We start from the raw sequence: 56035 nt of genomic DNA, 5'->3' as shown, positions 1-56035 counted from the left end.
GCGCCCTGGCCGTGGCCGGCCTCGGCCTGCCGTTGCTGCTGATCCTGCTGGACGAGTCGGAAAACGCTTTCGCCGCCTATCACTCGGCGGCGGTGGCCACGGGTTTCCTGGCCCAGGTGAAGATCTGGCAGCTGACCCTGGCCATTGGCATCCTCTGCACCCTGCTGGCGCTGCTGGTACCCCTGGCCCAATACGAACACTTCCTGCTGCTGATCGGCTCGGTGTTCGCCCCGCTGTTCGGCGTGGTGCTGGTGGATCACTTTCTGCTGCGCCGCCGCAAGGCCCCGCAGCGGGTACGGGCGCTGCGCCTGGAATCCCTGCTCGCCTGGGCCCTGGGCGTGGCCGTCTACCACCTGCTGCCGACGCTGCTGCCGGCCTGGGGCGCGACCCTGCCAGCCATCGTGGTGGCGGGGACCGCGCAGGCGCTGCTGGGCTTGAAACGAGTCTAGCGTCCGGCCGTTGGGCTTCGCTGCGCCCAACCCAACCTACGCCTAACTGCCCCCTCTCCCGCTAGCGGGGGAGGGTTGGGGTGGGGGTATCGCGGCCATGGCGGTCCGTCGATACGGCCGCTCCTACAGAAGATTGAGTCCGCTGTAGGAGCGGCCCATGGCCGCGATCAAACCCAATTACGGCAGATGATTTCTGTTGACCAGGTCCTACGGCTGCCGCGCCTTGCCCCGGCCCGGGAAGTACTCGCCCTTGAGGATGCCATTGAGCTTGGGATAGGGGATCTTCAGTTCCGGATGGCCCATGGCGTAGGGGGCAATGCTGCCGATGTCGTACTTGAGCGTCAGGGCGCCGAAGTCCAGGGCCACGTTGTTGGTCTTGAGGAAGGGCCACTGCTGGCGGAATTCGGCATCGCCGACGTTGTTGCTGAGCATCCAGGCCTCGCGCGACAGCTGGGCCAGGCGCCAGAATTCCGCTTCCTGCCCCGGCACCAGCATGTCGCCCAGGGTGATCTGCCGGTCGAGATGGCGATCCCAGGTGACGAAGTCGCGGCCGGCCAGGCCATGGGCACCGCCGTTGGCCAGGTAGCTGGAGAATTCGATGATCACCAGGCCGTCATGCTGTTCACGCACCTTGGCCTGCAGATAGCTGCTCCAGCGCGGCTGGGCCTTGGCGAGGAAATCCCGCTCGTAGCTCTCCAGCGAAGCGGGGATGGGCGCGCCCGGCTCGGCACGGGCCAGGCCCAGCAGGTGCCGTTGCACCAGGGCGTCCAGCGCCGGATCGCCGAATTCCACGTAGTCGATGTTGATCAGCGGGCAGTCTTCGCCCTGGCAACCGGCCGGGCGGTGCTCCCAGGCCTGGTGGCGAGGCGTGAGGGGTTTGTCGAGGTTGGGGCCGAAGACGCTTTGGCAACCACCGAGCAACAGGCCGGCGAGCAGGAGGAGCGAGCGGATACGCATGGGATTCCTTTGTCATGGAAACGGAGAACGACGGCTTTCGAACCCGTCTGGCCCCATAAGTTTGCCAGGGGCGGGCGGAGGTTTCCCGGCTTGTTGTCCTTTTCGCGACTTGGCGCGTCAGGGGCTGCACGCACGCAGGCGGCACGCTAGGATGATCTGATTACCTGCAATCAGCGCTGGAGCGCCCATGACCGAAGCCAACGAATCCCAGGCGCCCGCCGTTGAAATCCTGAGCCGCGAGATCTGCTTCCAGGGCTTCTACCGCATGGCCCGCTTCCGGCTGCGCCATCGCCAGTTCTCCGGTGCCCTGGGCCCGGAACTGGAACGCGAGGTCTTCGTGCGTCCCGATGCCGTCTGCGTGCTGCCCTACGACGCCGTGCGCGATGAGGTGGTGCTGATCGAGCAGTTTCGCGTCGGCGTCATGGAAAAGACCGCTCATCCCTGGCTGCTTGAGCCGGTGGCGGGCTTGGTGGACAAGCAGGGCGAGGCCGTCGAGGCGGTCGCTCATCGGGAAGCCGAGGAAGAAGCCGGGCTGACCTTGCAATCGCTCTGGCCCATCTCCACCTACTTCCCCTCGCCTGGCGGCAGTGACGAACAGGTCTATCTCTACCTGGGTCGCTGCAGCACCGTGGACGCCGGTGGCGTCCACGGTCTGGAAGAGGAGGGCGAGGACATTCGCGTCCATGTCTGGTCGCTGGACGAGGCACTGGCAGGGGTTCGCGACGGTCGAATCAATAACGCAGCGGCAATCATCGCCCTGCAATGGTTGGCGCTCAATCGCGCCGAGGTACGGGGGTTATGGGGCTGAAACTGCGAGATCGCTATCGGGTTGACCTGCCGGGCCTGCAGGCCACGTGCGAGGCCAACTACGTGCGGCTGATGCGGCTTCTGCCCAAGATGCGCGAAGCCGTGGTATCGCGCCGCGTCATGTTGTCGCAAGGTGAGCGCCCACTGGGGGTGCTCGCGCTGGAAGTCACCGAGGCCTGTCCCTATACGACGGCCCTGCGGGTGCGCCAGGAACTGGGACTGCCGTGGTTGCCGGTGCCCGAACTGGAAGTGCGCGTCTATCACGATGCGCGGATGGCGGAAGTGGTGTCGGCCGGAGCCTCTCGGCACCTGCTCGGGCGCTATCCCTATCCCAATCAGGCGATGCATCAGCCTGACGAAAAGAGCCAGCTCAATCTGTTCCTCGGTGAGTGGCTGAGTCACTGCCTGGCCTGTGGCCACGAAGCTGAACCTATCCTGCAGCGATGAGCACTAGGGCGCAACGCCGACAGTCGCATCTTCCATCGCGATAACCAAGCTGCGAAAATGTGACCTGTGCACGTAAGTTCTCGGGAACTTTTCTGCACCCTGCCTGCGCTCGTTGTTCTCTTTGCCTAGGAGGCTTTGGTGAGTTTGCCGGATAGTGTCAACGCTCCCCTCGTCGTCCAATTGACCGACAGTCATCTGTTTGCGCGCGCCAACGGTCGGTTGTTGGGTATCGATACGGCCGCCAGCCTGCAACAGGTGGTCGCCCAGGTGGTGCGGGAGCAGCCACGCATCGATCTGCTGCTGGCCAGCGGTGATCTCTCCCAAGACGGCTCCGTGGCCTCCTATCAGCGCTTTTGCGAGCTGACCGAGCCCCTGGCCGCGCCCATGCGCTGGCTGGCCGGCAACCATGACGAGAACGCGCCCATGGCCAAGGCCTGTGGCGATCGCGATTTCCTCGAGGCGGTCACCGACCTGGGCGCCTGGCGCCTCATCCTGCTCGACAGCACCGTGCGCGGTTGCGTGTTCGGCGAACTGGAGCAGGCGCAACTGCTGGCCCTGGACGAGGCCCTGAGCGCCGCGCCCGAGCGTCCGGCCCTGATCTGCCTACACCATCATCCGGTCCCGGTGGGCTGTGGCTGGATGGAGCCCCTGGGCCTGCACCGGGCGGACGAGCTGTTTGCCGTGCTGGATCGCCATCCCCAGGTCAGGGTGGTGCTCTGGGGCCACATCCACCAGGAGTTCGACCAGCTGCGCAATGGCGTGCGCCTGCTGGCCTCGCCTTCCACCGGTCTGCAATTCGAGCCGGGCAGCGAAGACTTCAAGGCCGGCGATCAGGCGCCAGGCTATCGCTGGTTGCGCCTGTTGCCCGACGGCACCCTGGAAACCGGTGTCTCGCGCCTGCAACAGCATGCCTTTACCGTGGATCACAGCGCCGCGGGCTACTAGGGCTGCTAGGGCTGACGCCGGTCGGCTGCCTTGGTCGCGAGGGTCGAAACGGGTTATTCTTTACCTGTTTATTTATCCAGTAGGAGCGGCCCGATGCCGTCGATCCTCTATATCCATGGTTTCAACAGCTCACCCGCGTCCCTGAAGGCGCGGCAGCTCACCGCCTGCATGACCCGCCTGGGCCTGGCGGACCGCCTGCGCGCGCCGGCGCTACCCAACGATGCCGACGCCGCCTTCGCCCTCCTGGAGCGCGAACTGGCCGAGCTGGACGCCCCCTTACTGGTCGGCAGCTCCCTAGGCGGCTACTATGCCACCGTCCTGGCCGAGCGCCACGGGCTCAAGGCCGTGCTGATCAACCCGGCGGTCCGGCCCTGGCGCTTCATGGAGCATTACCTGGGCCCCCAGCGCAATCACCATACCGGCGAGAGCTGGATCCTCACCGAGGCCCATGTCGAGGCCATGCGGGCGCAGGAAGTCGCGGCGCCGGCGGATCCCGAACGCTTCCACGTCTGGCTGCAGACCGGCGACGAGACCCTCGACTACCGGGACGCCGAGCGCTACTACGGCGGCTGTACCCTGCGCATCGAGCAGGGCGGCGACCACGGCTTCCAGGGCTTCCAGCGCCAGCTGCCCCTGTTGCTGGAGCTGGCCGGCTTCGACCCGGCGCTCTGGCGCGAGCTGGATTTCAACACCTTCGAATAGAGACCCCATGGCCACGCAGAACGCCTATAACGCCGACGCCATCGAAGTCCTCTCCGGACTCGATCCGGTGCGCAAGCGCCCTGGCATGTACACCGACACCTCCCGGCCCAATCACCTGGCCCAGGAAGTCATCGACAACAGCGTGGACGAGGCCCTGGCCGGTCATGCGCGCCAGGTGCAGGTGATCCTGCACGCCGACAACTCCCTCGAGGTGATCGACGACGGTCGCGGCATGCCGGTGGATATCCATCCGGAAGAGGGCGTCTCCGGCGTCGAGCTGATCCTGACCAAGCTGCACGCCGGCGGCAAGTTCTCCAACAAGAACTACCAGTTCTCCGGCGGCCTGCACGGGGTGGGCATCTCGGTGGTGAACGCCCTGTCGACCCGCGTCGAGGTACGCGTCAAGCGCGAGGGCAACGAATACGCCATGGCCTTCGCCGACGGCTTCAAGGCCAGCGAACTGGCCGTGGTCGGCAGCGTCGGCAAGCGCAATACCGGCACCAGCGTGCACTTCTGGCCGGACCCCAAGTACTTCGATTCGCCCAAGTTCTCCGTCAGCCGCTTGAAGCACGTGCTCAAGGCCAAGGCGGTGCTCTGCCCGGGCCTGGCGGTGAGCTTCCTAGACGAAGCCAGCGGCGAGCGCAGCGAATGGCATTACGAAGACGGGCTGAGATCCTATCTGATCGACACCGTGGGCGACGCCCTGCGGCTGCCCGAGGCGCCCTTCCACGGCAGCCTGGCTTCGGCCCGGGAAGCGGTGGACTGGGCGCTGTTCTGGCTGCCCGAGGGCGGCGAGTCGGTGCAGGAAAGCTACGTCAACCTGATTCCCACCGCCCAGGGCGGCACCCATGTGAACGGCCTGCGCCAGGGCCTGCTGGACGCCATCCGCGAATTCTGCGAATTCCGCAACCTCCTGCCACGCGGCCTCAAGCTGGCCCCGGAAGACATCTGGGAGCGCATCGCCTTCGTCCTCTCGATGAAGATGCAGGAGCCGCAATTCTCCGGCCAGACCAAGGAGCGCCTGTCCTCCCGCGAGGCCGCGGCCTTTGTCGCCGGGGTGGTCAAGGATGCCTTCAGCCTCTGGCTCAACGCCCATCCCGAACTGGGGCAGCAGATCGCCGAACTGGCCATCAACAACGCCGGCCGCCGCCTCAAGGCGGGCAAGAAGGTCGAGCGCAAGAAAATCACCCAGGGCCCGGCGCTGCCTGGCAAGCTGGCCGATTGCGCCGGCCAGGACCCGATGCGCTCCGAGCTGTTCCTGGTTGAGGGTGACTCCGCCGGCGGCAGCGCCAAGCAGGCGCGCAGCAAGGAATTCCAGGCCATCATGCCGCTGCGCGGCAAGATCCTGAACACCTGGGAGGTGGACGGCAGCGAGGTACTGGGCAGCCAGGAGGTGCACGACATCGCCGTGGCCATCGGCATCGATCCGGGCAGCGCCGACCTGAGCGGCCTGAGATACGGCAAGATCTGCATCCTCGCCGATGCCGACTCCGACGGCCTGCACATCGCCACCCTGCTGTGCGCCCTGTTCGTGCAGCACTTCCGGCCGCTGGTGGATGCCGGCCACGTCTATGTGGCCATGCCGCCGCTGTACCGCATCGATCTCGGCAAGGAGGTCCACTACGCCCTCGACGAAGCCGAGCGCGACGGCATCCTCGATCGCCTGGCCGCGGAGAAGAAGCGCGGCAAGCCCCAGGTCACCCGCTTCAAGGGCCTTGGCGAGATGAATCCGCTGCAGCTGCGCGAGACCACCATGGATCCCAACACCCGCCGCCTGGTACAGCTGACCCTCGAAGACGTGCCCGGCACCCTCGAGATGATGGACATGCTGCTGGCCAAGAAGCGATCCGGCGATCGCAAGAGCTGGCTGGAATCCAAGGGCGACCGCGCCGAAGTGCTGATCTAGCGCCAGACTTATTGGTCGTTTCAATCGCGGCTATGAGCCGCTCCTACAGTAGGAGCGGCCCATGGCCGCGATGGATAGGCCCCCCGATCAAAGACGTAACACCAAAGGATTCCCATGAGTGCACCCCTCGATCTGAGCCTGGATGGCGTCGAACGCCGTTCGCTGGCCGACTTCACCGAGCAGGCGTACCTGAACTACTCCATGTACGTCATCATGGACCGCGCCCTGCCGCACATCGGCGACGGCTTGAAGCCGGTCCAGCGCCGCATCGTCTATGCCATGAGCGAACTGGGCCTGGACGCCGACGCCAAGCACAAGAAGTCCGCCCGTACCGTGGGCGACGTCCTCGGTAAATACCACCCCCACGGCGACTCGGCCTGCTACGAAGCCATGGTGCTCATGGCCCAGCCGTTCTCCTATCGCTATCCGCTGGTGGATGGCCAGGGCAACTGGGGCGCGCCGGACGATCCCAAGTCCTTTGCCGCCATGCGCTATACCGAGGCGCGGCTGTCGCGCTATTCCGAGGTGCTGCTCAGCGAACTGGGGCAGGGCACCGTGGACTGGGTACCCAACTTCGACGGCACGATGAACGAGCCGGCGGTGCTGCCGGCACGCCTGCCCAATCTGCTGCTCAACGGCACCACCGGCATCGCCGTGGGCATGGCCACCGACATCCCGCCGCACAACCTGCGCGAGGTGGCCGCCGCTTGCGTGCGCCTGCTGGACGACCCCATCGCCGGGATCCCCGAGCTGCTCGAACACGTACCCGGTCCGGACTTCCCCACCGAGGCCGAGATCGTCACGCCGCAGGCCGACCTGCGCAAGATCTACGAGACCGGTCGCGGCTCGGTACGCATGCGCGCCGTCTACCGCCGCGAGGACGGCGACGTGGTCATCACCGCGCTGCCGCACCAGGTCTCCGGTTCCAAGGTGCTGGAGCAGATCGCCGCCCAGATGCAGGCCAAGAAGCTGCCCATGGTGGCCGACCTGCGCGACGAGTCGGACCACGAGAATCCGACCCGCATCGTCATCGTGCCGCGCTCCAATCGCATCGATGCCGACGAGCTGATGCAGCACCTGTTCGCCACCACCGATCTGGAGTCCAGCTACCGGGTCAACCTCAACGTCATCGGCCTGGACGGCAAGCCCCAGGTCAAGGACCTCCGGCAGATCCTCCAGGAGTGGCTGATCTATCGCATCGGCACCGTGCGCCGTCGCCTGCAGTTCCGCCTGGATAAGGTCAATCGCCGCCTGCACCTGCTGGATGGCCTGCTGGTCGCCTTCCTCAACCTGGATGAAGTCATTCACATCATCCGCACCGAGGAGCATCCCAAGCAGGCACTGATGGCCCGCTTCGAGCTCTCCGAGGAACAGGCCGACTACATCCTGGAAACCCGGCTGCGCCAGCTGGCGCGGCTGGAAGAGATGAAGATCCGTGGCGAACAGGCTGAGCTGCTCAAGGAGCAGAAGCGTCTACAGACCCTGCTGGGCAGCGACAAGAAGCTGCGCAACCTGGTCCGCGACGAACTGATCAAGGACGCCGAGACCTATGGCGACGCGCGCCGCTCGCCCATCGTCGAGCGTGCCGAAGCCAAGGCCCTGTCCGAAACCGAACTCATGCCCACCGAGCCGGTGACCGTGGTGCTGTCCGAGAAGGGCTGGGTGCGCCAGGCCAAGGGCCACGATGTCGATCCGACCGGGCTGTCCTACAAGGCCGGCGACGGCTTCAAAGCGGCGGCCCTGGGTCGCTCCAACCAGTTCGCCGTGTTCATCGACTCCACCGGGCGCAGCTATTCGGTGGCTGCCCATTCGCTGCCGTCGGCGCGTGGCCAGGGCGAGCCCCTGACCGGACGCCTGACGCCACCGCCGGGCGCCAGCTTCGAATGCCTGTTGCTGCCGGACGACAGCGGTCTCTATGTCATGGCCTCGGACGCCGGCTACGGCTTCGTGGTCAAGGGCGAGGACCTGCAGGCCAAGAACAAGGCCGGCAAGGCGCTGATCAGCCTTCCCAACGGTGCCAAGGTGCTGCCGCCCAAGCCGGTGGCTTCCCTGGAGGACACCTCTCTGGCGGTGGTCACCAACGAGGGGCGGCTGCTGGTGTTCGCCATCAGCGAACTGCCGCAGCTGGCCAAGGGCAAGGGCAACAAGCTGATTTCCATCCCTGGCGAGCGGGTCGCCAAGCGCGAGGAATACGTGGTCGATCTGGCCGTGGTGCCGGCCGGCGCCTCCCTCACGCTGCAGGCCGGCAAGCGGCCCTATACCCTCAAGGGCAGCGACCTGGAGCACTACCGGGCCGAGCGCGGTCGGCGCGGCAACAAGTTGCCGCGGGGCTTCCAGCGGGTGGACTCGCTGCAGGTGGAAACTTGAGCCGCCCGCGGTCAGCCGCTAGCATAGCCCGGATTTTTTCGACCAGGACTCGCCGGGCCATGGCGCCCGTCGAGAGAGAGCCTCGATGAAACGGATGTGTCTCGCCAGGCTGGCGCTCGTTGGCCTGCTGGCCGGCCTGGGTGGCTGTGCCAGCCTCGGCCCCAGCCACTACTATCAGCTCGATGGCGGCAATGCGCGCACGCCCGCGAGCAGCGAGCGTGGCCTTGCCGTGTGGATCGAAAACCTGCAGCTGGCCGACTACCTGCAGCGCGACGTGCTGCTGGAACGCCAGCCCGACGGCAGTCTCAGGACCACCCGCGATCACTGGGCCGGGCCGCTCGACGCCAACGTGCGCCAGTTGCTGCAGCGCCAGCTCGCCGGTCGCCTCAACAGCGGCCGGGTGGTGGTGGGTGAACAACCCGCCGGCTTCGATCCGCAGTACCGGGTGGAACTGGTGGTGACCCGCCTCGATGCCGGCGACCAGGCGCCTGCCGCCCTCGACGCCAGCTGGCAGCTGCGCGATGGCCAGGGGCGGCTGCTGGACACCGAGGTGGTCCACCTGCAGGCCCGTCACGCGGGTGATCGGGCGGCCCAAGTGCGCGCCCAGAGCGAATTGCTGCAACAGCTGTCGGCGCGGCTGGCCACCGATCTCACCAAGGTCGCCCAGCGCGGCCGGCGTGACAGCGAGGTGGCGCGCAAGGAGCCGAAGAAACTCGTGGAAGAGGCCCAGGCCCGGCCGACGCTGCCGGCCGTGGTGCCCATCCGCACCGGCGCCGAGGTCTATCGCTTCTGATCCGCAAGGCTCCCGCGCGTCGCCGCGCGGGAGCCTTCGGCGGCGCGCGATGCCTTATCCAGCAGGACCCTCAAGCCCCGGAGGTTTCATGACGCTGCCCCTGTTTCCGCTCAACACCACCCTGTTTCCCGGCTGCCGCCTCGACCTGCAGCTGTTCGAAGCCCGCTATCTGGACATGCTCGGTCGCTGCCTCAAGCAGGGCAGCAGCTTTGGCGTGGTGACCATCCTCGAAGGCCGCGAGACCGGTGCCGCGCCGAATCGCCTGGGCGCCTACGGCTGCGAGGCGCTGATCCGCGACTGGCAGCAGCAGAGCAACGGCCTGCTGGGCATCCGCATCGAAGGCGGACGGCGCTTTCGCCTGCTGAGCCAGGAAGAGCAGCCCGACCACCTGGTGGTGGGAGAGGTGGAATGGCTCCCGGAGACCGAGCCCCAGCCGCTGCGTGATGGCGACGCCGATCTCATGGCGCTGCTGGTGGCCCTGGCCCAGCACCCCATGGTCGCCAGCCTGGACATGGGGGGTGAAGTCGCCGACCGCCAGGCCCTGGGTTGCCAGCTGGCCTATCTGCTGCCCTTCGAGGCGCACCTCAAGCTGGAATGGCTGGGCCTGAACGACCAGGGCCAGCGCCTGGCCGACATCGAGCGCCACCTGGTGGATCTGCAGGGTGATTTCCAGGCCTGAGGCCAAACGCCAGGCAAAAGAAAGCCCGCCGGGCAGGGCGGGCTAAAAGTGCTTTGGGGGCACTGGATAGGACTCTGGCACTTTGCCATAAGTTCAGTCTTATGAGATCAAAGTGCCAGTCTTGATGGCTCAGCCTGCCAGCAGCTTGATGAACTCGCGATTGAAGGCCGGGATGTCGTCCGGTTTGCGGCTGCTCACCAGTTGGCCATCGACGATGACCTCCTGGTCCTGCCAGGTGGCGCCGGCATTCTTGAGGTCGTCGGTCAGCGACGGCCAACTGGTCAGGGTCTTGCCCTGCACCAGGCCGGCGGAGATCAGCAGCCAGGCACCGTGACAGATGACGGCGACCGGCTTGCCGGCGTCGGCGATCTGCCTGGTCAGCTGCTGGGCCTGTTCGTCGATGCGGATGGTGTCGGCGTTGACCACGCCGCCGGGCAGCAGCACGGCGTCATAGTCACCGGCATTGGCCGCGGCGAAGGTCAGGTCCACCGGAAAGCTGTCGGCCGGCTCGGTGCCGTCCCAGCCGCGCACCTCGCCGCTCTCGGCGGAGATGATGTGGGTCTGGGCGCCGGCCTGCTCCAGCGCCTGCTTGGGGCCGGTAAGCTCGGCCTGTTCGAAGCCGTCGGTGACCAGGATGGCGATTTTCTTGCCGTTCAGGGATGTAGCCATGGTTGCGCATACCTCGGTTGGAATCTGATCGGGCTAGCCTTTTGCCAGCGCTCCTGAATCCGGCCCGTTTTACCCTCGCGAAGTTCCTTCGTCGCGCCCGATGGCATCGCCGAGCGGCGCGGAGTAAATTTGCGACATCCATCGCAGAGTAGTCCCCATGTCCCAAGCGTCCCCTCAGCTGACCGAGGAGCAGATCCGTCAGGCCCTGCAAGGCATCAGCATCCCGCCGCAGCCGCAGATCATGGTGGATCTGCAACTCGAACAGCTCATGCCCAGCCCCGATCTCAAGGTCATTTCGCGCCTGATCGGCCAGGACCCAGGGCTCTCGGGCGCCCTGCTCAAGCTGGTGAACTCGCCGTATTTCGGCCTCAGCAATCGCATCACCTCGATCCAGCGGGCGGTCAACCTGCTGGGCAGCCAGTCGGTCATCAACCTGATCAACGCCCAGTCGATCAAGGGCGAGCTCACCGACGAGACCATCGTCATCCTCAATCGCTTCTGGGACACCGCCCAGGACGTGGCCGAGACCTGCCTGAGCCTGGCCAAGAAGACCGGCTATCCGACCCCGGACGAAGCCTACGCCCTGGGTCTGTTTCACAACTGCGGCATCCCGCTGATGCTCAAGCGCTTCCCCAACTACATGGCGGTGCTGGAAGAGGCCTATGCCAGCGTCAACGAGCAGGTGCGGGTGGTGGACGTGGAGAATCGCATCTTCAGCACCAACCACGCCGTGGTGGGCTATTTCATCTCCCGCTCCTGGCGCCTGCCGGAGCACGTCGGCCAGGCCATCGCCAACCACCACAACGCCCAGTCGGTTTTTGACGAGGAGTCGACCACCGACATCCAGATCAAGAATCTCTTGGCCCTGCTGAAGATGGCCGAACACATCTGCGGCTGCTATCGCGCCCTTGGCGGCCAGGACGAGGATCACGAGTGGCAGGCCATCGCCCCGCGGGTGCTGGATCACGTCGGCCTGTCCGAGTACGACTTCGAGTCGCTCAAGGAGACCATCCTTGAAATGGGCAGCGGTCGGATCAATTACTAAGGCACCCGCAAGCCTCCTGGATCCTCATGCCCGAATTACCTGAAGTCGAAACCACCCGCCGGGGCATCGCGCCCCATGTCGTCGGTCAGCGCGTGCTCCGGGTCATCGTCCGCGATGGCCGGCTGCGCTGGCCGGTGCCCGAGGACCTGGACGTGCGCCTTTCCGGGCAGCGCATCGAGGCCGTCGAGCGGCGGGCCAAGTACCTGCTGATCCGCGCCGAGAGCGGCACCCTGATCGGCCACCTGGGCATGTCCGGCAGCCTGCGCCTGGTGCCGGCCGACCAGCCGCCGGCCAAGCACGAGCACGTCGACATCGAGCTGGAATCCGGGCTGTCGCTGCGCTACACCGATCCCCGGCGGTTCGGTGCGCTACTCTGGACCCAGGATCCCCATGCCCATGTGCTGCTCAGCAAGCTGGGCCCCGAGCCCCTGACCGAGGCCTTCGACGGCGGTCGGCTGTACGAGCTGTCGCGCGGACGCAGCATGGCGGTCAAGCCCTTCATCATGGACAACGCCGTGGTGGTGGGGGTGGGCAACATCTACGCCGCCGAGGCGCTATTCGCCGCCGGTATCGATCCCCGGCGCGCCGCCGGCAGCGTTTCCCGGGCGCGCTACGACCGCCTCGCCGAAGAGATCAAGAAGGTGCTGGCGCGCTCCATCGAGAGTGGCGGCACCACCCTGCGCGACTTCATCGGCGGGGATGGGGCGCCGGGCTATTTCAAGCAGGAATTGTTCGTCTACGGCCGCAAGGGCGAATTCTGCAAGGTCTGCGGGACGGGATTGCAGGAGATCCGCCTCGGCCAGCGCGCCAGCGTCTATTGCCGCAAGTGCCAGCGATGAAGGCCCTGGCCGCGATGGTTCTGCTGACGCTGCTGGGCGGGGAGGCGGCCTGGGCGGATGCCGACAACGGCCGCAACCTTTTCCTGCGCCGCTGCCACAACTGCCATTCGGTGGGACCGGGCGCCCAGTCCGGCTTTGGCCCCCAGCTCAATGACCTCTTTGGTCGTCAGGCCGGGAGCCTGGCCGGCTACACCTACTCCGACGCCATGCGCACGGCCGGCTTCGCCTGGGATCGGGAGGCCCTGGCGGCCTTTCTGCGCGATCCCGAACAGAAGGTGCCGGGTACCAAGATGAGATTCTGGGGCATCGGCGATGCCGAGGATCTGGGCGACATCGCCGACTACCTGCAGACCCAGCACGGCATTCCTTAAAACCTGTTCACGATCTTGCGAGCTAGAGATAAACAAGGCGAAAACGGCTGAGGAAGCGGAGTTTACAAGTGGTAAATGAGCATTCCGAAGCCGTTTTCAACGCCGTTTAGCCGACGCGCAGCAGATCGTGAACAGGTTCCTAGTGGTCGCCGCCTCCGGCGCCCTGCTTGGCCGCAAAGGGCGGCTTGGCCAGCCAGATGATCAGGAACAGCCCCATGAAGATCCAGCCGAGCAGGGTGAAGTAGTCCACCGTGGAGAGCATGTACGCCTGGCCTTCCACCACCTTGTCGAGCTGGGCATAGGCCTGCTGCGACGGTCCGCCGAGGGCGTCCAGGTAGTGCTGGGTGGCCGGGCTGTAGGGGGTCACGTCCTCGGTCAGCTGGGCATGGTGGTGGATGGCGCGCCGCTGCCACAGCCAGGTGGTCAGGGAGGAGGCGAAGCTGCCGCCCAGGACCCGCAGGAAGGTCGCCAGACCGCCGCCGTCCGCCAGTTCCGAGGGCTTGAGGCTGGACAGTAGGATGCTGGTGGTGGGCATGAAGAACAGCGCCACGCCCAGGCCCATGAAGGTCTGCACCTCGGCGATGTGGCGATAATCTACCTCGTTGTTGAAGGTGGCCCTCATGAAGCAGGAGGCGCCGATCACCAGGAAGGAGCCGCCGGCCAGCAGCCGCAGATCGGTCTTGTGCGCGAACTTGCCCACCAGCGGTGAGAGGATCACCGGCAGGATGCCGATGGGCGCCGCGGCGAGGCCCGCCCATACCGGGGTGTAGCCGAGCTGCGTCTGCAGCCACTGGGGCAGTAGCAGGTTGATGCCGAAGAAGCCCGAATAGCCCAGTACCAGCGCCAGGGTGCCGCAACTGAAGTTGCGATAGCGGAACAGCCGCAGATTGACGATGGGGTGCTTGTCGGTCAGTTCCCAGATCACCAGGGCGGTCAGGGCCACGGCGGAAAAGGCGGCGCCCAGGCAGATCAGGTTGGATTCGAACCAGTCCAGGTCGTTGCCCTTGTCCAGCACCACCTGCAGCACGCCCACGCCCAGCACCAGGAGGATCAGCCCGACATAGTCGATGGGCTGGTGCACCAGCTTTTCCGGCTTCTTGCCCAGCTGGCTCCAGACCACCAGGGTGGCGAAGATGCCGATGGGGATGTTGATGAAGAAGATCCACGGCCAGCTGTAGTTGTCGGTGATCCAGCCGCCGGCGATGGGGCCGATGATGGGCGCCACCACCGTCACCATGGCCAATAGCGCCAGGGCCATGCCGCGCTTGGCCGCCGGAAAGATCGCCAGCAGCAGGGTCTGGGCCATCGGGTAGAGCGGTCCGGCGACGAAGCCCTGCATGGCGCGGAAGATCACCAGCTCCGGCATGGAGGTGGCGATGCCGCAGAGAAAGGAGGTGATGACGAAGAGCACCACGGCGGCCATGAACAGCTTGACCTCGCCGAAGCGGCGCGCCATCCAGCCGGTCAGCGGCAGGGCGATGGCGTTGCTCACGGCAAAGGCGGTGATGACCCAGGTGCCCTGTTCCGAACTCACCCCGAGGTTGCCGGAAATGGTGGTCAGGGCGACGTTGGCGATGGTGGTGTCGAGCACCTGCATGAAGGTGGCCAGGGACAGGCCCACCGTGGCGAGCACCAGGCTCGCCGGGCGAAAGGCGTTATCGCTCATGACGGATTACCAGAAGGGTGGACGGGGAGACTCGCCAGGGAGCCTCCTTGGCTGTCAGCGCTTGGCGACGCCGGCGGCGCGGGCGGCCGGACCGTTGTTGTGGACGATCTGCTGGATCAGCTGATCGGCCTCGGCCAGCTGATGGTCGTAGACGTCGGTGCTGTAGCGCGGCTGCTGCGGCGTGGTGGTGGGCAGGCGGGCGCCGTCCTGGTCGTGCAGGTCGACGTCGACCACCGTCGACAGGCCGATGCGCAGCGGGTGCTTGTCCAGGTTGTCGCCTTCCAGGCGGATCCGCACGGGCAGCCGCTGGACGATCTTGATCCAGTTGCCGGTGGCGTTCTGCGCCGGCAGCAGCGAGAAGGCGCTGCCGGTACCCACGCCCAGGCTTTCCACCACGCCGCGATAGCGCACGTCGTCGCCATAGAGGTCGGAATGAATTTCCACCGGTTGGCCGATGCGCATCTCGGCCAGCTGGGTTTCCTTGAAGTTGGCGTCGATCCAGATCTGGTCCAGGGGCACCACGGCCATCAGCGCCGCGCCGGGCTGCACGCGGCTGCCGACCTGTACCGAGCGCTTGGCGACATAGCCGCTGACCGGCGCCACCAGGGTGCTGCGGGCGTGGTTCAGGTAAGCCTGGCGCAGCTGGGCGGCAGCGGCCTTCACGTCCGGGTGCGAAGCGATCTCGGTGTCGTCCACCAGCGCCTGGTTGGTGTCCAGTTGCTGCTGGGCGGAGGTCAGGGAGCTCTGCGCCGCCACCAGGGTGTCCCGGGCATGGGCCAGTTCTTCCTTGGAGATGGCGCCGCCCTTGGCCAGTTGCTGGCGGCGGGCGTAGTCGGCACGGGCGCGCTCGACCTCGACGCGCCGTGCGGCCACCTGGGCCTTGTAGCTGTCGACGTTGCTGAACAGGCCGCGCACCTGGCGCACGGTCTTGGCCAGGTTGGCCTCGGCGCTCTGCTGGGCCACGGCGGTGTCGCTGGGATCGAACTCCACCAGCGGCTGGCCCTGGCGGACGAAGTCGCCGTCGTCCACGGCGATGTGGGTCACGGTGCCGGTGACCTGGGGCGTGATCTGCACCAGGTTGCCGTTGACGTAGGCGTCATCGGTGCTGGCGTGGAAGCGGCCATAGAACAGGTGGTAGCAGTAGACGCCCACGCCGGCCAGGATCACCACCAGCAGCAGGAGCAGCAGGAAGAGTTTGCGTTTGCCGGAGCGCTGCGGCTTCTGCTCCTGGGCATTGTCGTTGGGGGTTGCGGCGGAATCGGCCATGGTCGGGCTCTCGGTATCAGTGTGTGGCCGCGGCGGCGGGTGCCGGCGGCAGGTTGGACGGTTGGAAGCCGCCACCCAGGGCCTGCATCAGCAGCACGCCGCTGTCGATGCGATCGGCCCGGAGGCTGGCCAGCTGGCGCTCGGCCTGCAGCAGTTGCTGCTCGACGGTCAGAGCGTCGAGGTAGTTGCCGATGCCGGCGCCATAGCGCTGCATGGCGATGTCGAAGGAGCTCTTGGCGATGTCGCGGGCCCGTTGCTGCTCGACGATCTGCTGGTCCAGTGAGCGCTGGCGGGTGATGGCGTCGGCGATGTCGCCCAGCGCCTGCACCAGGGTCTGGTTGTACTGGGCCACGGCCAGGTCGTAGTCGGCGTCCCGGCTGGCCAGATCGGCGCGGCGGCGACCGCCGTCGAAGATCGGCAGTGACAGCGCCGGACCGACGTTGAAGAAGCGCGCCGGTCCGCCGAACAGGGCGTCGCCAAGGATGGCCTTGCTGCCGGCGGCCACCGTCAGGTTGAGGTTGGGATAGAAGTTGGTCTTGCTCGCGGTGATGTCCTTGCTCGCGGCCTCCACGCGCCAGCGGGCGGCGATCAGGTCCGGACGGCGCCCAGCCAGTTCGGCGGGCAACTGGGCCGGCAGATTCACCGCGGCGGGGGCGATCAGCTTGGGCCGCGGGATCTCGGCGCCACGATCGGGGCCCTTGCCCAGCAGCACGGCGAGACGGATCTGGGCGCTGCGCACCTGCTGCTCGGCGGCGGTATGGGCCGAGGCGGAGCTGGCTTCCAGACTCTGGGTCTGCTGCAGCTGGTAGTCGCTGTCGAGGCCGGCGTCGACCCGGCGCTGGGCCAGGTCGAGCATGCCGCGGGTGCGCTCCAGATCCTGCTGGGCCACGTCCAGGCTGGCATAGGCCAGGCCAAGCTGGTTGTAGGCGCGGCTGACGTTGGCCGCCAGGGTCAGGCGTGCGGCCTGGCGATCCACCTCGCCGGCGCGGGCACGACCCAGAGCGGCTTCCCAGGCGGCGCGCTGGCCCCCCCAGAGGTCGAAGCTGTAGCTGCCGCTCACATCGAACTGGCGCAGGGTGCTGTAGCGGTCGCCCTGGCCGAGGGGATCGTCCGGTCGCGCCAGGCGCGAACGGGTCACGCCGCCGTTGGCGTCGATCTGAGGATAGCGATCGGCGTCGGCGGCGAGCACCGCGGCATCGGCCTGGCGACTGCGCGCATCGGCTTCCTGCAGCGAGGGGCTGTCACGCAGGGCCTCGCGAATCAGGCTGTCGAGTTGCGGATCGCCCAGCCGGGTCCACCAGTCGGCGCTCGGCCACTGGGCAGGGGAGAGGCGGTCGCTGGCAAAGGTGGCTTCGCCCTTGAGCGTCGCCGGATCCACGGCGCGCCCCTGGGTGTGCAGCCCTTCGGACGACACGCAGCCGGCCAGCAGCAGGGCGGCGCAGAGGGCGGTCAATGGCAGGCGAAAGGTCATGGGTCAGAGGTCTCCAGAGGACTCCGGCAGCAGGCCGGAGGGGCTGAGCAGGCGGCGCAGCAGGCGTTCGAGGTCATCCAGTTCCTGGCGATCCAGGCAGTGGGTCAGGTCGTTGAGCGCATCCACGCCGATCTGCATGAGTTCACTGCTCAGGGCCTGACCCTGGTCGGTCAGCTCCAGACGCACCTGGCGGCGATCGCTGAGGCTGCGTACGCGGCGCAGCAGGCCCTTGGCTTCCAGGCGATCGAGCATGCGGGTCATGGCGCCGCTGTCGAGGGACAGGCAGCGACTGAGTTCGGCCGGGGTGTCGGTCTGGTCGCGGGCGAGCAGCAACAGCACCTTGAACTGGGCAGCGGTGATGTCGTAGGGCGCGAGGTGACTGTCCAGCACACGATCCTTGTACTGGTTCGCGAGGTGGATCAGGTGGCCTACGGAATTGCGCAGCGGAAAGTTGCTACGGTCGAAATGTGACATTGCAGTATCTGCCCAGGCAATCAAGCGTATCCAGAATACTGCCTAGGCAGTGAAATATTCAGACACCTTTGCGCAGGGGAGAGTTGCGCATTTTGAAACAATTGGAAAAGTCTGCTGGCAGACCCTTGTCCCGTGGCCGCCTGGACGCCGATCATGGCGGCAACTCCACGCTGAACCGAGCCATGACGCCTCTCTTCGATCTAGACCGACTGCGCCAGGCCTTGGTGCCCCTGCGCCACGACCTGCCGCCGGATCTCGACCACCAGGGCTATCGCGCCCATTACCGCCTGGCGGACAGCCACGCGCGGCCGGAGCTGACCGTGGCCTTGGGTGCGCTGGCCGCCGGCGGCTACCAGCTCGCCGTGCAGGGCTGGTGGCCACGCGAGCCGCGGGGCAGCCTGCTGCTGTTGCATGGCTACTACGACCACATGGGCCTCTATGGCCACGTGGTGGACTGGGCCCTGTCACGGCAGCTGGCGGTGCTGGCCTGCGACCTGCCCGGGCATGGCCTGTCGAGCGGAGCCCGCGCCAGCATCAACGACTTCGCCGAATACCAGACCGCCCTGGCGGCGCTGATCGCCGAGGCGCGCCGCCTGGACCTGCCGCGGCCCTGGCACCTGCTCGGCCAGAGCACCGGCGGCGCCATCCTGCTGGACTATCTGCTGCGCGGTGAGCCCGCTCCCGAGCTGGGCGAGACGATCCTGCTGGCGCCCCTGGTCAGGCCCCACGCCTGGCGCCAGGGCCTGTGGACCTACCGGCTGGTGAAGCCTTTCGTGCGCGCCCTGCCGCGGCGCTTCTCGGTGAATTCCGGAGATCCGGCCTTTCTCGAATTCCTGCAGCAGGACGGCCTGCAGCCGCGCGAGCTACCCGCGCAATGGGTCGGCGCCCTGGCGCGCTGGATTCCGCAACTGGAGGGGGCACCGGCCAGTTCCCGCCGCCCGCTGGTGATCCAGGGCGAGCAGGATTTCACCGTCGACTGGCGCCACAATCTGGGGGTGCTGGAGGCCAAGTTCGCGCGGCCCGAGGTGCTGCGCCTGCCGGAAGCGCGGCACCATCTGGTCAACGAGACCGCAGCCCTGCGCCAACGCTATTTCCGCTGGCTGGACGACCGTCTCGCCTGAGCCGGATTACTGACCGCCGCCGCCCAGGCCGGCGCGCAGGGCCGCCACGGCGGCGCGGTAGTAGGCGCTGCCATTGGGCGAACTGGCGAAGTCGGCGAACTGGCCGAGTTCGCTGTCGTTCAGGGTGCGATAGACATAGAGCAGGGTGTTTTCCAGGTCGCCGGCATTCATCTGCTGGATGAATCTCTGGCGCTGCTGCTCGATCATGCCACCGGACTGCTGCTGACCCATCAGCCCCGGCAGCATCGAACTCAGGCTGTCGGCGGCAAGACCCGCCAGGGCCACGCTGACCTCGGCCCCGGCTTCACGCACCGGCAGGGCGGTGGCCAGGCGCTTGGCCTGGGCGCGGCGGGCCGCGCTGGCCTGCATCTGCGGCACGCCATTGGCGTTCTTGGCCAGCTGGTCGCTGCGGGTGGCGGCGATTTCCGCGGCGACCACCTTGCGGCCCACCGGCGACTGGAAGAACTGCAGGGCCGGGCCGTCGGCCGGCAAGCTCTGGCGCAGCGCCGCCAGGGCGCGCTGGTCGATGGCCGCGGCGGTGTAGCGTTTGTTGCTGTTGTCCACCAGGCTCTGATAGAGCGCTGGCGGCAGGCTGTTCTGGTAGCGCTGCTGGGCGGCCTGCAGGGCGTCGCGGAAGTGTCCGCGCTGCTCGGGCCAACCTGCGGCCTGATAGAGGCTGACCGTATCGTCGGCCAGGACGGGCAGGCTGATGGCGAAAAGCAGGGAAGCGAACAGAACGCGCATGGACACCTCGGGCAGCGGCACGGAGCCGGAAAGTCCGCCATTGTCGGCAACCCCAGGCTGGCTGTCGAGGCGCTCATCCCGGGCATTCGTCGCCTGGTCAAGGCAGGCGCGCAGCCGTGGCCGACTTCTCTTACACTCGGCATCCCGCCGGCCTGGTCCGGTCCGCTACGGTTTTCTCGATGGCTCTGCATCCCGAGCATCCCCTGCTGCAACGTATCGTCGACGATCTCGCCGAGCACGGCTGGTCGCGGCAGAGCATCTTCCTGCCCCTGGACCTCACCGCCGAGCTGGCCGCCGAATGCCGCTTGCGCCATGCCCGCGGTGAGCTAGAGCGCGCCGGCATCGGCCGTGGCGAAAGCCCGCTGATCCGCGAAGGCGTCCGCGGCGATCACATCGCCTGGCTGGAGCCGGACGACGAGCACCCTGGCGTGCAGCGCTACCTGCAGCTCATGGACACCCTGCGCGAGGCCTTCAACCGCACCCTGTTCCTGGGGCTGGAAGACTACGAGAGCCACTTCGCCCTCTATCCGCCGGGGGCCTTCTATGCCCGCCACCTGGATCGCTTCCGCGACGACGACCGGCGCATGGTTTCCCTGGTGCTCTATCTCAACGACGCCTGGTTGCCGGAGCAGGGCGGCGAGCTGCGGCTCTATCTGGACGAACAGCGCCACCAGGATGTCCTGCCCCTGGGCGGCAGCCTGGTGTGCTTCCTGTCCGGCCAGTTGCCCCACGAGGTGCTGCCGGCCACCCGCGAGCGGCTGTCACTGACCGGCTGGTTCCGTCGCCGTGGCGAGAATCCACTGCAGGGCTAGGGCTTGTCTGAAAAGTCGCCGAGCGAAGGCTAGGCAAGGCAAAAATCCGTGAGGAAGCGGATCGGACTCGCGCTCGAGTCTACGAGTGGTAAATGAGCATTCCGGCCGGGCTGGCGATCCAGCGGATTTTTAACGCAGCATGGCCGAGCGCAGGCACTTTTCAGACAAAGCCCAGGGCGTAGACTGGCGGCGGACGCGGAGGGCGTATGGAAAAGATACTGGTGAGTCGCTGCCTGCTGGGGCATCGGGTGCGCTATGACGGTGGCGCCCATGGCCCCTTCGATCTGCTGGGCGTCTGGCAGTCGGAAGGGCGCATCGTGTCCCTCTGTCCGGAGGTGGCCGGGGGCCTGTCCACGCCGCGGCCGCCGGCCGAGATCCCCGGTGGTCAGGGTGGGGCGGTGCTGGATGGTCGGTTGCCGGTCGTGACCGTGGGCGGCGAGGACGTGACCGCCGCCTTTGTCGCCGGCGCCGAGGCCGCCCTCGAACTGATCGCGCGGCATGGCATCCGCCTGGCGGTGCTCAAGGCGCGCAGTCCTTCCTGCGGCAATCTGGAAAACTACGATGGCAGCTTCAGCGGCACCCGGGTGGCGGGCGAGGGGGTCACGGCGGCGGCGCTGAAACGCGCCGGCGTCGCCGTCTTCAACGAGACCGAACTGGTTGCGGCGCAGCGCCTGCTCGCGGCGCTGGAAGGCAGCGCCTAGAGCGTCTCCGGCTGGCGGCCCAGCAGGCTCTGGAAATGCGCCTTCTGCACGAAACAGCCCTTGGGAAAACGCCAGCCGACCAGCTCGCCCGGCTGCTTTTCGAGATTCTGGGCAAAGACGGTGGCGCCCATGGCACGCGCCAGGACGGCATATTCGCGCAGCGGGACCTTAACGACAGGAACATCCGGGCTGATCATGGGCGCTCTGCTGGGTGGGTCGCCCACGCTCGAAACGACGACCGCGGCAAGCCCACAGGTGACTTGCCAGGCTTATCGGCACCCCGGCGCGGAACTTCAGCCCGCGGATGAAAAAGCCTGGTCTAGCCAGCGGCCTTTGGCGTCTCCGGCAGGAACCAGTTCATCAGCAGCGCGCACAGGCCGCCGGTGGCGACGCCGGATTCCAGCACCGCCTTCAGGCCGGCCGGCATATGGGCGAGAAATTCCGGCACCTGGGAGATGCCCAGGCCCAGGGCCAGGGACACGGCGATGATCAGCAGCGCGCGTCGATCCAGTTCGACGCCGGCGAGGATGTTGATCCCGGAGGCGGCGACCGCGCCGAACATCACCATGGCCGCGCCGCCGAGCACCGGCTCGGGCACCGCCTGGATCACCCCGGCCACCGCCGGGAACAGCCCCAGCAGGACCAGGATGGCGGCGATCCACAGGCCGACATGGCGACTGGCGATGCCGGTCAGCTGGATCACCCCGTTGTTCTGGGCGAACACCGAGCTGGGAAAGGTGTTGAACAGCCCGGCCAGCAGCGAGTTGGCGCCATTGACCAGCACCCCGCCCTTGATCCGCTGCATCCACAGCGGGCCTTCCACGGGCTCGCGGGAGACCTTGCTGGTGGCGGTGATGTCGCCGATGGCCTCCAGCGAGGTGACCAGGTAGATCACCAGCAGGGGCACGAACAGCGACCAGGAAAAGCCCAGGCCGAAGTGCAGCGGCAGGGGGATCTGCACCCAGGCAGCCTCGTGCATGCCGGTGAAGTTCAACCGGCCGAGCCAGGCCGCCAGGGCATAGCCCAGCAGCAGGGCGACGACGATGGCGCTGCTGCGCAGGGCGCGCAGCGGAATGCGATTGAGCACCACGATGGTGGCCAGTACGGTGCCCGACAGCAGCAGGTTCTCGCCATTGGCAAAGGTGCCGTTGCCCAGGGCCGCGAAGCCGCCGCCCATGCTGATCAGACCGACCTTGATCAGCGTCAGGCCGATCATCAGCACCACGATGCCAGTCACCAGCGGGGTGATGAGGCGCTTGACGAAGGGCAGCACCCGCGACACTCCCATCTCGACGAAGGAGCCGGCCATGACCACGCCGAAGATGGCCGCCATCACGGCTTCCACCGGGGTGCCGTTCTTGACCATCAGGGCGCCACCGGCGATCAGCGGGCCGACGAAGTTGAAGCTGGTGCCCTGGACGATCAGCAGCCCGGCGCCGAAGGGCCCGAAGCGACGACACTGGACGAAGGTGGCGATGCCCGAGATCACCAGCGACATGGAGACGATCAGGTTGGTGTCGCGCGGCGAGACGCCCAGGGCCTGACAGATCAGCAGACCGGGGGTGACGATGGGCACGATGATCGCCAGCAGGTGCTGGATGGCGGCCAGCAGAGCGATCAGCGGGCGCGGTCGGTCCTGGGGACCATAGAGCAGTTCGGAGCGGGAGGGCTGGGACATGGGTGGGGTCGTCGCGGAAAAAGCGCCGATCTTACCGGATGCCCGCCCCGGGGCGCAGGGTCTTCGACCGGGAGACAGCCGTCGGCCTGGCGGCCGGCGGCTGTGCCTTGTGGCTTAGAGGATGAAGCGGGCCACGTCGCGATTGAGGTCGGCGGCGTAATGCTGCAGCGAGCGCGACTGGCGCTCCGAATCCTCGGCGCCGCTGGCCAGGGTGTCGCCGAGGCCCTTGATGGTGATGACGTTGCGGGTGATCTCCTCGGTGACCGAGGTCTGCTCCTCGGCCGCGGTGGCGATCTGCAGGGACATCTCGGAGATGACGCCGGCACTCTGGGCGATCTCTTCCAGGGCACTGGAGGCGCGTTCCACGTCGGCGACGCTGCGTTCGGCGATGGCCATGCTGCTGTCCATGCGCTGCACTGCCTGGCGGGTCATCTGCTGCAGGGTGCCGATGGTCTCGTTGATCTCCCGGGTCGAGGCCTGGGTCCGTTGGGACAGCGTCCGCACCTCGTCGGCGACCACCGCGAAGCCCCGGCCATGCTCGCCGGCGCGAGCCGCCTCGATGGCCGCGTTGAGCGCCAGCAGGTTGGTCTGCTCGGCGATGCTCTGGATGCTGTCCAGCACCTTGGCGATGGCCTGGGAGTGGTGATCCAGCTCGCCGATCACCCGGGTGGCGTCATCCACTTCCCGCGCCAGGCTGTTGATGGATTCCTTGCTGGTCTGCACCAGGGTCAGGCCCTGGGCGGTGCTGTCGGAGGACTGGCGGATGGCCTCGGCGGTCTGCTCGGCATTGCGGGCGATCTCCTGGGTGGCGGAAGACATCTCCGTCACGGCCGTGGCCACCAGGGTGATCTCCTGCTGCAGGCGACCCAGCTCTTGGGTGGCCGCGGCGCTGCGCTGCAGCACCTTCTGCGATTCGGCGTCCACGCTCTGGGCATGCTGGCGCACGCCGCCGATCAGACCGTGCAGACTGGCCACGAACTGGTTGAAATGGCCGGCCAACCCGCCGACCTCATCGGTGCTCTGCACGGCGATGCGGCGGGTCAGATCGCCCTGGCCATCGGCGATCACCTGCAGCCCGGTCGAGACCACGCCCAGCGGCCGGAGCAGATAGCTGCACAGCAAGTTGATCAGCAGCAGCGAGCCACCCAGCACCACGGCCAGGATGGCGAGGCTGATCCACAGCTGGCGCTGCAGCGGCGCCATGAGCACGCCGCTGTCGACGATCATCACCAGGGTTTCGCCATGGTGATTCATGGGCGCGGCATAGAGCCGCTGGCCAGCCGCGGTTTCCACATAGCGCTCGCCGGGCGCCTGGGCCAGGCGCTGGAGGGTGTCCGCGTCGAGCTGGGGAAAGAGTTCGGTGATCGGCTTGGCCAGCAGGGCGGCGTCTTCGTGGCCCAGGACGATGTTCTGGCCGTTGACCAGCACGGCACTGCCGGCGCCCGGCAGTTGCACACGCTTGAGCTGGTCGAGGATGTCGCCGATGCTGACGTCCGCGCCGAGGATCGCCGTGGTCTTGCCCGCCGACTGCAATGCCCAGCCCAGCGACAGCACGTTCTGCTTGGTCGCTGCCGCCACGGTGGGAATGGAAAAGAACACCTTGCCGGGATTCTGCTGCGCCTGCTGGTACCACAGCCACCTGCGCGGATCGTTGTTGTCCGGCGGCAACTGGACGCCATTGGCATTGACCTGGCTGCCATCGCCGCGGGCATAGAAGACGTTGTCGAAGGCGCCGGAGTTCTTGACCTGATTGAGACTGGCCGGAAGCTGGGCGTCCTGGGTGTCGGCGGCCAGGGCGCCCAGCGCCGCGGCCTTGCCGTCCAGCCACTGGCGAACCCCGCCGTTGAAGACGAAGCTGACGGTCTTCAGCTGCTCGACCGTGGAGGCTTCCAGCGCCGTACGGGTATTGAAGAAGTTGATGGCGGTGAGACCGACCCCCACGACCAATACGGCCGCGGTGGCAGACAGCGAGAGTTTCTGTTTCAACGACAGGGCAGGCACGGCGGGGTGGCTCCGATAATTAATTGTCCGACTTTATCGGTGCCTGCCGGAGATAACTTGAGCGGCCAGTCAGGTTTTTCCTGGGTGGGCCGGAACAGCGGAGATCGGGTCGGCCTGGGTCTCCCTGTCGGCCGTGGCCGGGGAGACCCGGGGCCTGGTCTACGCCTAGGCGGCGACCGTCTGGGCGCCGGTCATCAATGCCACGGCGTCGGCCATGGAGTGCTGGCGCGGATCGATCACCGTCAGGCGGCGACCCAGGCGATGGATGTGGATGCGATCGGCGATCTCGAACACATGGGGCATGTTGTGGGAGATCAGCACGATGGCGATGCCGCGGGCACGCACATCGAGGATCAGCTCCAGCACCTTGCGCGATTCCTTCACCCCCAGCGCCGCCGTGGGTTCGTCGAGGATGATCACCTTGGAACCGAAGGCCGCCGCCCGCGCCACGGCTACGCCCTGGCGCTGACCACCCGACAGGGTCTCCACCGCCTGGTTGATGTTCTGGATGGTCATCAACCCCAGTTCGGAAAGCTTTTCCCGGGCGATGCGCTCCATTTCCTTGCGGTCCAGGGTGCGGCAGAGGGTGCCCAGCAGCCCCGGCTTGCGCAATTCGCGACCCAGGAAGAGGTTGTCGGCGATGGACAGCGCCGGCGACAGCGCCAGGTTCTGGTAGACCGTCTCGATGCCGGCCCGCCGCGCCGCGATGGGCGAGGCGAACTGCACCGGCTGGCCTTCGAAGCGGATCTCGCCTTCATCGGGCCGCAGGGCGCCGGAGATGGCCTTGATCAGCGAGGACTTGCCGGCGCCGTTGTCGCCGATCACGGCGAGGATCTCGCCGGGCAGCAGGTCGAAGTCGGCGTGGTCGAGTGCGGTGACGCGGCCATAGCGCTTCACCAGGCCACGGGCCATGAGCAGGGGTTCGGTAGTCATCAGCTGGCCGCCTTTCTGATCCATTGGTCGATAGCCACGGCCGCGATGATGAGCGTGCCGATCAGCAGATAGGTCCACTGCACGTCGGTGCCCAGCAGCCGCAGGCCGAGGGCGAAGACGCCAACGATCAGGGCGCCGAACAGCATGCCGAGGATGGAGCCGCGGCCGCCGAACAGCGAGATGCCACCGATCACCACGGCGGTGATGGACTCGATGTTGGCGAACTGCCCGGCGGTGGGCGAGACCGAGCCGATGCGGCCGATCAGCACCCAGCCGGCGAAGGCGCAGATGAGGCCGGACAGCCCGTACACGGTGATCAGCATGCGCCGGACGTTGACCCCGGCCAGCGCCGCGGCCTCGGGATCGTCGCCCACCGCATAGAGGTGGCGCCCCCAGGCGGTGTGGTTGAGCACGTACCAGAGCAGGGCGACCAGCACCACCAGGGCGATCACGCCATAGGTGAAGACTGCGCCGCCCAGGCGGAAGTTGTCGCCGAACACCTGCAGCAGCGGCGCGGTCGCGCCGATTTCCTGGGCGCGGATGGTCTCGTTGCGCGAATAGAGGAAGTTGGCCGCCAGCACGATCTGCCACATGCCCAGGGTGACGATGAAGGGTGGCAGCTTGATGCGGGCGATCAGCCAGCCGTTGGCCATGCCGCACAGGGTGCCCACCGCCAGGCCGCAGAGGATCGACAGCTCCACCGGCAGGCCGTAGCGGAAGGTGAACTGGCCCATGACCACCGAGGACAGCACCATGATGGCGCCCACCGAGAGATCGATGCCGGCGGTGACCACCACCAGGGTCTGGGCCGCGCCGACGATGCCGGTGATGGCGACCTGCTGCAGGATCAGGGTGAGGGCGAAGGCGGAAAAGAACTTGCCGCCCAGGAGGGCGCCAAAGATGCCCAGCGACAGCAGCAGCACCAGCAGCGAGACCGCCGAGGGGCGTGAATGCAGGAAGTGACGGAATTTGACCAGCGGGCTGCGCTCGTCACGGGCGAAGGAGGCGACCTCCGTGGCGCTGTGCTTGAGCACCTGTTCGAAGGGCTGGCCGGACGGAGAGGGTGAGGTCGGATCGCTCATGGCAATCTCCTGAAAGCGGGAAAGCGGCCGAGAGTCGATCGCCCGCACCCGGACCCGGAGGGCTCAGGCGGGGCGATCGGTCTCCTCTAGCGTAGACGAGGGGCCATCAGCCCCAGCATTTCTGCAGGGCGGTCTTGCTGTCGATGGACTGGATGCCGGGGACCGGCTTGTCCGTCACCAGCTTCACGCCGGTGTCGACGAAGCTCTTGCCCTCGGTCGGGGTCGGCTTCTTGCCGGTGTCGGCAAAGGTCTTGATCGCCTCGATGCCCAGGGCCGCCATCTGCAGCGGGTACTGCTGGGAGGTGGCGCCGATGACGCCGTCGGCGACGTTGTGCACGCCCGGGCAACCGCCGTCGATGGACACGATCAGCACGTCCTTCTCGCGACCCACGGCCTTGAGCGCCTCGTAGGCGCCGGCGGCGGCCGGCTCATTGATGGTGTGCACCACGTTGATGGTCGGATCCTTCTGCAGCAGATTCTCCATCGCGGCGCGGCCGCCTTCTTCGTTGCCGTTGGTCACGTCGTGGCCGACGATGCGCGGATCGGTCTCGTCGCCGATGCGGCTCTGATCCTTGGGGTCGATGCCGAAGCCGAGCATGAAGCCCTGGTCGCGCAGGACGTCCACCGACGGCTGCGAGGCGTTCAGGTCGAGAAAGGCCACCCGCGCATCCTTGGCCTTGTCGCCCAGGGTTTCCCGCGCCCATTGGCCGATCAGCTTGCCGGCCAGCAGGTTGTCGGTGGCGAAGGTCATGTCGGCGGCGCTCACCGGATCCAGCGGAGTATCCAGGGCGATCACCAGCAGGCCGGCTTCGCGGGCCTTCTGCAGATTGGGCACGATGCCCTTCGTGTCGGAGGCGGTGATGAGGATGCCCTTGGCGCCATCGGCGATGCAGGTCTCGATGGCGGCCACCTGGCTTTCGCTGTCGCCGTCGATCTTGCCGGCGTAGGCCTTGAGCGTCACCCCCAGCTCCTTGGCCTTGGCGGTGGCACCTTCCTTCATCTTCACGAAGAAGGGATTGGTATCGGTCTTGGTGATGAGGCAGGCGGAGACAGGGGCTGCCTGGGCGGTGCCACTGGCCAGGGCGGCGGCCAACAGGCAACCGGCGAAGGACGCGAGGGAGACGGTTCTTTTCATTGTTGTGCGCTCGGGTTCAGAGACGGGAAGGCGACCGGCATGACGCCGGTCGCGGTGGAGCTGTTACCACCACTGCTCGATCTGGAAGCCGACGTTGGAGCCGTGCAGATCGTTGCCGAAGGTACCGGTGCTCGACAGCGCGGAGCCGGCGTCGAATTCATCGGCTGCCTGCTGGGCTGCCCGGTTCCAGGCGGCATAGGTGTAAAACAGGCGGAATTCGGGGCGCGACTTGAATTCCGGACCCTTGGGCGACCAGGTGGGTGCCAGGGTCAGCTTGGTCAGCTTGCGGGTACCACCCGGGGCCTGCACCTGATCATGACCCAGCTCGGTGGAGAACTTGAACTGGTCGGTGATGCCGTAGACCAGACGGCCGCCCAGCGAGGTCCAGCGTAGGTCGTTGCCATTAGGGCGCTCGTCCTTCTGGTACACCGCGGCGATCTGACCACCCCAGTAACGGCTGATCTGCCAATCGAAGTAGTCGACGACGCGATAGGAGACGTCGGCGCTGCTCAGGGTGGGATCGCCGGTGCTGCCCAGGGCGGTGCCCGGACCCTGGCCGCGCTGCACGGCAAAGGTGTTCACGCCACCCCAGCCCATGAAGTTGGCCTGCTTGTGCTGCAACGTCACCGCGAAGCCACTGTTGGCGTTGGGCTGGTTGCTGGGCTTGTCCAGATAGCTGACGCCGATCTCCAGCGAGCCATTGGGGTTGGTGTTGAAGCCCGCGACGTTGAAGTCGATGCGGTTCTGGAAGTCCTTCTGATTCTGGTTGTCCTTGCGCGAGAAGGCCAGGCTGTACTTGAGACCGCCGATGTTGACGTCCTCGATACCACCGCCGGTGGCGCTCTGGTTCCAGTAGAAAAAGTCGGAGATGTGGATGTCGTTACGCTTGTAGTAACGGCGACCGGCCCAGAGGTTGCCGCCGTTCAGCGCGGCGATGTTGTTCCAGTAGGCGTAGGCCTGGACCGCGCGGATCTCGCCGTTGTCGCCATTGAAGGTCGGGGTGCGATCGTACCTGTTGAAGAAGCTGCCCATGCCATAGACGCCGATTGCCGAGCCGTCGTCGAGATTGAAGACGTTCTGCTTCAGCGCCAGTTCACCGTACTGCTCGCACTCGTTGCCCAGACGGTACTTGGACTGCGCACCCTGCAGCTTGAAACAGCGCATGGAGTCGGAACCGGAGGAATCACCGAGACCGGTACGGAAGTAACCGGTGGTTTCCAGGGCGTTAGCCGCAGGAATCAGCAGAAGAGTGCTCATCAAGGACGCGACCGAAACCCTGGCCAAGGGCATAGCCTTTTTCTTATTCATTTATGTTCCCTGTTTATTGTTGTTGTGTAACTCAGTGCCTGGCCTACACCTGACCCGCCGTGCTCCAGCGGAAGATCAACATAGGTGTGACCATTGGAACCCAACCTGACTACAAACTTATCGCTGAATCAATTCAGCGGCAGACGGAGGGTAGCCTTTGATCACTCAACGGCCTAGCGGCTCGATTACAGCGATGTGTGAGCTGAATCACAAGCTGTGCTTCTACAAAAATAGCAAGCCAAGCAACTGTAGAACCCGTCTGGAATGGGGGTCACCGGTGGCGCACTCGAGGTGAAGCCGGGTCAGCCGAAGCGGAGGGGAGCGGAGAAAGGCGGAAGGGCGGAATAGAGCGGAAGAAGCAGGGGGAAAGGTGGAGCGCAGCCTCCGGGCGACGACGGATGCCGTCGCCCGGAGGTCGCGAATCAGCCCAGCAGGGCCTTGTCGCGCACGCCGCCCTTGTCGGCACTGGTGGCCAGCAGGGCATAGGCCTTGAGTGCGGTGGTCACGCGGCGGGCACGGGGTTGTGCCGGCTTCCAGCCCAGCTTGTCCTGCTCGATGCGGCGATGGGACAGCTCTTCGTCGCTCACCAGCAGGTTGATGCTGCGCTGGGGAATGTCGATGAGCACCTTGTCGCCGTCGCGCACCAGGCCGATGGCGCCGCCCGCTGCCGCTTCCGGCGAGGCATGGCCGATCGACAGGCCCGAGGTGCCGCCGGAGAAGCGGCCGTCGGTGAGCAGGGCGCACTGCTTGCCCAGGCCCTTGGACTTCAGGTAGCTGGTGGGGTAGAGCATCTCCTGCATGCCCGGGCCGCCCTTGGGCCCTTCGTAGCGGATGATGACGATGTCGCCGGCCTTGACCTCGTCGGCGAGAATGCCGCGCACGGCGGCGTCCTGGCTCTCGAACACCTTGGCATTGCCTTCGAACACATGGATGGATTCATCCACGCCGGCGGTCTTCACCACGCAGCCGTCCAGGGCGATGTTGCCGTAGAGCACGGCCAGGCCGCCTTCCTGGGAATAGGCATGGGCGACCGAGCGGATGCAGCCCTCGGCGCGGTCGGCGTCCAGGCTGTCATAGCGGGTCGCCTGGCTGAAGGCTTCCTGGGTCGGGATGCCGGCCGGACCGGCGCGGAAGAAGGTCTTCACCGCCTCGTCCTGGGTCAGGGTGATGTCCCAGTGCTCGATGGCTTCGCCCAGGGTCCGGCTGTGCACGGTGGGCAGGTCGGTATGCAGCAGACCGCCCCGGGCCAGTTCCCCCAGGATGCTGAAGATGCCCCCGGCGCGGTGCACGTCTTCCATGTGGTACTTCTGGATGTTCGGCGCCACCTTGCACAGCTGCGGCACCTTGCGCGACAGGGCATCGATGTTGCGCAGATCGAAGTCCACCTCGGCTTCCTGGGCGGCGGCCAGCAGGTGCAGGATGGTGTTGGTCGAGCCGCCCATGGCGATGTCCAGGGTCATGGCGTTCTCGAAGGCCGCATAGGAGGCGATGTTGCGCGGCAGCGCCGACTCGTCGTTTTCCTGGTAGTAGCGGCGGCACAGCTCGACGATGGTGCGGCCGGCCTGCAGGAACAGCTCCTTGCGGTCGGCGTGGGTGGCCAGCGTCGAGCCGTTGCCGGGCAGGGCCAGGCCGAGGGCCTCGACCAGGCAGTTCATGGAGTTGGCGGTGAACATGCCCGAGCAGCTGCCGCAGGTGGGGCAGGCGCTGCGTTCGTATTCGGCGACCTTCTCGTCGCTGGCCGAACTGTCGGCGGCGATGACCATGGCGTCCACCAGGTCCAGGCCGTGGCTGGCCAGCTTGGTCTTGCCGGCTTCCATGGGGCCGCCGGAAACGAAGACCACCGGGATGTTCAGGCGCAGGGCGGCCATGAGCATGCCGGGGGTGATCTTGTCGCAGTTGGAGATGCACACCAGGGCATCGGCGCAGTGGGCATTGACCATGTATTCCACGGCGTCGGCGATGATCTCGCGACTGGGCAGCGAATAGAGCATGCCGTCGTGGCCCATGGCGATGCCGTCGTCCACGGCGATGGTGTTGAATTCCTTGGCCACGCCGCCGGCCTTCTCGATCTCCCGGGCGACCAGCTGGCCGAGGTCCTTGAGGTGGACGTGGCCCGGCACGAACTGGGTAAAGGAGTTGGCGATGGCGATGATGGGCTTCTTGAAGTCTTCGTCCTTCATCCCGGTGGCGCGCCAGAGCGCCCGGGCGCCAGCCATGTTGCGGCCCTGGGTGGAGGTTTTCGAGCGATAGTCAGGCATGAAGCGTCTCTCCGAGGCGGCTTTCTAGATCACGGTTCTGGTCATCGTGAGCGCAGACGAGGCACGGTGCAAACGCGGAGTGACGGTTGCCGGGCCGGAGGGCGGTCACGCCATGCGGGATCTCCACAAGGGGTGCCAGGGCTCACGAACCCGCCGGAGGATGCTGGCGGAGGGGAATCCGGATCATACACCCGGGCGCCAGCACTGCACAGCAGGCCGGCGCCTAAGGGGTAGGACTTGACTGAAAGTCGCCGAGCGAAGGTCAGGCAAGGCAAAAATCTGTGAGGAAGCGGAATTTACAAATGGTAAATGAGCATTCCGAACGGATTTTTAACGCCGCATGACCGAGCGCAGGCACTCTTCAGGCAAGGCCTAGGGCGCTTCCTGTTCGCCGTCGGGGGCATCTTCCAGGTATTCGTCCATGGGCTCCTGGCCGGCCAGGGTCTTGAGACTCAGGTCCACGGCTTCGGGCAGGGTGATGTCGACGCGCTGCTTGTCGCTGCCTTCCAGCGAGGATTCGTAGCTCAGCGCATGGCGCAGGTGGCCGTTCTCGAGGATGGCGCCGACACTGGCCAGCTGCGCGGCGGCCGGCGCCAGGCGTTCGAGGGCAGCCTTGGGCCAGGTGGCCTCGACGGTCGCGTTGCAGGTATAGAAGCCCGCTTCGCCACTGTCCGAGGGTTCTTCCTGGGTCTTGATGTCGACCAGCGAGACCTGGCCGGCTTCCAGCGCGGGCTGGCCGGCGGCGATGTCGTCCGCATAGATCTCGTTGATGGTCTGGGCGTATTGCTGACGGACCAGCTCGGCGGTCTTGGCCGCATCGCAACTGTAGTCATAGCCACCGCAGCCAGTCAGGGAAAGCACCGCAGCTGTGAGTATGAGGTGACGTCTGGACATGCCTGAATTCCTTGGAACGATGGGTAGAGCCTGGCGGCGCTGGCCGCGCCTGCGTCGATCCACAGTGCAGGAGGTTGGCGCAGCGGTCGGGGATGGCGAGGGCCCATGGTGCTGCCGCTCGCCTATCCTGTCCATCAGACGCCGCCAGCGTCCTTCAGGACACCCGGCCTGGCTGGCCGGTCAGTGCCCGGCTCAGGCGCGGTCGGCGCTTTCGCAGGTTTCGAAGTCCTTGCTGTCGACGCGGTTCATGCTGTCGAAGCCGATCGAATAGACCTGCTCCTTGCCGTCCTTGTTGAGCACATAGTTGTTGCAGGTGCCGGGACGGAACTTGCGGGTATAGGTGCTCGACGGAGTACCGCCGATGCGCAGCACGTCAGCCTTGCTCATGCCCTTGTCCACCTGCTTCACCAGGGGTTGCTCGCGAAATTCGACGCGGCCCACGGTGTAGTCGGCGGTGTTCTTTACCGAGGCGCAGCCCGCCAGCACGGTGCCAGCCAGCAGGGCGGTCGCGACTGCAATCTTCTTGTTCATGGTGTGATCCCTTCAAAGGCGGAAGTGCCTGACACTTCGACGATGGCGGCGCCGATAAATTCGCTCTCCGTCGCACTTCTCGCCGTTTGCCGCTTTGACGGATCACCCACTGGCGACGGCAAGTGACTGTATCTAAAGCTGATTCTGCAAACGAACGCTATGCCCCCGTTTTTTAAGGATTATTTTGTCCGAACGGCAGTTGACAGGGTCCAGGCGGCAGGCGATCTTTAGCGTTATGTTGTAACTTCCCAGCCGTTTCTCGTTTCTCGCGAGGACCTCATGAATCGCCGTCGTCTGCTCAATCTGATCCTGGCTGGCATGACCTTGCCCGTCGGGTTGCCGGCGTTCGCCGCCCGGCAGCAACTCAAGGGTGCCCGGGCCTGGCAGGATGCCGACAAGCTCCGCCTGGTGTTCGATCTCACCGGGCCGGTCCGCTACAAGACCTTCACCCTGGTCGCGCCGGACCGCATCATTCTCGATCTCGCCGATACCCAGGCGCCGGCGGTACTCAATCATCTCGCCCTGCAGGGGTCGCCGGTGCGCGCCGTGCGCAGCGCCCACTATGGCGCCCAGGACACCCGGGTGGTGCTGGAGCTGGCCCATCCGGTGGAGGTGGAGAGCTTCATCCTCGGTCCGGGCGAAGGCGCGGCCAATCGCCTGGTGCTGGATCTCAAGCGGGCCGGGGCGCCGGCGGTGGCTGCGCGCAAGCCGGTCGACGCCGAGCCGCCGCTGGAGGTCAAGCGCGGCAAGGGCCTGGCCACGGGTCGCGACATCATGGTGGTGGTCGATGCCGGTCACGGCGGCAAGGACCCGGGAGCGCTGAGCGCGCGCGGTGATCGGGAAAAGGACATCGCCCTGATCGTGGCGCAGAATCTGGCGCGGCGGATCAATCTGCAGAAGGGCTTCAAGGCCAAGCTGGTGCGCAACGACGACTTCTTCGTGCCGCTGCGCAAACGCGTCGAGGTTGCCCGCAGCTACAACGCCGACATGTTCGTCTCGGTGCATGCCGATGCCGCGCCACGCCGCACCGCCTACGGTGCCTCGGTCTATGCCCTGTCGGAGCGGGGCGCGACCTCCACCACGGCGCGCTTCCTGGCCGACAGCGAGAACAACGTCGACCTGATCGGCGCCAACGAGATTCTCAAGGGCCGCGACCCCATGCTCGCCGGCGTGCTGCTGGACATGTCGATGAACGCCACCATCTCGTCGAGCCTGGACCTGGGCCACAAGGTGCTGGGGCAATTGTCGAGCATCACCAACCTGCACCAGAAACGAGTGGAGCAGGCAGGCTTCGCTGTGCTCAAATCGCCCGACATCCCCTCGATCCTGGTCGAGACGGGCTTCATTTCCAATGATCGCGATTGCCGACGCCTGCTCGACAGTCGCCACCAGAAGCAGCTGGCCGATTCCATCTTTGCCGGACTGCATGGCTATTTCCAGGAGCGCCCCCCGCTGGGCACCTACCTGGCCAGCCTCAAGAACACCCAAGGAGTGACATGAGTTTGCAAGACAAGGCGCGTCGTTACTGGCGCGTAGTGGTGCTGGTGATAGGTGCGCTCTGTGTCGTGGCCGGGTTGATCGGCTACGGTCAGGGCGGTGGCGACAAGCAGGGCAGTGCCCAGGAAGGCTTCGTCAACAAGGTCTGGCAGATCAAGACCAGCAACAGCATCGAGCCGGGAATGCTCTACGTCTTTCTCAGCGATGGCACCCTGGTGATGGCCTCGCCGAGCAGCCAGCCCTCCCTGGGCCGCTGGACGCGCACCGAGAAGGGTCTGAACCTGATCGAGGAAGGCATCACCTATCCCACGGAAATCCTCAGCCTCTCGCGCGACGAATTCCGTATCCGCAGCCTCAACCCCGGCGATCCGGTGGAGCTGCAGCTGGCTCCGGCGGCGCGCTGAGACGCCCTCAGGCGTCGTCGGCGTAGCGCTGTTCCTGCCAGGGGTCGCCGCGGTCGTGATAGCCGCGCATCTCCCAGAAGCCCGGCGTGTCGCCGACCCGGAAGTCGATGCGCCTGAGCCATTTGGCGCTCTTCCACAGATAGAGGTGCGGGATCATTGCCCGCACTGGCCCGCCGTGCTCGGCGGTCAGCGGCTGGCCCTCCCAGCTGTGGACCAGCATGGCACCGGGTGCGGCGAAATCCGCCAGCGGCAGGTTGGTGATGTAGCCGTCGTAGCTGTGCAGGAGCACATGGGTCGCCTCGTCCTGCGGCTGCACCTCGTCGAGCAATTCGCTTACCGGCAGGCCGATCCAGTGATTGTCATAGCGTGACCAGGTGGTGACGCAGTGCATGTCGCTGACGGCCTGGCTGGTCGCCCGCGCCGCGAAGGTCTCCCAGTTCCAGCGCAGCGTCCTGCGCACTGCGCCGGTTACCGCCAGTTGCCAGCGCTCCCGGCTGACCTCCGGCCGCACCCCCAGATCCAGGACCGGCCAGTTGCTGACGCGATGCTGGCCGGGCGGCAGCCGCTCGCTTTCCGGACGGGCACTCTGGCCGGTGAGGAAACGGCCCTCCTGGGCCCAGCGTTCCTTGGAACGGGTCAGCTTGCTTGGCTCATCGCTCATCGAGGGATCCTCTTCACGGGTCGTGGGTTTTTGACCGCCATGATGGCCTTTCGTCGGCACAGGCCGAACCCAGACGGCTTCTTGCGCCTCCTATCCTGCAGGCACTCAGAGAGGCGCCTCCTTTTTCTTAACCTGCCGGAGAACGACCATGGTAGATGCAACCCAGATCAAAGAGCATGCGGAAGTCGTCGGTTCGGACGGCCAGCACGTAGGCACCGTCGACCATATGGAAGGCGCCGATCGCATCAAGCTGACCAAGCGCGACCAGGACGCCCAGGGCAAGCACCACTACATCCCGCTGAGCTGGGTCCAGTCCGTGGAAGGCAGCCAGGTGCGCCTGGTCAAGACCCGTGACGAAGCCGAGCGCGAGTGGCAGGCCGCCTGAGGCACCTGGCACAGCAACAAAAAGCCCCGCACTGGCGGGGCTTTTTGTTGGCCGGCGAATAGCGATCAGTTGATGTATTCGAACAGCTTGACGATGCGCTGCACGCCCGAGACGCTCTGGATCAGCTGCACGGCGTGGGCGGCTTCCTGCTGGGTCACCAGGCCCAGGAGGTAGACGATGCCGTTTTCGGTGACCACCTTGATGCGCGAACCGGGGATGTCCTCGTCGGCGAACATCTGGGTCTTGATGCGGGTGGTCAGCCAGGAATCGTTGCTGCGCGCCAGCAGCGAGGAGTTGCCGGTCACCTGCAATTCGTTGTGCACGGTCTTGACCCGCTGCACGCTGCGCACGGCCTGTTCGGCCTGCGCCTTGAGATCGGCCCGCGGCGTCTGGCCAGCGATCAGCACCACGCCGTTGTAGCTCACCACCACGATGTGCGAGCTGGCGAGATCGGCATTGGCCTTGGAGATGTTGACCGACGCCTTGGTCTCGATCAGGGCATCGTCCACGGTGCTGCCCAGGGTACGGGTACCGCGGTTGTCGTCGATGGGCTTGTCGCGGCTGGCGGTGACCACGTTGCTGCAGCCGGCGACCGCAAAGGACAGCGCCAGGATGGCGAGCAGAGGAGCCTTCTTCATTCTTCGCTTCCAAACAGTTGCTGATCGATCTGGTCGCACAGGCAGTGGATCACCAGCAGGTGCACTTCCTGGATGCGGGCGGTGACCTTGGCCGGCACGCGGATCTCGACGTCTTCGGGCAGCAGCAGGGAGGCCATGCCACCGCCGTCGCGGCCGGTGAGGGCGACCACGGTCATCTCGCGGTCGTGGGCGGCCTGGATCGCCTGGATCACGTTGGCCGAGTTGCCGCTGGTGGAGATGGCCAGGAGGATGTCGCCCGGCTGACCCAGGGCCCGGATCTGCTTGGAGAACACCTCGTTGTAGCTGTAGTCGTTGGCGATGGAGGTCAGCGTCGAGGTGTCGGTGGTCAGGGCCAGGGCCGGCAGGCTGGGACGCTCGCGCTCGAAGCGATTCAGCAGTTCCGAGGAGAAGTGCTGGGCATCGCCGGCGGAACCGCCGTTGCCACAGGTGAGAATCTTGCCTTCGTTGAGCAGGGCCGCAACCATGACCTGGCTGGCCAGATCGATATGCGGAATCAGGACTTCCATGGCCTGACGCTTGGTTTCGATGCTGTCCCGGAAGAGTTTCTGGATGCGGGCGTGGGTGTCCATCGCGATATCTTTGACCTGTGCTGTAGAGGGCCTCAGGCGTCGAAGGCCTGTTTGATCCATTCGAGTGCCTGAGGGGATGCGTCGGCCCCGGGGCCGATCGCGATCACGTCGAAACGACAGGGCCGCTTGGCCCAGCGCGCTTCGGATTGCAGAAAGAGGGCGGCGCTGTTGACCAGTCGCTGCCGCTTGCGGGCATCTATGCTTTCCGCGGCGCCGCCCCAGGCGGTATGCCTGCGGGCGCGTACCTCGACGAATACTACTGTATCGCCGTCGAGCATGACCAGATCGAGCTCGCCACCCTGCCAGCGCCAGTTGCGCTCCAGCAGGCGCAGACCGCGCGTCTGCAGGAACTGCAGCGCGCGATCCTCGGCCTGCCGGCCGCGCTGGAGGTGCGGCGCCTGCTTCACGGGGTGCTGAGCGAGGCCGGCACGCTGGTGGTGGGCAGCGGCGCATTGCTGGCCGGCAGCGGCTGGGCCACGCCGTTGCGGAATTCCGCCCAGGGCAGGTGACGCACCACGCGCTGATCGGGCGCCACGCTCAGGTTGCCGGACAGGCCGGGCAGCTCGGAGTTGGGCAGGGCCTTGAGCTGCTGCAGATGCAGCGCCAGCAGGTAGGCGTCGGCGCCCATGGCGTAGAGGCGACCGATGCTGGTGCCGGCCTGGGGCCACTGGGCGGTGATCTTGGCGCGCAACGGATTGCTCGGGTCGAGCAGCCAGGGCGTTTCGCAGAACAGGATACCGTTGAGGTCCTGGTTCACGCCGGGTTCATTGACCCCGCTGTTGAGGTTGGAGGTGGCGTACACCGGCAGATCGCGGGCGTTCTGGTAGACCAGGATCGGCTTGATCTGGCGGGCCTGGGCCGGGGTCGAGGCGAGGAAGATGAAGTCCATGCCCTGGCGCATCTGCAGCAGGCTGCTGATGCGATTGGCGATCTCGACCGGCTGGCCGATGCGCTCGGCGGCGACCAGGCGACCGCCCAGTTGCTGCCACTCGTTCTGGAAGGCAGCCAGCACGCGGGCACCCCAGTCACCCTGGGGCACCATGGCGCCGGCACTGCGCTTGCCATCGGCCCAGGCGCGGCGCGCGGCTTCGCGGGCCTCGTCCTCGGCGGCCAGGCCGAACTGGAAGAGTTGCGGCGGCTGAGCGCCCTGGCTGTCGCCATAGTTCAGCGCCAGGGTGTTGATCGGCAGCTGCGGGCGATCGCCGAGCTGCTTGACGAAGTTCTTCTCCAGTGGACCCACCACCAACTGGATACCGGCGGCCTGGGCCTGGCGGTAGAAGGCGTCCAGCGAGCCCATCTGGGTGCTGTCGTAGACGGTCACGGCCGGCGCACTCTGGCCGGCGGCCAGGGCTTCGTAGCGGGCGGCCATGAAGCCGTCCTGCAGCGCGCGGGAGACGCCGGCGAGCTGACCCTGCAGGGGCAGCAGCAGGGCGACGCGATTGAGCGGTTCCCGCGCCAGGGTCTTCAGGCGCTCCAGATCATCGGGCAGGTTGCGCGCGGCGGGATGGCCGGGGTGCTGCTTCTGCCAGTCCTCGATGGCGGCCAGCTGCTGATCCAGCGCCAGGTTGCCGCGGGTGATGGCGGCCAGCGCCAGCCAGCCATTGAGATCGGCGTCCTTCACGCTCTGGCGCAGTTGCGCATCCGGCAGGCTGGTGATCAGTTGCCAGATCTGCTCGCGATTGTCGTGGGCGGCATCGCCGTCCAGCAGCGGACCGAGAAAGATCCGCTCCTGGGCGGCGGCGAGCGGCTGGCCGTTGGCGGCCTGGGCATCGGCCTTGGTCAGGCCGCTGCGGATCTGCTGCTGGGCCGGCAATTCGCCCAGCTGGGCGAAACTCGGATGGTCGAAGCGCTTGACGGCTTGCGCCGGCTGCTTGTCGAGCAGGTCGAGCTGGGCCAGCAGGGTCTGGGCGAACATCTGCTGGGCCGGCTTGAGGCCTTCGAGATTGATGGAGCCCAGGATCTGCCGCGCTTCGCGGGAGTTCTGCTGGGCATAGGCCTTGTCGGCGGCGGTCAGGCGCAGCAGATTGGCCTGCTCGGACTGACTGGAGTCGGCCTGGTTCAGCAGTTGCTCGATGCTGGCCTGGCTGGACTGGGGCAGCTCGCCGAGGGCGTTGTTGACGGGCGAGCTGCTGCAGGCGGCGAGCAGGGCGAAGGCGGTGGCGCAGAGCAGCGGACGCAGGCGGAACTTCATGCTGTGGTTCCTGAGCAAATGTCTGGAAAGGGGGCGATTGTCTCACAGCACCCAAGCGCTGCGAACGCCGAGGGCGAGAGCGGCGTACACTGTTGGGCTATTTCCAGTCCGTCAGGTTTCATCATGATTTCGCCGGGTACTCTTTATGTGGTTGCCACGCCCATCGGCAACCTGGACGACATCACCGCCCGCGCGCTCAAGGTCCTGCGCGACGTGGCCCTGATCGCCGCCGAAGACACCCGTCATTCGGCGCGTCTGCTGCGTCACTTCGGCATCGAGACGCCGCTCGCGGCCTGTCACGATCACAACGAACGCGATGCCGGTGGCCGCTTCATCACCCGGCTGCTGGCGGGGGAAGACGTCGCCCTGATCTCCGATGCGGGCACGCCGCTGATTTCCGATCCGGGTTTCCACCTGGTGCGGGCCGCCCGCGCCCAGGGCATCAAGGTCTCGCCGATACCGGGCGCCTGCGCGCTGATCGCGGCGCTGTCGGCAGCCGGGCTGCCCTCGGATCGCTTCAGCTTCGAAGGCTTCCTGCCCGCCAAGGCGGTGGGCCGGCAGGGGCGGCTGGCGGCGCTGCGCGAAGATCCGCGCACGCTCATCTTCTACGAGGCGCCCCATCGGCTCGAGGATTGCGTAGCCGACATGGTGAGCACCTTCGGACCTGAGCGACACATCGTCCTCGGGCGCGAATTGACCAAGACCTTCGAGACCCTGCGCGGCCTGCCCGCCGGCGAGCTGTTGGCCTGGATTCGCGCGGATCTGGATCAGCAACGCGGCGAGTGCGTGCTGCTGGTGGGTGGCTGGGCGGCGCCCGAGGATGCCGAGGTCGATGCCGAGACCCTGCGCATCCTCGATCTGCTGCTGGCCGAGCTGCCGATCAAGCGCGCCGCTGCCCTGGCCGCCCAGATCACCGGCGCGCGCAAGAATCTGCTCTATCAGCTGGCCCTGGAGCGCAAGGGCGAGCCGGGCTGAGTCAGGGTGAATTAGTGGGCATCTTTCCTTGTTATCCGCCCCCAGTCTCTATACCCTTGCGCCGCGAGAGCCGACCGGGCAGTCGCTGTCGTGATCCGCAAGGGTTGCGAGGGAGGAAAGTCCGGGCTCCATAGGGCGAGGTGCCAGGTAACGCCTGGGAGGCGTGAGCCTACGGAAAGTGCCACAGAAAATAACCGCCTAAGCGCGCAAGCGCCGGTAAGGGTGAAAAGGTGCGGTAAGAGCGCACCGCACGGCTGGCAACAGTTCGTGGCTAGGTAAACCCCACCTGGAGCAAGACCAAATAGGAATCCATAGGCGTGGCCCGCGCTGGATTCGGGTAGGTCGCTAGAGGCAATCAGCGATGGTTGTCCCAGAGGAATGACTGTCCTCGACAGAACCCGGCTTACAGGTCGGCTCTCGCACCCCCTCCCTCCTGGGTCCCTGCGCTCAGGCGTGTGACCTCTTCTTGAGACATCACTTTAATCAATTGAGCCAATCAATTGACTTCATTTCCGTTTGTCGGAAATCGATGTCGTTCGTCCTGGTCGTGAACTCGTGCAATTTGCTCGAAATCCCCGTCCCACGCGGCCTGGGAACCCCCTCGCTTACCTTGACTGAAACCGGCCCTCCTCAATATAGTGGCGGCCGGTGGTACGAAGTGGGGCGAAGTGGGATTTAATGGCAAGGACAGCCTATTAGAGGACGCGAAATTGTTCCGGGGAGCGAACGCCATCAGTCTCGACGCCAAGGGGCGCGCCGCGATGCCGAGCCGGTATCGTGACGAGCTGCTGGAGCGTTGTGCCGGCCAGCTCATCGTGACGATCGATGCCGTCGACCCCTGCCTTTGCGTCTATCCACTCCCGGAATGGGAAATCATCGAAAGCAAGCTGCGGCAGTTGCCCTCGCTACGCGAGGAGACTCGCCGCTTGCAGCGCTTGCTGATCGGCAATGCGGTGGATCTGGAGCTCGACGGCAGTGGCCGTTTCCTGGTTCCGCCGCGCCTGCGTGAATACGCCAAGCTGGACCGCCGCGTGATGCTGGTCGGGCAGCTCAACAAGTTCCAGTTATGGGATGAGGATGCCTGGAGTGCCGTGTGCGACGCGGATCTCCTGGCGATTAAGGAACCCGGCGGTATGCCGGATGAAATGCGCGATTTGATCCTGTGACCATGAACCCAGTCTTCCACCACGTCTCCGTTCTCCTGGACGAGGCCGTACAGGCATTGGCGATCCAGCCTGCCGGCCGTTATCTGGACGGCACCTTCGGCCGCGGCGGACACAGCCGGGCCGTGCTGCGCCTGCTGGGTGGAGAAGGGCGGCTGCTGGGCTTCGACAAGGATCCCCAGGCGATCGCCGCCGGCCAGGCCCTGGCCACGGAAGACCCACGATTCGAAATCGTCCAGCGCAGCTTTGCCGAGCTGGGCGATGAACTCGTCGGCCGGGGCTGGTCCGGCCAGGTCGACGGCGTGCTGCTGGATCTGGGCGTGTCCTCGCCCCAGCTCGACGATCCCGAGCGCGGTTTCAGCTTCATGCAGGACGGCCCTCTGGACATGCGCATGGATCCGAGTCGGGGGCAGAGCGCCGCCGCCTGGATCGCCACCGCGCCCGAGGCCGACATTGCCCAGGTATTCAAGGAATTCGGCGAAGAGCGTTTCGCCAAGCGCATGGCGCGGGCCGTGGTGCAGCGCCGTGACGTCCAGCCCTTCGAGCGCACCGGCGACTTGGCCAAGGTGCTCACCGAGGCCAATCCGGCCTGGGAAAAGGGCAAGCATCCCGCGACGCGCGCCTTCCAGGGTCTGCGCATCTACATCAACCGCGAACTGAGCGATCTGGAGCAGGGCCTGCAGGCCGCTTACGAACAGCTGGCCGTGGGTGGCCGGCTGGTGGTGATCAGCTTCCACTCGCTGGAAGATCGCATCGTCAAACAGTTCATGCGCCGGCTGGCCAAGGGCGAGGCCGACCAGCTGCCGCGCGACCTGCCGATCCGCGCTACCGTCTTCGAGCCCTCGCTGCGCCTGCTGGGCAAGCCGGTCTATGCCGGCGAAGCCGAACTGGCCGCCAATCCCCGCGCGCGCAGCGCCGTGATGCGCGTTGCCGAGAAGCTGAAATGAGCCGGCTCTTCGTCAAGAAACTGCCCCTGGGCAGCAGCGTCATGCTGGTGCTGTTCGCCGGTGTGCTGCTGTCGGCGGTGGCCGTGGCCTATAGCGCCCACTGGAATCGCCAGCTGCTCAACACCCTCTATGGCGAGATGGCCATCCGCGACAAGGCCCAGGCCGAATACGGCCGGCTGCTGCTGGAGCAGAGCACCTGGACCGCCCACAGCCGCGTCGAGGCCCTGGCCAGCGGCCAGCTGCAGATGCGCATCCCCGATCCGGCCGAAATTCGGATGGTCAATCCGTGAAAGGCCTGATCGCGCGCCTGCCATGGCGCTTCAGCCTCATCATCGGGCTGTTGCTGGTCATGGTCGGCACCATCATCTGGCGCATCGTCGATCTGCACGTGATCGACCGGGCCTTTCTGAAGGGGCAGGGCGATGCGCGCAGCGTGCGCACCATCCCCATTCCCGCGCACCGCGGCCTGATCACCGACCGCAACGGCGAACCCCTGGCCGTGAGTACGCCGGTCACCACCCTGTGGATCAATCCCAAGGAACTGCTGGGTGCCGAGGATCGCTGGGCGACCCTGGCCGATGCCGTCGGCCAGCCACGGGCGGAACTGGCCAAGCGCATCGAGCAGAACGCCAGCAAGGAATTCCTCTACCTGGCCCGCGGCCTCACGCCCGAGCAGGGCGATGCGGTGATGACCCAGGTCAAGGCGCACAAGATTCCCGGTGTCTACGACATCGAGGAATTTCGGCGTTTCTATCCGGCGGGTGAGGTGGCGGCCCATGTGGTCGGCTTCACCGACATCGACGACCACGGGCGCGAAGGCATCGAACTGGCGTTCAACGAGTGGCTGTCCGGCGTGCCGGGTCGTCGCCAAGTGGTCAAGGATCGCCGCGGTCGGTTGATCCGCGATGTCCAGGTCGCCAAGAACGCCAAGCCGGGCAATACCCTGGCGCTGTCCATCGACCTGCGCCTGCAGTACCTCGCCGCGCGCGAACTGCGCAACGCCCTGACCCAGTTCGAAGCCGAGGCCGGCAGCCTGACCATCGTCGACGTCAAGACCGGCGAGGTCCTGGCGATGGTCAACATGCCCACCTACAACCCCAACAATCGCCGCAGTCTGGAACCGGCCGCCATGCGCAACCGGGCGATGATCGACGTGATGGAGCCCGGTTCGGTGATGAAGCCGATCTCCATGACCGCCGCGCTCGCCAGCGGCCGCTGGAAGCCGACCGACAAGGTCAACGTCTATCCCGGTTCGCTGCAGATCGGTCGCTACACCATCAAGGACGTCTCCCACAGCGACGGCGCCCTGGACCTGACCGGCATCCTCATCAAGTCCAGCAACGTCGGCATGAGCAAGATCGCCTTCGACGTCGGTGGCGAGAACATCTACAACGCCATGCGCGCCGTCGGCCTCGGCCAGGACACCGGTCTGGGCTTTCCCGGCGAGCGGGTCGGCAATCTGCCCAACCATCGCAACTGGCGTCCGGCCGAGACCGCGACCCTGTCCTATGGCTATGGCCTGGCGGTGACCGCCGTGCAACTGGCCCACGCCTATTCGGTGCTGGCCAACGACGGTCGCTCGGTGCCGCTGTCCATGGTGCGCCTGGACAAGGCCCCGCCCAGCGATCAGGCAGTGGAAGAACGCGTTGCCAAGACTCTGCAGGGCATGTTGCAACAGGTCGTGGAAGCCCCCGGCGGCGCCTTCCGCGCCCAGGTGCCGGGCTACCACGTCGCCGGCAAGAGTGGTACCGCGCGCAAGACCAGCACCGGTACCCGTGGCTATGCCGAGAATTCCTATCGCTCGCTGTTCGCCGGCTTCGGCCCCACCAGCAATCCGCGCCTGGCCGCGGTGGTGGTGATCGATCGTCCCAGCAAGGGCGGCTACTACGGCGGCGTGGTCTCGGCGCCGGTGTTCAGCCGCGTGATGTCCGGTGCCCTGCGCCTGATGAACATCCAGCCGGACAACCTGCAGCCGCTGCCCGTGCAGCAGGCCCAGGCCCAGGCTGCCGCCAAACCGCTGCTGGTCGGGGAGCGTGATCGATGAGCCGTCTGCTGACCGACCTCCTGCCTGAAGCCACCGCCGCCGTCGATATCGGCGGTCTGGCGCTGGACAGCCGCGAAGTTCAGCCGGGTTTCCTGTTCCTCGCCATTCCCGGTCTGCACAGCGACGGCCGCGCCCATATCGCCGCTGCCGCCGAGCGCGGAGCCGCGGCCATCGCCTACGAAGCGAAGGACGCCCCCGCGCTGCCGACCCTGGACATTCCCCTGATCGCCGTCGAGGGTCTGGCCACCCAGCTTTCCGCCATCGCCGGGCGTTTTCACAACGAGCCCAGCCGGCGCCAGGCGTTGGTCGGCGTCACCGGTACCAATGGCAAGACCAGTGTCAGCCAGCTGATCGCCCAGGCCTGCGACCTGCTCGGTCAGCGTTGCGGCATCGTCGGCACCCTGGGTAGCGGCTTCTATGGCGCCCTGGCCGAAGGTCGCCATACCACGCCGGATGCCCTCAAGCTGCAGGCGACCCTGGCCGAACTGGCCGAGGGTGGCGCCGCCACCGTGGCCATGGAAGTCTCTTCCCATGGCCTGGCCCAGGGCCGGGTGGCGGCGCTGGCCTTCAAGGTCGCGGTCTTCACCAATCTCTCCCGCGACCACCTCGATTATCACGGGACCATGGCCGCCTATGGCGAAGCCAAGGCCCAGCTGTTCGCCTGGCCCGGGCTCGGTACCCGCGTCCTCAATCTGGATGACGCCTTTGGCCGCGAGCTGGCGGCTCGCCCCAGCCCGGCCGCGACCCTGACCTACAGCCTGAGCGATCCGGCCGCCAGCCTCCATTGCCAGGCCATCCAGTTCGACGACCACGGCGTGCGCGCCCAGCTGGTCACCGCCCAGGGCACCGGTGAGCTGCGCAGCCAGCTGATCGGGCGCTTCAACCTGAGCAATTTGCTGGCCGCCATCGGTGCCCTGCTGGGTCTCGGTCATGCACTGGCCGACATCCTCGCCATCCTCCCGCAGCTGCAGGGCCCGGCCGGACGCATGCAGCGCCTGGGCGGCGCTGGGCGGCCGCTGGTGGTGGTGGACTACGCCCACACCCCCGACGCCCTGGACAAGGTACTCACCGCCCTGCGGCCCCATGTCGGTGCCGAGGGGCGTCTGGTCTGCGTGTTCGGCTGTGGCGGCGATCGCGATCGCGGCAAGCGACCGGAGATGGCCGCGGTGGCCGAGCGCCTGGCCGATCAGGTGGTGGTGACCGACGACAACCCCCGTACCGAGGATCCGGCCGCCATCGTCGCCGACATCCGCGCCGGCTTCGCGCATCCCGAGCAGGTGAGCTTCGCCGGCCGACGGGAGCTTGCCATCGCCCAGGCCGTGGCCGCGGCGACCGCCCAGGACATCGTGGTGCTGGCCGGCAAGGGCCATGAGCCCTACCAGGAGATCGCCGGCGTCCGCCATCCCTTTTCCGATCTCGACCAGGCCGAGCGGGCCCTGACCGCCTGGGAGCGACAGCATGCTTAGATCCTTCACCCTCACCGAAGTGGCCGAGGCCCTGACCGGCAACCTGCTGGGCGCCGATGCCCTGTTCGACGGCGTCGGTACCGACAGCCGCAAGGCCGTGGCCGGACAGCTCTTTGTCGCCCTGACCGGGCCGCGCTTCGATGGTCATGCCTATCTGGCCGACGTGGCAGCTCAGGGCGCCGCAGCAGCCCTGGTGGAGCGGGCCGTGCCCGAGGTGCACCTGCCCCAGCTGGTGGTGGCCGATACCCGCCTGGCGCTGGGGCGCCTGGGCGCTTTCAATCGTGACCTGTACCAGGGCAAGCTCGCTGCCGTGACCGGCTCCAGTGGCAAGACCACGGTCAAGGAGCTGCTCGCCGCCATCCTGCGTCAGCAGGGCACCACCCTGGCCACCCAGGGCAATCTGAACAACGACCTGGGCGCGCCCCTGACCCTGCTGCAACTGGCCGCCGAGCACGCCTATGGCGTCATCGAGCTGGGTGCTTCCCATGTCGGCGACATTGCCTACACCGTGAGCCTGACACGCCCGGATGTCGTTATCATTACCAACGCCGGCCAGGCCCATGTGGGTGAATTCGGTGGCGTCGACCGTATCGTCGAGGCCAAGGGCGAGATCATCGAAGGCGTGGGCGAGGCGGGCACCGTGGTGCTCAACCGCGACGACGCGGCCTTCGAGATCTGGCAGCGCCGCGCGGCCGGTCGCAGGGTCGTCGCCTTCGGCCTGGATGCCCGCGCCGATGTCCGCGCCAGCCAGGTGACCCTGGACGCCCAGGGGCGCCCGAGTTTCCTTCTGCACACCGCCAAGGGCGAGGCGCCGGTCACCCTGCAACTGCTGGGTGCCCACAACGTCGGCAACGCCCTGGCCGCCGCGGCCGCAGCCCTCAGCCTGGGGCTGGAACTGGCCACCGTCGCCCGTGGCCTCGCCGCCGCGGCACCGGTCCAGGGCCGCACCCTGACCCGCACCAGCCAGCGCGGTGCCCAGGTCATCGACGACAGCTACAACGCCAACCCCGCGTCGGTGAAGGCCGGGATCGACCTGCTGGCGGCCCTGCCGGGCCGTCGGGTGGTGGTCCTGGGGGACATCGCCGAGCTGGGCGAGTGGACCGAGCAGGGCCATCGCGAGGTAGGCGAGCACGCCCGCGGCAAGGTGGATGCCTTCTACAGCGTCGGTCCTTCGATGGCCCATGCGGCCCGCGCCTATGGCGCCGAGGCCCGGCATTTCGCCGATCGCGAACACCTGATCGAGGCCCTGGCGGACGAGGACCGGGCCGGAACCACCCTGCTGATCAAGGGATCCCGCAGCGCCGTGATGGACAAGGTCGTCGCCGCGCTCTGCGCTATCAACACCGAGGAGAAACACTGATGCTGCTGCTGTTGGCGGAGTTCCTGCAACAGTTCTACAAGGGCTTCGCCGTCTTCCAATACCTCAGCCTGCGCGGCATTCTGGGCGTTCTGACCGCTCTGTTGCTGTCGTTGTGGCTCGGCCCCTGGATGATCCGCACCCTGCAGATCCGCCAGATCGGCCAGGCCGTGCGCAACGATGGCCCCCAGTCGCACCTGTCCAAGTCCGGCACCCCCACCATGGGCGGCGCCCTGATCCTAACCACCATCGGCATCAGCACCCTGCTGTGGGCCGATCTGCACAACCGTTACGTCTGGACCGTGCTGGCGGTGACCTTCCTGTTCGGCGCCATCGGTTGGGTCGACGACTATCGCAAGGTGATCGAAAAGAACTCCCGTGGTCTGCCCAGCCGCTGGAAGTACTTCTGGCAATCGGTGTTCGGCCTGGGGGCGGCGATCTTCCTCTACCTGACGGCCAAGGCGCCGATCGAAACGACGCTGATCCTGCCGCTGCTGAAGAACATCGAAATCCCGTTGGGGATTTTCTTCGTTGTGCTGACCTACTTCGTCATCGTGGGCTCCAGCAACGCAGTCAACCTCACCGACGGCCTCGACGGCCTGGCGATCATGCCCACGGTGATGGTCGGCGGCGCCCTGGGCATCTTCTGCTACCTGTCGGGCAACGTGAAATTCGCCGACTACCTGCTGATTCCCTATGTGGAAGGTTCCGGCGAGCTGATCGTCTTCTGCGGCGCCCTGATCGGGGCGGGCCTGGGCTTTCTCTGGTTCAACACCTATCCGGCCATGGTCTTCATGGGTGACGTCGGCGCCCTGGCATTGGGCGCCGCCCTGGGCACCATCGCCGTGATCGTCCGCCAGGAAGTGGTGCTGTTCATCATGGGTGGCGTCTTCGTCATGGAGACCCTCTCGGTGGTCATCCAGGTCGCTTCCTTCAAGCTGACCGGCAAGCGCGTCTTCCGCATGGCGCCGATCCACCACCATTTCGAATTGAAGGGCTGGCCCGAACCGCGGGTCATCGTGCGCTTCTGGATCATCACCGTGATCCTGGTGCTGTTCGGTCTCGCCACCCTGAAGTTGAGGTAATCGCAGTGCTCATCGCTTCCGACCAGTTCCGTATCGTCGTCGGCCTCGGCAAGAGTGGCATGTCGCTGGTGCGCTTTCTCGCGCGCCGGGGCGTGCCCTTTGCCGTGGCCGACACGCGGGAACAGCCGCCGGAACTCGAGACCCTGAGAACCCAGTATCCCCAGGTCGAGGTACGCTGCGGCGAGCTGGATGCCGACTTCCTGGCCCGCGCCGCCGAACTCTACGTGAGTCCCGGCCTGGACCTGGAAACGCCGGCGTTGCAGGAAGCCGCTGCCCGCGGCGTGCGGCTGTCCGGCGACATCGACCTGTTCGCGCGCCATGCCCAGGCACCCATCGTCGCCATCACCGGTTCCAACGCCAAGAGCACCGTCACCACCCTGGTGGGCGACATGGCGCTGCGCGCCGGCAAGCGCGTGGCCGTGGGGGGCAACCTGGGCACCCCGGCATTGGATCTGCTGGCCGATGACGTCGAGCTCTATGTGCTGGAGCTGTCGAGCTTCCAGCTGGAGACCTGCGAACGGCTCAACGCCGAGGTGGCCACGGTGCTCAACCTCAGCGAAGACCACATGGATCGCTACACCGGCATGCCGGCCTATCACCAGGCCAAGCACCGCATCTTCCGCGGCGCCCGCCAGGTGGTGGTCAATCGCGACGATGCGCTGTCGCGGCCGCTGATCGGCGAGGGCGTGCCCTGCCTGACCTTTGGTCTGGGGCGTCCGGATTTCCGCGCCTTCGGCATTCGCGAGGAGGAGGGCCGCCGCTACCTGGCGCTGGCCTTCGACAACCTGCTGGATGTCGAGGAACTCAGGATCCGCGGTACCCACAACCACAGCAATGCCCTGGCTGCGCTGGCGCTCGGCCAGGCTGCCGGTCTGCCCATGGCGCCCATGCTGGAGGCCCTGCGCGCCTTCCCGGGGCTGGAGCACCGCTGCCAGTGGGTGGGCGAGGTCGCGGGCGTCAACTACTACAACGATTCCAAGGCGACCAATGTCGGTGCGGCGCTGGCCGCCGTGGAAGGCCTGGGCGACGACATCGCCGGCCAACTGGTGCTAATCGCCGGCGGCGACGGCAAGGGTGCCGATTTCAGCGCCCTGCGCGAACCCATCGCCCGTCACTGCCGCGCCGTGGTGCTGCTGGGGCGTGATGCCGCGCGGATCGCCGAGATCCTGCCGGCCACCGTGCAGCAGCTGCGCGTCGCCACCCTGAAAGAGGCCGTGGCCGAGAGCCGTCGGCTGGCCCAGCCGGGCGACGCCGTGCTGCTGTCGCCGGCTTGCGCCAGTCTCGACATGTTCCGCAATTTCGAAGAACGCGGACGGCTGTTCGCCCAGGCCGTGGAGGCATTGGCATGATCCTCAGCCTGCTGCGTCCCTATCCCTCGCCGCTGGCGAGCCGCCACGGCATCGACCTGGACTTCCCGCTGCTGGCCGGCTGTCTGTTGCTGCTCGGCCTCGGCCTGGTGATGGTGACCTCGGCGTCTTCCGAGGTGGCCGCCGCCCAGTCCGGCAATCCGCTGTACTTCATGTACCGCCACCTGATCTACCTGGCGATCGGCTTCGTCTCCTGCGGCGTGGTGATGCTGATCCCCATGGCCACCTGGCAGCGCTTCGGCTTTCCGCTGCTGATCATTGCCTTCCTGCTGCTGGTAGCGGTGCTGGTGCCCGGCATCGGTCGCGAGGTGAACGGCTCTCTGCGCTGGATCGGCTTCGGCATCTTCAACGTGCAGCCCTCGGAGATCGCCAAGGTCTTTGTGGTGCTCTATCTGGCCGGCTACCTGGTCCGTCGCCAGCATGAGGTACGCCACACCTGGGCCGGCTTCTTCAAGCCCTTCATCGTGCTCCTGCCGATGGCCATGCTGTTGCTGCGCGAACCCGACTTCGGCGCCACCGTGGTGATGATGGGCGCTGCCGGCGCCATGCTGTTCCTTGGTGGCGTCGGCCTGTTCCGTTTCCTGCTGATGGTCGCCCTGGCGGTGCTGGCGGTGTTCGTGCTGGTGCAGACCCAGTCCTACCGGATGCAGCGCCTGATCACCTTCACCGATCCCTGGGCCGACCAGTTCGGTTCCGGCTACCAGCTGACCCAGGCGCTGATCGCCTTCGGTCGCGGCGGCTGGACCGGCCTTGGACTGGGCAACAGCATCCAGAAGCAGTTCTATCTGCCCGAAGCCCATACCGACTTCCTCTTTGCCGTACTGGCCGAAGAGCTGGGGCTGATCGGTGCCATGGCCACCGTCGGCCTGTTCCTCTTCGTCTGCGTGCGCGGCCTGTTCATCGGTCACTGGGCCGAGCAGTCCAAGCAGTTCTTCTCGGCCTACGTGGCCTATGGCCTGTCGATGCTGTGGATCGGCCAGTTCCTGATCAACATCGGCGTGAACGTCGGCCTGCTGCCGACCAAGGGCCTGACCCTGCCGTTCCTCAGCTACGGCGGCAGCTCCCTGGTGATCTGCTGCGTGAGCATGGGCCTGCTGCTGCGCATCGAGTGGGAGAGACGCACCCTGGTGGATACCGAGGATGTGGAATTCACCGAAGAGGATTTCGCCGATGTCCGCTAACGTCCTCATCATGGCCGGCGGTACCGGCGGGCACGTCTTCCCGGCCCTGGCCTGCGCCCGTGAATTCGAAGCCCGCGGCTATACCGTGCACTGGCTGGGTACCCCGCGCGGCATCGAGAACGACGTGGTGCCCAAGGCCGGCATCACCCTGCACCACATTCCGGTCACCGGGCTGCGGGGCAAGGGTGTGCGCTCCCTGGTGAAGGCACCGCTGCAACTCAGTGGCGCCCTCATGCAGGCCATCGGCCTCATGCGCCGGCTCAAGCCGGTCTGCGTGCTGGGTCTGGGTGGCTTCGTCACCGGTCCGGGTGGCCTGGCCGCCAAGCTGTGCAACATCCCGCTGGTGATCCACGAACAGAATGCTCACGCCGGCACCGCCAATCGCCTGCTGGTGCCCATGGCCGCGCGCGTCTGCGAAGGCTTCGCCGACACCTTCCCGGCATCCGCCAAGCGCCTGTCCACCGGCAATCCGGTGCGTGCCGAACTCTTCACCCCGGTGACCCGCGCACCGCTGGAAGAGCGCGCCGCCAACCTGCTGGTGCTGGGCGGCAGCCTGGGCGCAGAGCCGCTCAACAAACTCCTGCCCGAGGCCCTGGCGCAACTGCCGGCCGGACTTCGCCCACAGGTCCGCCACCAGGCCGGTCGCCAGCACGCCGAGGTCACCGCCGAGCGCTATGCCAACGTCGCCGTGGAGGCCGATGTCCAGCCCTTCATCGCCGACATGGCCGCCGCCTATGCCTGGGCCGACCTGGTGATCTGCCGGGCCGGTGCCCTGACCGTCGCCGAGCTGACCGCCACCGGTCTGCCGGCGCTGCTGATCCCCCTGCCGCACGCCATCGACGACCACCAGACCAGCAATGCGCGCTTCCTGGAGCGCGCCGGTGCCGGTGTGGTGCTGCCGCAACATTCCACCCGCCCGGCGGATCTCGCCGCGCAGCTTACCGAGGTCCTGATGCATCCCGAACGTCTTGCCGGCATGGCCGCTCGCAGCCGAGCCCTGGCCAAACCCGATGCCACCCGTGCAGTCGTCGACGCCTGTCTGGAGGTTGCCCGTGGTTAAGTCGCAAAGTGCCATTCAGGCCGAAGTTCGGCGCATGCGCAGCATCCGGCGCATCCACTTCGTCGGGATCGGCGGCGTCGGCATGTGCGGCATCGCCGAGGTGCTGCTGAACCTGGGTTACGAAGTCTCGGGTTCGGACCTCAAGGAATCCGCGGTGACCGCGCGCCTGCAGCAATTCGGCGCGCGTATCTACATCGGCCATCGCGCCGAGAACCTGGATCAGGTCGATGTGCTGGTGGTGTCCAGCGCCATCAACAGATCCAACCCGGAGGTCTCCGCCGCCCTCGAGCAGCGCATTCCCGTGGTGCCCCGCGCCGAGATGCTCTCCGAGCTGATGCGCTATCGCCACGGCATCGCCGTCGCCGGTACCCATGGCAAGACCACCACCACCAGTCTGATCGCCTCGGTGTTCGCGGCCGAAGGCCTGGACCCGACCTTCGTCATCGGTGGCCGCCTCAATGCTGCTGGCACCAATGCCCAGCTCGGCACCAGCCGCTACCTGATCGCCGAGGCCGACGAGAGCGACGCCAGCTTCCTGCACCTGCAGCCCATGGTCGCCGTGGTCACCAACATCGACGCCGACCACATGAGCACCTACGAGGGTGACTTCAACCGGCTCAAGCGCACCTTCGTCGACTTCCTGCACAACCTGCCGTTCTATGGCCTGGCCGTGCTCTGCGTCGACGATCCGGTGGTGCGCGAGATCATTCCCCAGGTCGCCCGACCCACCGTCACCTACGGCACCGCCGAAGACGCCGACGTGCGCGCCGTGGACATCCGCCAGGAAGGCATGCGTACCTATTTCACCGTGCTGCGCGCGGGCCGCGCGCCCCTGGCGGTCTCGGTCAACATGCCGGGCGTGCACAACGTGCTCAACGCCCTGGCCACCATCGCCATCGCCACCGACGAAGGCGTCAGCGACGAGGCCATCCTCAATGGCCTGTCCGGCTTCCAGGGAGTAGGGCGACGCTTCCAGGTGTACGGCGAACTGCCGGTCGCTGGTGGCAGCGTCATGCTGGTGGACGACTACGGCCACCATCCGCGCGAGGTCGCCGCGGTGATCAAGGCCGTGCGCGGCGGCTGGCCCGAGCGCCGACTGGTGATGGTCTATCAGCCGCACCGTTTCAGCCGTACCCGCGATCTCTACGAAGACTTCGTCCAAGTGCTGGCCGATGCCAACGTCCTGCTGCTGATGGAAGTCTATCCGGCCGGCGAAGAACCCATTCCCGGCGCCGACAGCCGTCAGCTCTGCCACAGCATCCGCCAGCGCGGCCAGCTCGATCCCATCTATGTGGAGCGCGGCAGCAACATCGCCCCGCTGGTCAAGCCGCTGCTGCGCCCGGGCGACATCCTGCTCTGCCAGGGTGCGGGCGACATCGGCGCGCTGGCGCCGCAACTGCTCAAGCACCCGCTGTTCGCCACTGCCGCGACCGCCGGGAGTTCGGCATGAGCCGTCATCCGTACAACCCCTTGCCGGCAACCGCTGTTGCCGGCGCGCACGTGGAGGGCTGAACCTTGGTCGCCACCCTACGTCACAACCAGCCCGGCTTCGGCCGGTCGCGCAACGCCGAGCAGCGGGGCGCCAGTCGCCTGGTCGCCGAAGAACCGCTGTCGACACGCCTGCCACGCCCGAGCCTGGGCCTGCTCAAGCGCATCCTCTGGCCGTTCCTGCTGCTGGGGCTGGGCTTCGGTACCTACGAAGGTGCCCAGCGCCTGCTGCCCTATGCCGACCGCCCGATCGCCAAGGTCAGCGTCAAGGGCGACCTGTCCTACATCAGCCAGGGGGCGGTGCAGCAGCGCATCGCGCCCTTCGTCGGCACCACCTTCTTCCAGGTCGACCTGGCCGACATGCGCCACGAACTGGAAACCATGCCGTGGATCGCCCACGCCGAGGTGCGCCGCGTCTGGCCGGACGAGATCAGCATCCGCCTGGAAGAACAGATGCCCATCGCCCGCTGGGGCGACGAGGCGCTGCTGAATAACCAGGGTGAGGCTTTTGCCCCGCAGGATCTGGCCAATTATGACAATCTACCGCGGCTGTACGGCCCCAAGCGGGCCCAGCAGCAGGTAATGCAGCAGTACCAGATGTTCAGCCAGATGCTTCGGCCGCTCGGTTACACCGTGTCGCGCCTGGAAATGCACGAGCGCGGCAGCTGGTACCTCACCACCGGTCAGGGCCTGGAACTGGTGTTCGGCCGCGACCAGCTGGTGGAAAAGATGCGGCGCTTCATGCGCCTGTACGATCAGGTGCTCAAGGCACAGATGGACAATATCGCGCGGATCGATCTGCGTTATCCGAACGGTCTGGCCGTGGCCTGGCGTGATCCCGCTGTCGCCGCCACCCCCGTGACCGAACCGGCCAAGCATTGAGGAGAAGTTTTTTACTATGGCAAGCGTGCAAAGCGGCAAGATGATCGTCGGCCTCGACATCGGCACTTCCAAGGTCGTGGCTCTGGTCGGCGAGGTGTCTTCCGATGGTCAGATCGAGATCGTCGGGATCGGCACCCATCCGTCGCGCGGGCTCAAGAAGGGCGTGGTGGTCAACATCGAATCCACCGTCGCCTCCATCCAGCGGGCCATCGAAGAAGCCCAGCTGATGGCCGGTTGCCGGATCCATTCGGCCTTCGTCGGCATTGCCGGCAATCACATTCGCAGCCTGAATTCCCACGGCATCGTGGCGATCCGCGATCGTGAAGTGAGCCCTGCGGACATCGAGCGGGTGCTCGATGCCGCCCAGGCGGTGGCCATCCCCGCCGACCAGCGCGTGCTGCACACCCTGGCCCAGGACTATGTGATCGACAACCAGGAAGGGGTGCGCGAACCCCTGGGCATGTCCGGCGTCCGCCTGGAAGCCAAGGTCCACGTCGTGACCTGCGCCGTCAACGCCGCGCAGAACATCGAGAAATGTGTTCGTCGTTGCGGCCTGGAAGTCGACGACATCATCCTTGAACAACTGGCGTCGGCCTATTCGGTACTGACCGACGATGAAAAGGAACTGGGCGTCTGCCTGGTCGACATCGGCGGCGGCACCACCGATATAGCCATCTTTACCGAAGGCGCCATCCGCCATACGGCAGTGATACCTATTGCTGGCGACCAAGTCACAAATGACATTGCCATGGCCTTGAGAACCCCAACGCAATATGCCGAAGAAATCAAGATTCGGTATGCTTGTGCCTTGGCGAAACTGGCTGGACCGGGCGAAACCATCAAGGTGCCCAGCGTGGGTGACCGTCCGCCGCGAGAATTGTCGCGTCAGGCCCTCGCGGAAGTGGTCGAGCCCCGTTACGATGAGCTATTCACACTGGTGCAAGCGGAACTGCGCCGCAGTGGTTACGAGGATCTGATCCCCGCTGGGATCGTACTCACCGGTGGTACCGCGAAGATGGAAGGCGCGGTCGAGCTGGCGGAAGAGATTTTCCATATGCCGGTACGCCTGGGGGTGCCCCAGACGGTCAAGGGTCTGACTGACGTGATCAGCAACCCGATCTATTCCACAGGCGTCGGCCTGTTGCTCTATGGCCTGCAAAAGCAGACCGATCCCTTGCCGGTTGTTTCTGGCGGATATAGCAGCGAAACCAAATCCACAGTCCTGGAACGCATGAAGCGTTGGGTCCAGGGCAACTTGTAATTCACAATTAAACCGCGGCAGTAGGCGAAGATCCGAAAGGAAGAGAGGGGACCATGTTCGAACTCGTAGACAACATTCCACAAAGCGCCGTGATCAAAGTCATCGGCGTGGGCGGTGGCGGTGGCAACGCCGTCAACCACATGGTCAAAAGCGGTGTTGAAGGCGTCGAATTCATCTGTGCAAATACCGACGCCCAGGCCCTGAAGAACGTCACATCCCGTACCGTGCTGCAACTCGGCCCGGGCGTCACCAAGGGTCTTGGTGCCGGCACCAACCCGGAAATCGGCCGCCAGGCGGCCATGGAAGATCGTGAGCGCATCGCCGAAGTCCTCGAAGGCGCCG

General features: G+C 66.4%; 55 protein-coding genes, 1 other RNA gene and 1 pseudogene (2 of these 57 only partly in view). 34 read left to right on the top strand and 23 right to left on the bottom strand.

Features of this window, described 5'->3' with window-relative positions; translation table 11 throughout:
• On the top strand, positions 1-449 hold the end of the coding sequence (gene cytX / locus CFE50_RS14190) for a putative hydroxymethylpyrimidine transporter CytX (RefSeq protein ID WP_286734453.1). 814 nt of this gene lie to the left of the window's left edge; only the last 449 of its 1263 coding nucleotides appear in the window; its start codon lies off the left edge, out of view; the stop codon is at positions 447-449.
• Between the two features lie 207 nt (positions 450-656).
• Here the strand turns inward: cytX and CFE50_RS14185 are convergent, their stop codons facing one another.
• Complete coding sequence (locus CFE50_RS14185; protein WP_007162103.1) at positions 657-1406, bottom strand: RsiV family protein; 750 nt, start codon at positions 1404-1406, stop codon at positions 657-659.
• A 187-nt stretch (positions 1407-1593) separates the two neighbouring features.
• Between CFE50_RS14185 and CFE50_RS14180 the strand changes: the two genes are divergently transcribed.
• The 8 genes from CFE50_RS14180 to CFE50_RS14145 all read left to right on the top strand — a co-directional run bounded on the left by CFE50_RS14180 (position 1594) and on the right by CFE50_RS14145 (position 10052).
• The gene (locus CFE50_RS14180; RefSeq protein WP_044342438.1) at positions 1594-2214 is read left to right on the top strand and encodes an NUDIX domain-containing protein; all 621 of its coding nucleotides are present in this window, start codon (positions 1594-1596) and stop codon (positions 2212-2214) included.
• Positions 2205-2660, top strand: coding sequence for a DUF1249 domain-containing protein (locus CFE50_RS14175; protein WP_007162101.1), 456 nt, complete (start codon positions 2205-2207; stop codon positions 2658-2660). The genes CFE50_RS14180 and CFE50_RS14175 overlap by 10 nt, the downstream gene beginning before the upstream one ends.
• Before the next feature lie 138 nt (positions 2661-2798).
• Entirely contained in the window at positions 2799-3605 is an 807-nt protein-coding gene (gene cpdA / locus CFE50_RS14170; RefSeq protein ID WP_502694702.1) for a 3',5'-cyclic-AMP phosphodiesterase, read from the top strand.
• A 93-nt stretch (positions 3606-3698) separates the two neighbouring features.
• Positions 3699-4307 carry a YqiA/YcfP family alpha/beta fold hydrolase gene (locus CFE50_RS14165; protein ID WP_286734447.1) on the top strand — a complete coding sequence of 203 codons (609 nt, stop codon included), beginning with the start codon at positions 3699-3701 and terminating at the stop codon, positions 4305-4307.
• Between the two features lie 7 nt (positions 4308-4314).
• Positions 4315-6213: a DNA topoisomerase IV subunit B gene (parE, locus tag CFE50_RS14160; protein WP_286734446.1), complete on the top strand. Its 1899-nt coding sequence runs from the start codon at positions 4315-4317 to the stop codon at positions 6211-6213.
• 114 nt (positions 6214-6327) lie between these two features.
• Positions 6328-8580 carry a DNA topoisomerase IV subunit A gene (gene parC / locus CFE50_RS14155; protein WP_286734444.1) on the top strand — a complete coding sequence of 751 codons (2253 nt, stop codon included), beginning with the start codon at positions 6328-6330 and terminating at the stop codon, positions 8578-8580.
• 85 nt (positions 8581-8665) lie between these two features.
• Positions 8666-9373 carry a PqiC family protein gene (locus tag CFE50_RS14150; protein ID WP_286734443.1) on the top strand — a complete coding sequence of 236 codons (708 nt, stop codon included), beginning with the start codon at positions 8666-8668 and terminating at the stop codon, positions 9371-9373.
• An 88-nt stretch (positions 9374-9461) separates the two neighbouring features.
• The gene (locus tag CFE50_RS14145) at positions 9462-10052 is read left to right on the top strand and encodes an LON peptidase substrate-binding domain-containing protein (RefSeq protein ID WP_181125929.1); all 591 of its coding nucleotides are present in this window, start codon (positions 9462-9464) and stop codon (positions 10050-10052) included.
• 129 nt (positions 10053-10181) lie between these two features.
• Here CFE50_RS14145 and CFE50_RS14140 read toward each other — a convergent pair whose 3' ends face one another.
• Positions 10182-10721: a type 1 glutamine amidotransferase domain-containing protein gene (locus tag CFE50_RS14140; protein WP_286734442.1), complete on the bottom strand. Its 540-nt coding sequence runs from the start codon at positions 10719-10721 to the stop codon at positions 10182-10184.
• 220 nt (positions 10722-10941) lie between these two features.
• Between CFE50_RS14140 and CFE50_RS14135 the strand changes: the two genes are divergently transcribed.
• Genes CFE50_RS14135 through CFE50_RS14125 form a run of 3 tightly spaced genes read left to right on the top strand, consistent with a single transcriptional unit; the run spans position 10942 to position 12976 of the window.
• Positions 10942-11766, top strand: a complete 825-nt coding sequence (locus CFE50_RS14135) for an HDOD domain-containing protein (protein WP_161796604.1) — start codon at positions 10942-10944, stop codon at positions 11764-11766.
• A gap of 26 nt (positions 11767-11792) precedes the next feature.
• A complete protein-coding gene (gene mutM / locus CFE50_RS14130; protein WP_286734440.1) occupies positions 11793-12605 on the top strand; it encodes a bifunctional DNA-formamidopyrimidine glycosylase/DNA-(apurinic or apyrimidinic site) lyase in 813 nt (270 codons plus the stop codon).
• A complete protein-coding gene (locus tag CFE50_RS14125; protein ID WP_286734438.1) occupies positions 12602-12976 on the top strand; it encodes a c-type cytochrome in 375 nt (124 codons plus the stop codon). Before mutM ends, CFE50_RS14125 begins: the two co-directional genes overlap by 4 nt.
• Before the next feature lie 139 nt (positions 12977-13115).
• Here the strand turns inward: CFE50_RS14125 and CFE50_RS14120 are convergent, their stop codons facing one another.
• The 4 genes from CFE50_RS14120 to CFE50_RS14105 are packed head-to-tail and all read right to left on the bottom strand — an operon-like array spanning position 13116 to position 17853.
• Positions 13116-14642 carry a DHA2 family efflux MFS transporter permease subunit gene (locus tag CFE50_RS14120; RefSeq protein ID WP_286734435.1) on the bottom strand — a complete coding sequence of 509 codons (1527 nt, stop codon included), beginning with the start codon at positions 14640-14642 and terminating at the stop codon, positions 13116-13118.
• Positions 14643-14696: 54 nt separating this feature from the next.
• Positions 14697-15908 (bottom strand): HlyD family secretion protein, encoded by a 1212-nt coding sequence (locus CFE50_RS14115; RefSeq protein WP_286734433.1) that lies wholly within the window; start codon positions 15906-15908, stop codon positions 14697-14699.
• A 16-nt stretch (positions 15909-15924) separates the two neighbouring features.
• Complete coding sequence (locus CFE50_RS14110) at positions 15925-17379, bottom strand: efflux transporter outer membrane subunit (RefSeq protein WP_286734432.1); 1455 nt, start codon at positions 17377-17379, stop codon at positions 15925-15927.
• Between the two features lie 3 nt (positions 17380-17382).
• Positions 17383-17853 (bottom strand): MarR family transcriptional regulator, encoded by a 471-nt coding sequence (locus tag CFE50_RS14105; protein ID WP_286734430.1) that lies wholly within the window; start codon positions 17851-17853, stop codon positions 17383-17385.
• A gap of 182 nt (positions 17854-18035) precedes the next feature.
• On the opposite strand from CFE50_RS14105, the gene bipL reads away from it, so the two are divergent.
• Positions 18036-18974, top strand: coding sequence for a phospholipase BipL (bipL, locus tag CFE50_RS14100; protein ID WP_286734427.1), 939 nt, complete (start codon positions 18036-18038; stop codon positions 18972-18974).
• A gap of 6 nt (positions 18975-18980) precedes the next feature.
• On the opposite strand, the gene CFE50_RS14095 is transcribed toward bipL, so the two are convergent.
• The gene (locus CFE50_RS14095) at positions 18981-19718 is read right to left on the bottom strand and encodes a DUF2059 domain-containing protein (RefSeq protein ID WP_145250131.1); all 738 of its coding nucleotides are present in this window, start codon (positions 19716-19718) and stop codon (positions 18981-18983) included.
• Between the two features lie 179 nt (positions 19719-19897).
• Here CFE50_RS14095 and CFE50_RS14090 point away from each other — a divergent pair, with 179 nt between their 5' ends.
• Positions 19898-20530 (top strand): 2OG-Fe(II) oxygenase, encoded by a 633-nt coding sequence (locus CFE50_RS14090; RefSeq protein WP_007162084.1) that lies wholly within the window; start codon positions 19898-19900, stop codon positions 20528-20530.
• Positions 20531-20736: 206 nt separating this feature from the next.
• Positions 20737-21231 (top strand): 2-thiouracil desulfurase family protein, encoded by a 495-nt coding sequence (locus CFE50_RS14085; RefSeq protein WP_286734421.1) that lies wholly within the window; start codon positions 20737-20739, stop codon positions 21229-21231.
• Here CFE50_RS14085 and CFE50_RS14080 read toward each other — a convergent pair.
• The 11 genes and pseudogenes from CFE50_RS14080 to osmE all read right to left on the bottom strand — a co-directional run bounded on the left by CFE50_RS14080 (position 21228) and on the right by osmE (position 33051).
• Positions 21228-21428: a hypothetical protein gene (locus CFE50_RS14080; RefSeq protein WP_007162082.1), complete on the bottom strand. Its 201-nt coding sequence runs from the start codon at positions 21426-21428 to the stop codon at positions 21228-21230. The two genes, CFE50_RS14085 and CFE50_RS14080, sit on opposite strands and share 4 nt — an antisense overlap.
• Before the next feature lie 122 nt (positions 21429-21550).
• The gene (locus CFE50_RS14075; RefSeq protein WP_286734416.1) at positions 21551-22909 is read right to left on the bottom strand and encodes a nucleobase:cation symporter-2 family protein; all 1359 of its coding nucleotides are present in this window, start codon (positions 22907-22909) and stop codon (positions 21551-21553) included.
• A gap of 114 nt (positions 22910-23023) precedes the next feature.
• Positions 23024-23737, bottom strand: a complete 714-nt coding sequence (locus CFE50_RS22850; protein ID WP_502694703.1) for a methyl-accepting chemotaxis protein — start codon at positions 23735-23737, stop codon at positions 23024-23026.
• Positions 23738-23881: 144 nt separating this feature from the next.
• A pseudogene (locus CFE50_RS22845) lies at positions 23882-24112 on the bottom strand (HAMP domain-containing protein); the annotation flags it as partial.
• Between the two features lie 963 nt (positions 24113-25075).
• Entirely contained in the window at positions 25076-25843 is a 768-nt protein-coding gene (locus CFE50_RS14065; RefSeq protein WP_042137188.1) for an ATP-binding cassette domain-containing protein, read from the bottom strand.
• The gene (locus tag CFE50_RS14060) at positions 25843-26925 is read right to left on the bottom strand and encodes an ABC transporter permease (protein ID WP_007162078.1); all 1083 of its coding nucleotides are present in this window, start codon (positions 26923-26925) and stop codon (positions 25843-25845) included. Before CFE50_RS14060 ends, CFE50_RS14065 begins: the two co-directional genes overlap by 1 nt.
• Positions 26926-27031: 106 nt before the next feature.
• Entirely contained in the window at positions 27032-28060 is a 1029-nt protein-coding gene (locus CFE50_RS14055) for a sugar ABC transporter substrate-binding protein (RefSeq protein ID WP_007162077.1), read from the bottom strand.
• A gap of 63 nt (positions 28061-28123) precedes the next feature.
• Positions 28124-29350, bottom strand: coding sequence for a maltoporin (locus CFE50_RS14050; RefSeq protein WP_488260104.1), 1227 nt, complete (start codon positions 29348-29350; stop codon positions 28124-28126).
• Positions 29351-29790: 440 nt separating this feature from the next.
• Positions 29791-31626 carry a dihydroxy-acid dehydratase gene (ilvD, locus tag CFE50_RS14045; protein ID WP_144961827.1) on the bottom strand — a complete coding sequence of 612 codons (1836 nt, stop codon included), beginning with the start codon at positions 31624-31626 and terminating at the stop codon, positions 29791-29793.
• Positions 31627-31998: 372 nt separating this feature from the next.
• The gene (locus CFE50_RS14040; protein WP_132832850.1) at positions 31999-32520 is read right to left on the bottom strand and encodes a hypothetical protein; all 522 of its coding nucleotides are present in this window, start codon (positions 32518-32520) and stop codon (positions 31999-32001) included.
• 192 nt (positions 32521-32712) lie between these two features.
• Positions 32713-33051 (bottom strand): osmotically-inducible lipoprotein OsmE, encoded by a 339-nt coding sequence (gene osmE, locus CFE50_RS14035; protein ID WP_183632887.1) that lies wholly within the window; start codon positions 33049-33051, stop codon positions 32713-32715.
• A gap of 279 nt (positions 33052-33330) precedes the next feature.
• Between osmE and CFE50_RS14030 the strand changes: the two genes are divergently transcribed.
• Positions 33331-34551, top strand: coding sequence for an N-acetylmuramoyl-L-alanine amidase (locus CFE50_RS14030; RefSeq protein WP_007162072.1), 1221 nt, complete (start codon positions 33331-33333; stop codon positions 34549-34551).
• A complete protein-coding gene (locus CFE50_RS14025; protein WP_007162071.1) occupies positions 34548-34952 on the top strand; it encodes a hypothetical protein in 405 nt (134 codons plus the stop codon). The genes CFE50_RS14030 and CFE50_RS14025 overlap by 4 nt, the downstream gene beginning before the upstream one ends.
• A gap of 7 nt (positions 34953-34959) precedes the next feature.
• On the opposite strand, the gene CFE50_RS14020 is transcribed toward CFE50_RS14025, so the two are convergent.
• Positions 34960-35613 (bottom strand): sulfite oxidase-like oxidoreductase, encoded by a 654-nt coding sequence (locus CFE50_RS14020; protein WP_286734408.1) that lies wholly within the window; start codon positions 35611-35613, stop codon positions 34960-34962.
• 148 nt (positions 35614-35761) lie between these two features.
• Between CFE50_RS14020 and CFE50_RS14015 the strand changes: the two genes are divergently transcribed.
• Positions 35762-35998 (top strand): DUF2171 domain-containing protein, encoded by a 237-nt coding sequence (locus CFE50_RS14015; RefSeq protein WP_027600263.1) that lies wholly within the window; start codon positions 35762-35764, stop codon positions 35996-35998.
• Between the two features lie 65 nt (positions 35999-36063).
• Here the strand turns inward: CFE50_RS14015 and CFE50_RS14010 are convergent, their stop codons facing one another.
• The 4 genes from CFE50_RS14010 to CFE50_RS13995 are packed head-to-tail and all read right to left on the bottom strand — an operon-like array spanning position 36064 to position 39417.
• The gene (locus CFE50_RS14010; protein WP_007162068.1) at positions 36064-36636 is read right to left on the bottom strand and encodes a BON domain-containing protein; all 573 of its coding nucleotides are present in this window, start codon (positions 36634-36636) and stop codon (positions 36064-36066) included.
• Positions 36633-37226, bottom strand: a complete 594-nt coding sequence (locus CFE50_RS14005) for a phosphoheptose isomerase (protein ID WP_007162067.1) — start codon at positions 37224-37226, stop codon at positions 36633-36635. Before CFE50_RS14005 ends, CFE50_RS14010 begins: the two co-directional genes overlap by 4 nt.
• Before the next feature lie 32 nt (positions 37227-37258).
• Positions 37259-37633 (bottom strand): YraN family protein, encoded by a 375-nt coding sequence (locus CFE50_RS14000; protein WP_044342451.1) that lies wholly within the window; start codon positions 37631-37633, stop codon positions 37259-37261.
• Complete coding sequence (locus tag CFE50_RS13995) at positions 37630-39417, bottom strand: penicillin-binding protein activator (protein ID WP_286734402.1); 1788 nt, start codon at positions 39415-39417, stop codon at positions 37630-37632. Before CFE50_RS13995 ends, CFE50_RS14000 begins: the two co-directional genes overlap by 4 nt.
• Positions 39418-39540: 123 nt before the next feature.
• Here CFE50_RS13995 and rsmI point away from each other — a divergent pair, with 123 nt between their 5' ends.
• The 16 genes from rsmI to ftsZ all read left to right on the top strand — a co-directional run.
• The gene (gene rsmI, locus CFE50_RS13990; protein ID WP_286734400.1) at positions 39541-40392 is read left to right on the top strand and encodes a 16S rRNA (cytidine(1402)-2'-O)-methyltransferase; all 852 of its coding nucleotides are present in this window, start codon (positions 39541-39543) and stop codon (positions 40390-40392) included.
• Positions 40393-40458: 66 nt separating this feature from the next.
• An RNA gene (gene rnpB / locus CFE50_RS13985) (RNase P RNA component class A) lies at positions 40459-40814 on the top strand.
• A gap of 288 nt (positions 40815-41102) precedes the next feature.
• Positions 41103-41558 (top strand): division/cell wall cluster transcriptional repressor MraZ, encoded by a 456-nt coding sequence (mraZ, locus tag CFE50_RS13980; RefSeq protein WP_007162063.1) that lies wholly within the window; start codon positions 41103-41105, stop codon positions 41556-41558.
• 2 nt (positions 41559-41560) lie between these two features.
• Positions 41561-42502 (top strand): 16S rRNA (cytosine(1402)-N(4))-methyltransferase RsmH, encoded by a 942-nt coding sequence (gene rsmH / locus CFE50_RS13975; RefSeq protein WP_181110399.1) that lies wholly within the window; start codon positions 41561-41563, stop codon positions 42500-42502.
• Positions 42499-42792: a cell division protein FtsL gene (gene ftsL / locus CFE50_RS13970; protein ID WP_007162061.1), complete on the top strand. Its 294-nt coding sequence runs from the start codon at positions 42499-42501 to the stop codon at positions 42790-42792. Before rsmH ends, ftsL begins: the two co-directional genes overlap by 4 nt.
• A 59-nt stretch (positions 42793-42851) precedes the next feature.
• Complete coding sequence (locus CFE50_RS13965) at positions 42852-44546, top strand: peptidoglycan D,D-transpeptidase FtsI family protein (protein WP_371099671.1); 1695 nt, start codon at positions 42852-42854, stop codon at positions 44544-44546.
• A complete protein-coding gene (locus tag CFE50_RS13960) occupies positions 44543-46012 on the top strand; it encodes a UDP-N-acetylmuramoyl-L-alanyl-D-glutamate--2,6-diaminopimelate ligase (protein WP_286734398.1) in 1470 nt (489 codons plus the stop codon). The genes CFE50_RS13965 and CFE50_RS13960 overlap by 4 nt, the downstream gene beginning before the upstream one ends.
• The gene (locus tag CFE50_RS13955) at positions 46005-47372 is read left to right on the top strand and encodes a UDP-N-acetylmuramoyl-tripeptide--D-alanyl-D-alanine ligase (protein WP_286734397.1); all 1368 of its coding nucleotides are present in this window, start codon (positions 46005-46007) and stop codon (positions 47370-47372) included. The genes CFE50_RS13960 and CFE50_RS13955 overlap by 8 nt, the downstream gene beginning before the upstream one ends.
• Entirely contained in the window at positions 47372-48454 is a 1083-nt protein-coding gene (gene mraY / locus CFE50_RS13950) for a phospho-N-acetylmuramoyl-pentapeptide-transferase (RefSeq protein WP_286734395.1), read from the top strand. The genes CFE50_RS13955 and mraY overlap by 1 nt, the downstream gene beginning before the upstream one ends.
• A 5-nt stretch (positions 48455-48459) precedes the next feature.
• A complete protein-coding gene (gene murD / locus CFE50_RS13945) occupies positions 48460-49803 on the top strand; it encodes a UDP-N-acetylmuramoyl-L-alanine--D-glutamate ligase (RefSeq protein WP_286734394.1) in 1344 nt (447 codons plus the stop codon).
• Complete coding sequence (ftsW, locus tag CFE50_RS13940; RefSeq protein ID WP_027600273.1) at positions 49803-51002, top strand: putative lipid II flippase FtsW; 1200 nt, start codon at positions 49803-49805, stop codon at positions 51000-51002. Before murD ends, ftsW begins: the two co-directional genes overlap by 1 nt.
• A complete protein-coding gene (gene murG, locus CFE50_RS13935) occupies positions 50992-52062 on the top strand; it encodes an undecaprenyldiphospho-muramoylpentapeptide beta-N-acetylglucosaminyltransferase (protein ID WP_286734393.1) in 1071 nt (356 codons plus the stop codon). Before ftsW ends, murG begins: the two co-directional genes overlap by 11 nt.
• 34 nt (positions 52063-52096) lie before the next feature.
• Positions 52097-53512 (top strand): UDP-N-acetylmuramate--L-alanine ligase, encoded by a 1416-nt coding sequence (gene murC, locus CFE50_RS13930; protein ID WP_286734629.1) that lies wholly within the window; start codon positions 52097-52099, stop codon positions 53510-53512.
• A gap of 65 nt (positions 53513-53577) precedes the next feature.
• The gene (locus CFE50_RS13925; RefSeq protein ID WP_007162052.1) at positions 53578-54432 is read left to right on the top strand and encodes a cell division protein FtsQ/DivIB; all 855 of its coding nucleotides are present in this window, start codon (positions 53578-53580) and stop codon (positions 54430-54432) included.
• Positions 54433-54448: 16 nt separating this feature from the next.
• Positions 54449-55693 (top strand): cell division protein FtsA, encoded by a 1245-nt coding sequence (gene ftsA, locus CFE50_RS13920; RefSeq protein WP_007162051.1) that lies wholly within the window; start codon positions 54449-54451, stop codon positions 55691-55693.
• Between the two features lie 53 nt (positions 55694-55746).
• Positions 55747-56035 carry the 5' portion of a cell division protein FtsZ gene (gene ftsZ, locus CFE50_RS13915; protein WP_007162050.1) on the top strand. It continues 893 nt past the right edge of the window, so the window shows 289 of its 1182 coding nt (coding positions 1-289); its start codon is at positions 55747-55749; its stop codon lies beyond the right edge, outside the window.

It is taken from the genome of Pseudomonas sp. PGPPP4 (assembly GCF_002256045.1).
GTDB classification, from domain to species: Bacteria; Pseudomonadota; Gammaproteobacteria; order Pseudomonadales; family Pseudomonadaceae; genus Chryseomonas; species Chryseomonas oryzihabitans.
Note: the sequence above shows the minus strand (reverse complement) of the source record. Positions and strands in the feature narration are given on the sequence as shown.

Coding starts and splice junctions, on each gene's coding strand:
- CFE50_RS14185 (WP_007162103.1), bottom strand. CDS start 1,406: ATGCGTATCCGCTCGCTCCTCCTGCTCGCCGGCCTGTTGCTCGGTGGT.
- CFE50_RS14180 (WP_044342438.1), top strand. CDS start 1,594: ATGACCGAAGCCAACGAATCCCAGGCGCCCGCCGTTGAAATCCTGAGC.
- CFE50_RS14175 (WP_007162101.1), top strand. CDS start 2,205: ATGGGGCTGAAACTGCGAGATCGCTATCGGGTTGACCTGCCGGGCCTG.
- CFE50_RS14165 (WP_286734447.1), top strand. CDS start 3,699: ATGCCGTCGATCCTCTATATCCATGGTTTCAACAGCTCACCCGCGTCC.
- parE (WP_286734446.1), top strand. CDS start 4,315: ATGGCCACGCAGAACGCCTATAACGCCGACGCCATCGAAGTCCTCTCC.
- parC (WP_286734444.1), top strand. CDS start 6,328: ATGAGTGCACCCCTCGATCTGAGCCTGGATGGCGTCGAACGCCGTTCG.
- CFE50_RS14150 (WP_286734443.1), top strand. CDS start 8,666: ATGAAACGGATGTGTCTCGCCAGGCTGGCGCTCGTTGGCCTGCTGGCC.
- CFE50_RS14145 (WP_181125929.1), top strand. CDS start 9,462: ATGACGCTGCCCCTGTTTCCGCTCAACACCACCCTGTTTCCCGGCTGC.
- CFE50_RS14140 (WP_286734442.1), bottom strand. CDS start 10,721: ATGGCTACATCCCTGAACGGCAAGAAAATCGCCATCCTGGTCACCGAC.
- mutM (WP_286734440.1), top strand. CDS start 11,793: ATGCCCGAATTACCTGAAGTCGAAACCACCCGCCGGGGCATCGCGCCC.
- CFE50_RS14125 (WP_286734438.1), top strand. CDS start 12,602: ATGAAGGCCCTGGCCGCGATGGTTCTGCTGACGCTGCTGGGCGGGGAG.
- CFE50_RS14120 (WP_286734435.1), bottom strand. CDS start 14,642: ATGAGCGATAACGCCTTTCGCCCGGCGAGCCTGGTGCTCGCCACGGTG.
- CFE50_RS14115 (WP_286734433.1), bottom strand. CDS start 15,908: ATGGCCGATTCCGCCGCAACCCCCAACGACAATGCCCAGGAGCAGAAG.
- CFE50_RS14110 (WP_286734432.1), bottom strand. CDS start 17,379: ATGACCTTTCGCCTGCCATTGACCGCCCTCTGCGCCGCCCTGCTGCTG.
- CFE50_RS14105 (WP_286734430.1), bottom strand. CDS start 17,853: ATGTCACATTTCGACCGTAGCAACTTTCCGCTGCGCAATTCCGTAGGC.
- bipL (WP_286734427.1), top strand. CDS start 18,036: ATGACGCCTCTCTTCGATCTAGACCGACTGCGCCAGGCCTTGGTGCCC.
- CFE50_RS14095 (WP_145250131.1), bottom strand. CDS start 19,718: ATGCGCGTTCTGTTCGCTTCCCTGCTTTTCGCCATCAGCCTGCCCGTC.
- CFE50_RS14090 (WP_007162084.1), top strand. CDS start 19,898: ATGGCTCTGCATCCCGAGCATCCCCTGCTGCAACGTATCGTCGACGAT.
- CFE50_RS14085 (WP_286734421.1), top strand. CDS start 20,737: ATGGAAAAGATACTGGTGAGTCGCTGCCTGCTGGGGCATCGGGTGCGC.
- CFE50_RS14080 (WP_007162082.1), bottom strand. CDS start 21,428: ATGATCAGCCCGGATGTTCCTGTCGTTAAGGTCCCGCTGCGCGAATAT.
- CFE50_RS14075 (WP_286734416.1), bottom strand. CDS start 22,909: ATGTCCCAGCCCTCCCGCTCCGAACTGCTCTATGGTCCCCAGGACCGA.
- CFE50_RS14065 (WP_042137188.1), bottom strand. CDS start 25,843: ATGACTACCGAACCCCTGCTCATGGCCCGTGGCCTGGTGAAGCGCTAT.
- CFE50_RS14060 (WP_007162078.1), bottom strand. CDS start 26,925: ATGAGCGATCCGACCTCACCCTCTCCGTCCGGCCAGCCCTTCGAACAG.
- CFE50_RS14055 (WP_007162077.1), bottom strand. CDS start 28,060: ATGAAAAGAACCGTCTCCCTCGCGTCCTTCGCCGGTTGCCTGTTGGCC.
- CFE50_RS14050 (WP_488260104.1), bottom strand. CDS start 29,350: ATGCCCTTGGCCAGGGTTTCGGTCGCGTCCTTGATGAGCACTCTTCTG.
- ilvD (WP_144961827.1), bottom strand. CDS start 31,626: ATGCCTGACTATCGCTCGAAAACCTCCACCCAGGGCCGCAACATGGCT.
- CFE50_RS14040 (WP_132832850.1), bottom strand. CDS start 32,520: ATGTCCAGACGTCACCTCATACTCACAGCTGCGGTGCTTTCCCTGACT.
- osmE (WP_183632887.1), bottom strand. CDS start 33,051: ATGAACAAGAAGATTGCAGTCGCGACCGCCCTGCTGGCTGGCACCGTG.
- CFE50_RS14030 (WP_007162072.1), top strand. CDS start 33,331: ATGAATCGCCGTCGTCTGCTCAATCTGATCCTGGCTGGCATGACCTTG.
- CFE50_RS14025 (WP_007162071.1), top strand. CDS start 34,548: ATGAGTTTGCAAGACAAGGCGCGTCGTTACTGGCGCGTAGTGGTGCTG.
- CFE50_RS14020 (WP_286734408.1), bottom strand. CDS start 35,613: ATGAGCGATGAGCCAAGCAAGCTGACCCGTTCCAAGGAACGCTGGGCC.
- CFE50_RS14015 (WP_027600263.1), top strand. CDS start 35,762: ATGGTAGATGCAACCCAGATCAAAGAGCATGCGGAAGTCGTCGGTTCG.
- CFE50_RS14010 (WP_007162068.1), bottom strand. CDS start 36,636: ATGAAGAAGGCTCCTCTGCTCGCCATCCTGGCGCTGTCCTTTGCGGTC.
- CFE50_RS14005 (WP_007162067.1), bottom strand. CDS start 37,226: ATGGACACCCACGCCCGCATCCAGAAACTCTTCCGGGACAGCATCGAA.
- CFE50_RS13995 (WP_286734402.1), bottom strand. CDS start 39,417: ATGAAGTTCCGCCTGCGTCCGCTGCTCTGCGCCACCGCCTTCGCCCTG.
- rsmI (WP_286734400.1), top strand. CDS start 39,541: ATGATTTCGCCGGGTACTCTTTATGTGGTTGCCACGCCCATCGGCAAC.
- rsmH (WP_181110399.1), top strand. CDS start 41,561: ATGAACCCAGTCTTCCACCACGTCTCCGTTCTCCTGGACGAGGCCGTA.
- ftsL (WP_007162061.1), top strand. CDS start 42,499: ATGAGCCGGCTCTTCGTCAAGAAACTGCCCCTGGGCAGCAGCGTCATG.
- CFE50_RS13965 (WP_371099671.1), top strand. CDS start 42,852: ATGGTCGGCACCATCATCTGGCGCATCGTCGATCTGCACGTGATCGAC.
- CFE50_RS13960 (WP_286734398.1), top strand. CDS start 44,543: ATGAGCCGTCTGCTGACCGACCTCCTGCCTGAAGCCACCGCCGCCGTC.
- CFE50_RS13955 (WP_286734397.1), top strand. CDS start 46,005: ATGCTTAGATCCTTCACCCTCACCGAAGTGGCCGAGGCCCTGACCGGC.
- mraY (WP_286734395.1), top strand. CDS start 47,372: ATGCTGCTGCTGTTGGCGGAGTTCCTGCAACAGTTCTACAAGGGCTTC.
- murG (WP_286734393.1), top strand. CDS start 50,992: ATGTCCGCTAACGTCCTCATCATGGCCGGCGGTACCGGCGGGCACGTC.
- murC (WP_286734629.1), top strand. CDS start 52,097: ATGCGCAGCATCCGGCGCATCCACTTCGTCGGGATCGGCGGCGTCGGC.
- ftsA (WP_007162051.1), top strand. CDS start 54,449: ATGGCAAGCGTGCAAAGCGGCAAGATGATCGTCGGCCTCGACATCGGC.